Source organism: Agrobacterium tumefaciens, from assembly GCF_005221325.1.
Classification (GTDB): Bacteria; Pseudomonadota; Alphaproteobacteria; order Rhizobiales; family Rhizobiaceae; genus Agrobacterium.
The window spans coordinates 1390515-1447334 of the sequence record NZ_CP039889.1 but is presented as its reverse complement, the minus strand read 5'-3'; the positions used below and the strand labels follow the sequence as shown (position 1 = coordinate 1447334).

The 56820-nt window shown below is 60.1% G+C and carries 54 protein-coding genes and 1 tRNA gene (2 of these 55 running past the window's edge); 31 read left to right on the top strand and 24 right to left on the bottom strand.

The genetic code is table 11. The features are described 5' to 3' along the window. From CFBP5499_RS21515 to CFBP5499_RS21495, 4 genes are all read right to left on the bottom strand, one after another. Positions 1 to 1045, bottom strand: partial view of an ABC transporter substrate-binding protein gene (locus CFBP5499_RS21515; RefSeq protein WP_080828422.1) — the 5' portion only. The gene continues 560 nt to the left of window position 1, outside the view; the window shows 1045 of its 1605 coding nt (coding positions 1–1045); the start codon lies at positions 1043 to 1045; its stop codon lies beyond the left edge, outside the window. A 118-nt stretch (positions 1046 to 1163) separates the two neighbouring features. Next, entirely contained in the window at positions 1164 to 2351 is a 1188-nt protein-coding gene (locus tag CFBP5499_RS21510) for a M24 family metallopeptidase (RefSeq protein ID WP_080828424.1), read from the bottom strand. A gap of 543 nt (positions 2352 to 2894) precedes the next feature. Beyond that, a complete protein-coding gene (locus tag CFBP5499_RS21500) occupies positions 2895 to 3644 on the bottom strand; it encodes an SDR family oxidoreductase (RefSeq protein WP_080828426.1) in 750 nt (249 codons plus the stop codon). Then, entirely contained in the window at positions 3641 to 4255 is a 615-nt protein-coding gene (locus CFBP5499_RS21495) for a nucleoside 2-deoxyribosyltransferase (protein WP_175416847.1), read from the bottom strand. Before CFBP5499_RS21495 ends, CFBP5499_RS21500 begins: the two co-directional genes overlap by 4 nt. A gap of 161 nt (positions 4256 to 4416) precedes the next feature. On the opposite strand from CFBP5499_RS21495, the gene CFBP5499_RS21490 reads away from it, so the two are divergent. From CFBP5499_RS21490 to CFBP5499_RS21475, 4 genes are all read left to right on the top strand, one after another. After that, positions 4417 to 5043: a ribonuclease D gene (locus tag CFBP5499_RS21490; protein WP_080828429.1), complete on the top strand. Its 627-nt coding sequence runs from the start codon at positions 4417 to 4419 to the stop codon at positions 5041 to 5043. 84 nt (positions 5044 to 5127) lie between these two features. Continuing rightward, the gene (locus tag CFBP5499_RS21485; protein WP_080828432.1) at positions 5128 to 6357 is read left to right on the top strand and encodes a hypothetical protein; all 1230 of its coding nucleotides are present in this window, start codon (positions 5128 to 5130) and stop codon (positions 6355 to 6357) included. Between the two features lie 48 nt (positions 6358 to 6405). Continuing rightward, positions 6406 to 6714, top strand: a complete 309-nt coding sequence (locus CFBP5499_RS21480) for a hypothetical protein (RefSeq protein ID WP_080828434.1) — start codon at positions 6406 to 6408, stop codon at positions 6712 to 6714. A gap of 259 nt (positions 6715 to 6973) precedes the next feature. Beyond that, positions 6974 to 8515 carry a hypothetical protein gene (locus tag CFBP5499_RS21475; protein ID WP_080828436.1) on the top strand — a complete coding sequence of 514 codons (1542 nt, stop codon included), beginning with the start codon at positions 6974 to 6976 and terminating at the stop codon, positions 8513 to 8515. Between the two features lie 98 nt (positions 8516 to 8613). Here CFBP5499_RS21475 and rpsA read toward each other — a convergent pair whose 3' ends face one another. Together rpsA and cmk are read right to left on the bottom strand one after the other, a co-directional pair. Further along, on the bottom strand, positions 8614 to 10314 hold the full coding sequence (rpsA, locus tag CFBP5499_RS21470; protein WP_006313829.1) for a 30S ribosomal protein S1: 1701 nt from the start codon (positions 10312 to 10314) through the stop codon (positions 8614 to 8616). Between the two features lie 169 nt (positions 10315 to 10483). Then, positions 10484 to 11116: a (d)CMP kinase gene (gene cmk / locus CFBP5499_RS21465; RefSeq protein WP_080828438.1), complete on the bottom strand. Its 633-nt coding sequence runs from the start codon at positions 11114 to 11116 to the stop codon at positions 10484 to 10486. 226 nt (positions 11117 to 11342) lie between these two features. Here cmk and CFBP5499_RS21460 point away from each other — a divergent pair, with 226 nt between their 5' ends. Then, a complete protein-coding gene (locus CFBP5499_RS21460; RefSeq protein ID WP_080828440.1) occupies positions 11343 to 11729 on the top strand; it encodes a TIGR02300 family protein in 387 nt (128 codons plus the stop codon). A gap of 152 nt (positions 11730 to 11881) precedes the next feature. Then, a tRNA-Ala gene (locus CFBP5499_RS21455) sits at positions 11882 to 11957 on the top strand. A 73-nt stretch (positions 11958 to 12030) separates the two neighbouring features. Here the strand turns inward: CFBP5499_RS21455 and CFBP5499_RS21450 are convergent. Together CFBP5499_RS21450 and CFBP5499_RS21445 are read right to left on the bottom strand one after the other, a co-directional pair. Beyond that, positions 12031 to 12534, bottom strand: coding sequence for a hypothetical protein (locus CFBP5499_RS21450; protein ID WP_080828442.1), 504 nt, complete (start codon positions 12532 to 12534; stop codon positions 12031 to 12033). 71 nt (positions 12535 to 12605) lie between these two features. Next, a complete protein-coding gene (locus CFBP5499_RS21445) occupies positions 12606 to 12980 on the bottom strand; it encodes a PAS domain-containing protein (RefSeq protein WP_080828444.1) in 375 nt (124 codons plus the stop codon). A 205-nt stretch (positions 12981 to 13185) separates the two neighbouring features. On the opposite strand from CFBP5499_RS21445, the gene CFBP5499_RS21440 reads away from it, so the two are divergent. From CFBP5499_RS21440 to CFBP5499_RS21410, 7 genes are all read left to right on the top strand, one after another. Then, positions 13186 to 14088, top strand: coding sequence for an NUDIX hydrolase (locus tag CFBP5499_RS21440; RefSeq protein WP_080828447.1), 903 nt, complete (start codon positions 13186 to 13188; stop codon positions 14086 to 14088). A 69-nt stretch (positions 14089 to 14157) separates the two neighbouring features. Further along, a complete protein-coding gene (gene nadA / locus CFBP5499_RS21435; protein WP_175416846.1) occupies positions 14158 to 15129 on the top strand; it encodes a quinolinate synthase NadA in 972 nt (323 codons plus the stop codon). Beyond that, entirely contained in the window at positions 15126 to 16694 is a 1569-nt protein-coding gene (locus CFBP5499_RS21430; RefSeq protein ID WP_080828450.1) for an L-aspartate oxidase, read from the top strand. The genes nadA and CFBP5499_RS21430 overlap by 4 nt, the downstream gene beginning before the upstream one ends. Before the next feature lies 1 nt (position 16695). After that, positions 16696 to 17553 carry a carboxylating nicotinate-nucleotide diphosphorylase gene (gene nadC / locus CFBP5499_RS21425; protein ID WP_080828452.1) on the top strand — a complete coding sequence of 286 codons (858 nt, stop codon included), beginning with the start codon at positions 16696 to 16698 and terminating at the stop codon, positions 17551 to 17553. 145 nt (positions 17554 to 17698) lie between these two features. Then, positions 17699 to 17950 (top strand): GlsB/YeaQ/YmgE family stress response membrane protein, encoded by a 252-nt coding sequence (locus CFBP5499_RS21420; RefSeq protein WP_080828456.1) that lies wholly within the window; start codon positions 17699 to 17701, stop codon positions 17948 to 17950. Between the two features lie 12 nt (positions 17951 to 17962). Continuing rightward, on the top strand, positions 17963 to 18373 hold the full coding sequence (locus tag CFBP5499_RS21415; RefSeq protein WP_080828458.1) for a DUF3597 domain-containing protein: 411 nt from the start codon (positions 17963 to 17965) through the stop codon (positions 18371 to 18373). Between the two features lie 22 nt (positions 18374 to 18395). Next, positions 18396 to 18584: a hypothetical protein gene (locus CFBP5499_RS21410; protein WP_080828462.1), complete on the top strand. Its 189-nt coding sequence runs from the start codon at positions 18396 to 18398 to the stop codon at positions 18582 to 18584. 71 nt (positions 18585 to 18655) lie between these two features. Here CFBP5499_RS21410 and cydX read toward each other — a convergent pair whose 3' ends face one another. The 7 genes from cydX to CFBP5499_RS21375 all read right to left on the bottom strand — a co-directional run bounded on the left by cydX (position 18656) and on the right by CFBP5499_RS21375 (position 27196). Then, positions 18656 to 18778, bottom strand: coding sequence for a cytochrome bd-I oxidase subunit CydX (cydX, locus tag CFBP5499_RS21405; RefSeq protein WP_006313811.1), 123 nt, complete (start codon positions 18776 to 18778; stop codon positions 18656 to 18658). 22 nt (positions 18779 to 18800) lie between these two features. Next, entirely contained in the window at positions 18801 to 19958 is a 1158-nt protein-coding gene (gene cydB, locus CFBP5499_RS21400) for a cytochrome d ubiquinol oxidase subunit II (protein ID WP_080828464.1), read from the bottom strand. A gap of 6 nt (positions 19959 to 19964) precedes the next feature. Then, complete coding sequence (locus CFBP5499_RS21395; RefSeq protein ID WP_080828466.1) at positions 19965 to 21542, bottom strand: cytochrome ubiquinol oxidase subunit I; 1578 nt, start codon at positions 21540 to 21542, stop codon at positions 19965 to 19967. Between the two features lie 67 nt (positions 21543 to 21609). Beyond that, positions 21610 to 23301: a thiol reductant ABC exporter subunit CydC gene (cydC, locus tag CFBP5499_RS21390; RefSeq protein WP_080828468.1), complete on the bottom strand. Its 1692-nt coding sequence runs from the start codon at positions 23299 to 23301 to the stop codon at positions 21610 to 21612. Continuing rightward, positions 23298 to 25073, bottom strand: coding sequence for a thiol reductant ABC exporter subunit CydD (gene cydD, locus CFBP5499_RS21385; protein WP_137066449.1), 1776 nt, complete (start codon positions 25071 to 25073; stop codon positions 23298 to 23300). Before cydD ends, cydC begins: the two co-directional genes overlap by 4 nt. An 18-nt stretch (positions 25074 to 25091) precedes the next feature. Further along, entirely contained in the window at positions 25092 to 25670 is a 579-nt protein-coding gene (locus CFBP5499_RS21380; RefSeq protein ID WP_080828471.1) for a GbsR/MarR family transcriptional regulator, read from the bottom strand. A gap of 494 nt (positions 25671 to 26164) precedes the next feature. Next, positions 26165 to 27196 (bottom strand): L-idonate 5-dehydrogenase, encoded by a 1032-nt coding sequence (locus tag CFBP5499_RS21375; protein WP_080828472.1) that lies wholly within the window; start codon positions 27194 to 27196, stop codon positions 26165 to 26167. Between the two features lie 216 nt (positions 27197 to 27412). Here CFBP5499_RS21375 and CFBP5499_RS21370 point away from each other — a divergent pair, with 216 nt between their 5' ends. From CFBP5499_RS21370 to CFBP5499_RS21360, 3 genes are all read left to right on the top strand, one after another. Next, on the top strand, positions 27413 to 28168 hold the full coding sequence (locus tag CFBP5499_RS21370; protein ID WP_080828475.1) for an SDR family oxidoreductase: 756 nt from the start codon (positions 27413 to 27415) through the stop codon (positions 28166 to 28168). An 88-nt stretch (positions 28169 to 28256) separates the two neighbouring features. Next, the gene (locus tag CFBP5499_RS21365) at positions 28257 to 29150 is read left to right on the top strand and encodes an NAD(P)-dependent oxidoreductase (protein WP_080830145.1); all 894 of its coding nucleotides are present in this window, start codon (positions 28257 to 28259) and stop codon (positions 29148 to 29150) included. A gap of 126 nt (positions 29151 to 29276) precedes the next feature. After that, complete coding sequence (locus CFBP5499_RS21360) at positions 29277 to 30260, top strand: aldose 1-epimerase (protein ID WP_080828477.1); 984 nt, start codon at positions 29277 to 29279, stop codon at positions 30258 to 30260. 17 nt (positions 30261 to 30277) lie between these two features. Here CFBP5499_RS21360 and CFBP5499_RS21355 read toward each other — a convergent pair whose 3' ends face one another. Then, entirely contained in the window at positions 30278 to 30739 is a 462-nt protein-coding gene (locus CFBP5499_RS21355) for an Lrp/AsnC family transcriptional regulator (protein WP_080828478.1), read from the bottom strand. 167 nt (positions 30740 to 30906) lie between these two features. Here CFBP5499_RS21355 and CFBP5499_RS21350 point away from each other — a divergent pair, with 167 nt between their 5' ends. The 11 genes from CFBP5499_RS21350 to CFBP5499_RS21295 all read left to right on the top strand — a co-directional run bounded on the left by CFBP5499_RS21350 (position 30907) and on the right by CFBP5499_RS21295 (position 46333). Continuing rightward, positions 30907 to 31620 (top strand): aspartate/glutamate racemase family protein, encoded by a 714-nt coding sequence (locus CFBP5499_RS21350; RefSeq protein ID WP_080830146.1) that lies wholly within the window; start codon positions 30907 to 30909, stop codon positions 31618 to 31620. Further along, entirely contained in the window at positions 31621 to 32391 is a 771-nt protein-coding gene (locus CFBP5499_RS21345) for a class II glutamine amidotransferase (RefSeq protein WP_080828479.1), read from the top strand. It abuts the gene before it with no gap. A gap of 481 nt (positions 32392 to 32872) precedes the next feature. Next, entirely contained in the window at positions 32873 to 35335 is a 2463-nt protein-coding gene (locus tag CFBP5499_RS21335; RefSeq protein ID WP_080828480.1) for a glycogen/starch/alpha-glucan phosphorylase, read from the top strand. After that, complete coding sequence (glgB, locus tag CFBP5499_RS21330; protein WP_080828482.1) at positions 35335 to 37542, top strand: 1,4-alpha-glucan branching protein GlgB; 2208 nt, start codon at positions 35335 to 35337, stop codon at positions 37540 to 37542. The genes CFBP5499_RS21335 and glgB overlap by 1 nt, the downstream gene beginning before the upstream one ends. Positions 37543 to 37563: 21 nt before the next feature. Then, on the top strand, positions 37564 to 38826 hold the full coding sequence (gene glgC / locus CFBP5499_RS21325) for a glucose-1-phosphate adenylyltransferase (RefSeq protein ID WP_080828483.1): 1263 nt from the start codon (positions 37564 to 37566) through the stop codon (positions 38824 to 38826). A 5-nt stretch (positions 38827 to 38831) separates the two neighbouring features. Beyond that, positions 38832 to 40274, top strand: a complete 1443-nt coding sequence (gene glgA / locus CFBP5499_RS21320) for a glycogen synthase GlgA (RefSeq protein WP_080828485.1) — start codon at positions 38832 to 38834, stop codon at positions 40272 to 40274. A 4-nt stretch (positions 40275 to 40278) separates the two neighbouring features. Further along, positions 40279 to 41907 (top strand): alpha-D-glucose phosphate-specific phosphoglucomutase, encoded by a 1629-nt coding sequence (locus CFBP5499_RS21315; RefSeq protein WP_080828487.1) that lies wholly within the window; start codon positions 40279 to 40281, stop codon positions 41905 to 41907. A 105-nt stretch (positions 41908 to 42012) separates the two neighbouring features. Then, positions 42013 to 43968, top strand: coding sequence for a glycogen debranching protein GlgX (gene glgX / locus CFBP5499_RS21310; protein ID WP_080828489.1), 1956 nt, complete (start codon positions 42013 to 42015; stop codon positions 43966 to 43968). 54 nt (positions 43969 to 44022) lie between these two features. Continuing rightward, positions 44023 to 44511: a MaoC family dehydratase gene (locus tag CFBP5499_RS21305; RefSeq protein ID WP_080828491.1), complete on the top strand. Its 489-nt coding sequence runs from the start codon at positions 44023 to 44025 to the stop codon at positions 44509 to 44511. A gap of 31 nt (positions 44512 to 44542) precedes the next feature. Then, positions 44543 to 45265 (top strand): transporter substrate-binding domain-containing protein, encoded by a 723-nt coding sequence (locus CFBP5499_RS21300; RefSeq protein ID WP_080828493.1) that lies wholly within the window; start codon positions 44543 to 44545, stop codon positions 45263 to 45265. Between the two features lie 27 nt (positions 45266 to 45292). Beyond that, on the top strand, positions 45293 to 46333 hold the full coding sequence (locus tag CFBP5499_RS21295) for a DUF2332 domain-containing protein (RefSeq protein ID WP_080828495.1): 1041 nt from the start codon (positions 45293 to 45295) through the stop codon (positions 46331 to 46333). Here the strand turns inward: CFBP5499_RS21295 and CFBP5499_RS21290 are convergent. The 5 genes from CFBP5499_RS21290 to CFBP5499_RS21270 are packed head-to-tail and all read right to left on the bottom strand — an operon-like array spanning position 46330 to position 51823. Next, a complete protein-coding gene (locus CFBP5499_RS21290; protein WP_080828497.1) occupies positions 46330 to 46884 on the bottom strand; it encodes a sarcosine oxidase subunit gamma in 555 nt (184 codons plus the stop codon). The two genes, CFBP5499_RS21295 and CFBP5499_RS21290, sit on opposite strands and share 4 nt — an antisense overlap. Further along, on the bottom strand, positions 46877 to 49837 hold the full coding sequence (locus CFBP5499_RS21285; RefSeq protein WP_080828498.1) for a sarcosine oxidase subunit alpha: 2961 nt from the start codon (positions 49835 to 49837) through the stop codon (positions 46877 to 46879). Before CFBP5499_RS21285 ends, CFBP5499_RS21290 begins: the two co-directional genes overlap by 8 nt. Then, entirely contained in the window at positions 49834 to 50148 is a 315-nt protein-coding gene (locus CFBP5499_RS21280) for a sarcosine oxidase subunit delta (protein ID WP_080828499.1), read from the bottom strand. Before CFBP5499_RS21280 ends, CFBP5499_RS21285 begins: the two co-directional genes overlap by 4 nt. Before the next feature lie 11 nt (positions 50149 to 50159). Next, complete coding sequence (locus CFBP5499_RS21275; protein ID WP_175416845.1) at positions 50160 to 50570, bottom strand: hypothetical protein; 411 nt, start codon at positions 50568 to 50570, stop codon at positions 50160 to 50162. Continuing rightward, complete coding sequence (locus tag CFBP5499_RS21270; protein WP_080828502.1) at positions 50570 to 51823, bottom strand: sarcosine oxidase subunit beta family protein; 1254 nt, start codon at positions 51821 to 51823, stop codon at positions 50570 to 50572. The genes CFBP5499_RS21275 and CFBP5499_RS21270 overlap by 1 nt, the downstream gene beginning before the upstream one ends. Positions 51824 to 52128: 305 nt before the next feature. On the opposite strand from CFBP5499_RS21270, the gene rpsU reads away from it, so the two are divergent. Together rpsU and CFBP5499_RS21255 are read left to right on the top strand one after the other, a co-directional pair. Further along, entirely contained in the window at positions 52129 to 52356 is a 228-nt protein-coding gene (gene rpsU / locus CFBP5499_RS21260) for a 30S ribosomal protein S21 (RefSeq protein WP_003498359.1), read from the top strand. Positions 52357 to 52477: 121 nt separating this feature from the next. Next, positions 52478 to 53374, top strand: a complete 897-nt coding sequence (locus CFBP5499_RS21255; RefSeq protein ID WP_080828504.1) for a tetratricopeptide repeat protein — start codon at positions 52478 to 52480, stop codon at positions 53372 to 53374. Positions 53375 to 53444: 70 nt separating this feature from the next. Here CFBP5499_RS21255 and CFBP5499_RS21250 read toward each other — a convergent pair whose 3' ends face one another. Next, the gene (locus CFBP5499_RS21250) at positions 53445 to 53711 is read right to left on the bottom strand and encodes a DUF6074 family protein (RefSeq protein ID WP_080828505.1); all 267 of its coding nucleotides are present in this window, start codon (positions 53709 to 53711) and stop codon (positions 53445 to 53447) included. A 343-nt stretch (positions 53712 to 54054) separates the two neighbouring features. Between CFBP5499_RS21250 and CFBP5499_RS21245 the strand changes: the two genes are divergently transcribed. Both CFBP5499_RS21245 and CFBP5499_RS21240 read left to right on the top strand, forming a co-directional pair. Continuing rightward, entirely contained in the window at positions 54055 to 54333 is a 279-nt protein-coding gene (locus tag CFBP5499_RS21245) for an exopolysaccharide production repressor protein (protein ID WP_080828506.1), read from the top strand. Between the two features lie 110 nt (positions 54334 to 54443). Further along, on the top strand, positions 54444 to 55433 hold the full coding sequence (locus CFBP5499_RS21240; protein WP_080828508.1) for a glycosyltransferase family 2 protein: 990 nt from the start codon (positions 54444 to 54446) through the stop codon (positions 55431 to 55433). Between the two features lie 65 nt (positions 55434 to 55498). On the opposite strand, the gene CFBP5499_RS21235 is transcribed toward CFBP5499_RS21240, so the two are convergent. Together CFBP5499_RS21235 and CFBP5499_RS21230 are read right to left on the bottom strand one after the other, a co-directional pair. Beyond that, on the bottom strand, positions 55499 to 56653 hold the full coding sequence (locus tag CFBP5499_RS21235; RefSeq protein WP_080824456.1) for an IS4 family transposase: 1155 nt from the start codon (positions 56651 to 56653) through the stop codon (positions 55499 to 55501). A 164-nt stretch (positions 56654 to 56817) separates the two neighbouring features. Then, a protein-coding gene (locus CFBP5499_RS21230; RefSeq protein WP_080828510.1) for a polysaccharide pyruvyl transferase family protein crosses the window boundary here: on the bottom strand, positions 56818 to 56820 show its end. It continues 966 nt past the right edge of the window; only the last 3 of its 969 coding nucleotides appear in the window; its start codon lies off the right edge, out of view; its stop codon occupies positions 56818 to 56820.

Sequence of the window (56820 nt, the reverse complement as noted above, 5' to 3'; positions counted from 1 at the left end):
CGTCCTTGATGCTGTCGTTATAGGACCACATCGTCGGCGGGATCGGGTTCTTGGCAACCGTGCCAGCACCCTGGAACACAGCGTCGATGATCGCCTGCTTGTTCATCGCCATGTTCAGCGCCTTGCGGACTTCCGGCTTGTCGAAAGGCGCGACGGTGGTGTTGTAGGCGAAGTAGGCAACGTTCAGACCCGGCTGCTCATCGACCTTCAGGTTCTTGTCGGCGCGGATGGCTGCAAGATCAGCCGGGGCCGGGTAAGGCATCAGGTGGCATTCGCCGGCCTTCAGCTTTTGCAGGCGAACAGCAGCATCCGGCGTGATCGCGAAGATCAGGTCGTCGATCTTCGGCGCTTCACCCCAGTAGTCGGCATTCTTCTGGTAGCGGATGACCGCGTCCTTCTGATAGGCGACGAACTTGAACGGACCGGTGCCGATTGGAAGATTGTTGAAGTCTTCCTTGGTGCCGGCCTTATCAAGCGTATCGGCATATTCCTTCGACACGATCGATGCGAAAGGCATGGCGATGTTGGCGAGGAACGGTGCTTCCGGACGCGTCAGCACGAACTTCACGGTGTAATCGTCAACCTTGACGATTTCCTTGATCAGCGACGGCATTTCCATGGAGTTGTAATATTCGTAGGTGATGCCTGCGATATACTGGTTCCAAGGGTTCTTCGCGTCGCCCTGACGGTTGTAGCTGAAGATTACGTCATCGGCGTTGAAATCGCGGCTCGGCGTGAATTTCTCGTTAGAGTGCCACTTCACGCCCTTGCGCAGGTGGAAAGTGTATTCCAGACCGTTGCTCGAAACGTCCCATTTTTCGGCAAGGCCGGGCTCGACCTCGGTCGTGCCTTTCTTGAACTCGGTCAGACGGTTGTAGACCGGATGCGCGGAAGCATCGAAGGTGCCGCCTGCGGTATAAGGCGACGGATCGAAGCCTTCCGGCGATGCCTCGGAGCAATAAACGAAGGTCTTCGCCATGGCTGGCATGGCGGAAGCCATCGCAAGCGCAGAGGCGATAAGCAAACTGCGGGTCAGCGTTTTCATCTGGTGGTCCTTTCCCTCTTTTTCTGAGTTCCTGCGGCCCCGTTTGGGGGCCTACCTCTTCTGGTCAGCGGCGACGCGGGAACCCGTGTCGCCGTTCGGTCTTTTGCCTCCCGACCAATTACCCGGCGACCGGCTGAAACAGCCGGTCGAGGTTCGTTTCCGGTGGGCAGAACCAGCGTGGCCCCGCCTCCGTCATATAAGCGATATCCTCGAGACGGACGCCGCATTCGCCATAAACGCACAGCATCGGCTCGATGGAAAAACACATGCCCGGCTCCAGTGCCGTCGCATTTCCTGCAACGATATAGGGTTCTTCGTGAATATCCAGCCCAAGCCCGTGACCGGTGCGGTGCGGCAGGCCCGGAACCTGATAATCGGGGCCAAAACCGGCCGCTTTCAGGCTGTCGCGCGCGGCCTTGTCGACATCCTGGCAGGCAGCACCGAGGCTGGCAGCCGCAAAGGCTGCAGCCTGTGCGTCGCGTTCGGCGTTCCAGAGAAAACGCTGGCGCTCTGTCGGCGTGCCGAAGACATAGGTGCGGGTGATATCGGAACGATAGCCGTGAAGAATGCCGCCGAGATCGATCAGCACCATATCGCCTTCGCTCAACGTCTGCGCATAGGGCACGCCATGCGGATAGGCCGTTGCCTCGCCGAACTGCACCGCCACGAAAAGCGGTTTCAGGCCGAGCGCAATATGGGCGGCGTTGACGAAATCTGAGACTTCCGTGGTGGAGATACCCGGACGCAGCCCTTCGAAGACAGCCTTCTGCACACCATAGCTCGCATCCATCGCCGTCTGGATGAGGGCGATCTCGGCCGCGGACTTGACCTGCCGCTGGGCGACGATCATTGGCTGGGCGGAAATGATCCGGCCTTGCAGACGCTGCATCAGGGCGGATGCGAAGACAAAGGGGGTTGCGGGATCGATGGCGACGAAATGACCGGGGGAAGAAAGTGCGCCAATGCGGCTTGCCATCAGGTCGAAGGGACTTTCATCCTCTTCCCAGACGGCAACCTCACCCGGAATGCGGATGAGCGTCTGCAGTTTCGGCTCTTCGAAGGTCGGGCTGATATAAAGCGGCGCACCCTCGGCAGGAACGAGAGCACCGTGAATGCGCTCGGAAAGGCCAAGCGACAGGCCGGTATAATAGGTCAGCGACGATGATGCATCGAGCCAGACCGCCTTCACATTTTGCTGTATCATCCGCGCCTGAAGGCCGCGTAGTCGCAGTCTGAACTCGTCTTCAGCGATCGATGAAACCGCGATCGGCTGAAATCGCTTCAGCGCCTCTTTAAAGTCTGCCATTCTCTCCCCGCCGCTTTCGGGCATCCGGACACAAGCGTGCCGGCAGCCTCCCAAGCGTTCTTTTCGACATGCTTAAACACAGGCAGGGGCCTAAGCAATGGGCCGACAGGGCGCAGCGCCGTAAAACTGTGCATATTTATCTAGACATAACGAAATCGTGATCGATGTAGGCCCGATTCCCGCAAAGCTTGCCTTGACGTAGAAATCTGAAATCCCCCGGAAATCCAAGGGGTATAGTGGCGCTTTCCGCGAAAAGCCGGACCGACGCAAAAAACTTCCAAAGGAAAAGATGCCCAGAAAAGGAAAAAGCCTGCCGCGGGAGGAGGTGCGGCAGGCTTCAAACTTGATCGGCGATTGGGAGGAGGAGTACCACCGATCCACATCGAGCGACACTGGGAGGAGGAGTGCGTCGCTTCGATGATTTGAATATAGCGGTTCCTGCGATTTTTAACAGAGCAAGTCTCGCAATGCAGCATTGCATTTCTGCATAGCTCGAAAATTCCTGCTTTGTTTTTTGGCACTCCCGCAGAAACCGTTGAGAAATCAGCTTTCCCGATAGACCTGGAAACCGGCGAAGGACTGGTTGACGGGCATCAGTTCAAGGCTGTTGATGTTGACATGCTTCGGCTGCGAGGCGACCCAATAGATCGTGTTGGCGATATCATCAGCCGTGATCGGGTTGACGCCCTTGTAGAGATTATCCGAGGCTTCCTGATTGCCGCCGGTGCGCACCAGCGTGAATTCCGTTTCGCACATGCCGGGTTCGATGGAGGTCACCCTGACGCCCTTGCCGTGGAGGTCGGAGCGCAGGCCGAGCGAGAACTGCCGAAGGAAGGCCTTGGTGCCGCCATAGACATTGCCGCCCAAATAGGGGTAATGCGCGGCCACCGACGAGAGATTGACGACAATGCCCTTCTGTTGGATCAGCGTCGGCAGAAGATGATGGGTAATGTTCAGAAGACCGGTGATGTTGGTGTCCACCATGGTCTGCCAGTCCTTCAGCGCCACCTGCGGTGCGGGCGCGGTGCCAAGCGCCAGACCGGCATTGTTGACGAGAATGTCGACATTCCTGAAACCATCAGGCAAAGCCGCCAGCGCCTTTTCGGTCGCATCCTCATCTGTGATGTCGAAGGCGACGCCATGAAAGGCCGGGCCGAGTTCAGCCGAAAGCGCCTCCAGCCGTTCCGCCCGCCGGCCCGTGCCGATGACCTTCCAGCCTTCCTTGACAAAACGTCGCGCCGTGGCCTGCCCAAAGCCAGACGTCGCGCCGGTGATGAGGATGATGCCGCTCATGATGATGCCTCCACTATATCGGTTTTTTCAGGGTCAGTCTGTGTCAGTAATTTTTCAGCCGCCGCCGCGAGACACCGTCTGTAGGCGGTCAGATCCGTATAAAGCGCGTCTTCCGGCGCGTCGCCAACGATGATGACACCGCCACGCCGCAGGATCCCGCCATGCAGCATGAGATTGTCGATCATGTCGAAATTCTCGATCGACAGCCCATCCGGGCCGCGATACCGGCCCGTTTCGTCCAGCGCCACGACATCGCTGTAATGCGCCTTGATGCGGGTGAAATGATTGGCCGCGACATTGGTATAGGCGAAAACCGGCTTGCCCAGCGCGCACATGAAGCCCAGCTCGTAGCTCGTGCCCGTATCGGCGGCAACGCCGCGGAACGGCGTGAGATTGGCAATCACCGCATCCGCCTCCAGCATCATCCGCTCGTCGACTTCATTGATGTTGCAGCCATGCCCGATCCGGGTATCTGCCGGTGGAATCTGCAGGTCACCCGGTGAAAGCGGGACAAATCCCGCCTCCCGCGCCAGTGACGCCTTGAGGTCGAGCATTTCACGCGCATTCGGGAGAAAGACTTCCGGGCCGGCGAGATAGATTTTCTTTGTCATCGGGAATTCATGCGATCTGTCAGGAAAGGATGATCCGAAACTAACCCGGTGTGTTTCGCAAAGGCAAGCCGCAGGAGCACGGAAACGACCCATAAAACGGTATCGCCCAGACGCTCTTTCCTTTATAGCCGGTGCCACACAGGAAATATCCGGAGCAAGACATGGCAGCCACCATCCGTTATCACGAAGGCGATATTTCCGCCGAAGATGCCGCGCGCTACACCGGCGCCATCGCCATCGATACGGAAACGCTGGGGCTGGTGCCGCGCCGCGATCGCCTCTGCGTCGTGCAGCTTTCGTCCGGCGACGGCACGGCTGATGTCATCCGCATCGCCGCCGGCCAGAAAGAAGCGCCGAACCTCGTCCGCATGCTGGCTGACCCCGCCCACCAGAAGATTTTTCACTATGGCCGTTTCGATATCGCCGTTCTCTTCCACACCTTCGGGGTCACGACCACGCCTGTTTTCTGCACCAAGATCGCCTCGCGCCTCTGCCGCACCTATACGGATCGGCATGGGCTGAAAGACAATCTCAAGGAAATGCTGGAAGTCGATATTTCCAAGGCCCAGCAATCCTCCGACTGGGCAGCCGAGACGCTGTCGCCCGCACAACTCGAATATGCCGCCTCCGACGTGCTTTATCTGCATGCCCTGCGCGACAAGCTGACCGCGCGCCTTATCCGCGACGGCCGTATCGACCATGCCGACGCCTGTTTTGCCTTTCTGCCGACCCGTGCGAAGCTTGATCTTCTCGGTTGGGACGAAACGGATATTTTCGCCCATAGCTGAGCGCTCTTATCCCTCGCTTAAGGTCTGATTTACCAGAATTGCCTATTCTCGGCTGCAACTTTGGGCGGCCGGGGACTTTGAAGGATGATCACTCCGCTACAGCAGACGGCGGGTATTGCAGTCAACGACCTCATGCGGTCGATGGTGGAAGCCATCGAGGACCGCCAGCGCGAAGAGCATGAAAAGGCGAACGGCACCAAAAAGGACGATGCGGTCAAAACCCAGCCGCAACCGGACGAAAGCCATCGCGTCGCCAATGAAAAGATAAGTTCCTACCTGTTCGGCATCATGAAGCCGGACGCCGATGCTTTCGCCTCCCTTGTCTCGCGCTTTTCCTCCGCCCTCGGCGTCACGCAGGAAGCAGACGAGTCGAGTTTCTCCTTCGCCCGGCGGCTTCAGGATGCGCTGACCCTCACCGACAATTTCGAAAAGGCCGATGCGCAGGGAAAAGCCACGACGATTTCCCTCACCTCCTTCGGCGTTTCGGAAACACAGGTCACGGACGTGCTGAACAACGGCGTCACCGCCAAGACCGATCCCATGGCCGCCCTCGCCGCCCGTATCGCAAAGGGCGCCGGCCTGACCGGCGAGGAAGAGGATTTTGGCGAGCAGATGTCAAAAGCCATCATGGCGATGCGCGCGACCTTGCCGAAAAATGTCAGCGAACTCGAAGAATCCACCGGCCTCAAACAACTCGGCATCTCCGCCCGGCAGATGATCGCCGCCATCGCCAACCCCTATGGCGACGAGGCGCGCGCCGTGAAGGATGCCCTGAACGATCAGGCCCAGGGCAGCCGCTTCATGACGCGGGAAACCCTGAAGATCATCCAGCGCCTCGAAGACGTCGCAGACCCCAAGACCAAGGAAGAGTTGCAGGCCGAACGTGGTGAAGAACGCATCGGCGAAATCAACGATGCCGAGGTGAAGGCCGAGCGCGAAAAAGATATCAAGGCCCTCGATGTGCAGGGCAAGCTTGAAGACGTGCAGGAACTTCAGGACGTCGTGAAGGAGCATATCGATGCTTCCACGGATGAAAAAACCGAAGGCGCTGACGCGCCGAAGCCGGTCGATATCTCACCGGAAACCGCGCTGATCTCGGTGCTTGCGGCAACACCGAAGGAAGAAGCCGCCCCGGCTGAAAACGAAAATGAACCCGTAAGCACAGATGCGGCCGCCAATCCCGCCGATGCGGAAAATGACGCCAAAAAACTGCTCGATGCGCAGGGGCTCGTCAAAGACGCCCGCGCCGCGATTCTGCCGATCTCCATCGACGACAATGGCCTTTACGAACTGCTGAAGAAAAAGGCGGCATGATTGCCGCTTGCGACCGTAACTTGAGCGAAACATGATGTGAGTTCAGACATGACCGATATTTCCGGCCTATCCGGCAGCCTCGTTTACGACAACGAGCCCGATGCGGCGCAGGCGCTGCTGGCCATGGCCGCCCCGCCACTCGTTCCCGATGACGCTGCTTTCACCGCAGCCGGTGACGAGGGCCCGCCCGTCGCGCCCGGGGAGATGCAACCGGAACGAAGCCTTCCCAAAGCAAGCTGGCTCGACGCCATGCCACCCGAGGCTTTTGAGGCTGCAACCAGCGACCCCGACCATATTTCCTCGGTCAATTCTGACGATAACGGCCTTTACCGCATGTTCATCGGCGTTTCACCCTGACCGCATCGTCGCGCGCAATTCGTTAGTTAGCCAAATCTTAATAACTGCAAGCCAAGATTGAACCAGATGATTCTGTATGCGCAGAAACCGGAATAACGGCCGGAGCGCATATGGCGCTCCCGCATGAGCGGGCGAGATGACACCTGTACATCACCGGCGCGGCGATTTTTCAACATTCAAGCCAGATGCGGATCAGAGAGCCAATGGGGATTGGTCTTTTCGCAGCCAGCCGCGGTCACCGATAGGAACGGAGCGCAGCATGTTACCGCCTGTACCGAAAATTGCGGCAGCCGATGCCGCCTATGGCACCACCGTACCGCTGACACCGCGTGCACAGGTGAAGGACGCCGTGCCACCGCAGGCGACCAATCCCGTCCCTGAAAATAGCAGCAACCTTTTCGCCCGTGCCGCAATCGCTTCCCTTACCAGCGAATTCCAGCTTTCCCGCAGCACCGCAGTTCTGGCGGAAGCACTGGGCAAGCTGATGAACCTGCCGCGGCGGGATGGCGAAGCCATAGAGACCTATGTGACGCGGCTGACGGAGGCCCTGCGCACCCTGCCCGCTACCCAGCGTATGGCGCTGGAACAGCAGGTCGGAAAAGCCTTGCAGGGCCTGACCCTTGCGATGCTCGCCGAAATTCTGAAACAACCGACCGGGCCGGATGCTGCCCGCCTGGCGCTGCTGATCGAACTTTCCCGCTACAGGGGAATGGATCTTGCGACAAAGGCGGTGGTGTCTTCCTATCAGCAGAACAACCCCGCTCCCGCACAGCCCACCCAGTCGAAACCGCAGAACGCCCCGAGCCAGAATGGAGAAAGCCGCCAGAACCCGGCCACAACGGCACAACCGGCGAATTCCGCGATAGCGAGCCGGCTGCTGCCCCTGCTTATCGGTCCGCTTGCTTTCAGCGGCGCGGCGGTGAAAGCCACGGTGGCGGCGCTGATCGCACAGCCGGATGCCCGTCTTCCTCTTGCCGCCCCACTTGCCGACACAGCTGAACCACCGGGCGAAGCGACGAAACCGGGTGCTAAAACAGAAAACACGCTGCGTCCGCTTCCAGCGCCAACGAACAGTGCGCCGAAAGAAGTCCCGGCAGAGCCCCGCCCGGCCAATCCGCCACGCGCGGAAGCCAGCGAGACACGCCCTGCCATTCCGCACCGCGAGATGACGAAGATCGAGCAAAAGGATCCTCGCCCGGTCTTACCGTCCATCGTCGCCCAGGCGGAAAACGACGGCGAGACTATGGCCAATCTTCTGCTGGCCGCCGCGACCGGCAAACTTCCCGCCAGAGCGAACACAACACAGCAGCCTCCCGTCGCACCACAGAGCATTCCGGCGCAGCCTCTCGAAGACCAACTCGCCGAAAAAAGCGCGCTCGCGACGGCCGCTGCCCGCCCTTCGGGCGACGAAACTGAGACCACGGCCCATCGCCCCGATGCCCAGCCGCTGTCCCGTGGCACATTGGATCCGGAAGTGAGAATGGCCATGCTGGAGCAATCGGCCTCGCAATCCTTGATCGCTGCTGCTTTCGCAAAAGACGGTACGCCGTTGCCGCTCGTCGCCTACCCGCCAGCGGATGAAGATTATGAATCCGAAACACCGCCCCGTGGCGGCGGTCCATTTTCAGAGGATGAAGCGGAAGGCGAAGCCGAGGCAGGCGCTGACAATTCCGGTGGTCAGGACGATACGGAAGAACGCATCGCCGCCAATGACGTGATCGACGAGCCGGAAAGCGCGCCCGCAGCGACTTCCGACGACAGCGCGGAGAATTATTATCTCAGGATGAGCGGCATGCTTTGAGAAGAGTGCGGCTGTACCCGCTCACCTGCTCAACATACGACCAATAAAAAACCCGCCGGAAATTCCGGCGGGTTCTTCATGTCAAAAGATCGGAGCGATTATTCGCCGCGGTTCTTCAGAGCCGCGCCGAGGATGTCGCCTAGCGAAGCGCCCGAGTCGGAAGAACCGAACTGTGCGACGGCTTCCTTCTCTTCAGCGATTTCCAGAGCCTTGATCGAAAGCATGACCTTGCGGTCCTTCTTCGAGAAGTTGACGACGCGAGCGTCGAAAACCTGGCCAACTGCGAAACGCTCCGGACGCTGATCGTCACGATCGCGTGCGAGGTCGTTGCGGCGGATGAAGGAGGTGATGTCCTCGTGGTTGACGAGCTTCACTTCCACACCACCGTCGTTAACGGCGATGACTTCGCACGAAACGACTGCGTTCTTGCGCAGGTCGCCGGAGGTTGCGGCTTCACCGACAGCATCCTTGCCGAGCTGCTTGATGCCGAGCGAGATGCGTTCCTTTTCGACGTCAACATCGAGAACGACGGCCTTGACCACGTCACCCTTGTTGAACTCTTCGATGACCTGTTCGCCCGGACGGTTCCAGTCGAGATCCGACAGGTGAACCATGCCGTCAACATCGCCTTCGAGGCCAATGAACAGGCCGAATTCGGTCTTGTTCTTGACTTCGCCTTCGACTTCAGTGCCGGCCGGATGGCTGAAGGCAAATGCCTGCCACGGGTTTTCCAGCGTCTGCTTGAGGCCGAGCGAGATACGGCGCTTGGACGGATCGACTTCGAGAACGACAACGTCAACTTCCTGGCTCGTGGACAGGATCTTGCCGGGATGTACGTTCTTCTTGGTCCAGGACATTTCGGAAATGTGGATCAGGCCTTCGATGCCCGGCTCCAGCTCAACGAATGCACCGTAGTCGGTGATGTTCGTGACCGTACCGGAGATCTTCTTGCCAACCGGGTACTTGGCGGAGATGCCATCCCAAGGATCCGACTCGAGCTGCTTCATGCCGAGCGAGATACGGTGGGTTTCCTGGTTGATGCGGATGATCTGAACCTTGACCTGCTGGCCAATGTTGAGGATTTCCGAAGGATGGTTGACGCGGCGCCATGCCATGTCGGTAACGTGCAGCAGGCCGTCGATGCCGCCGAGGTCAACGAACGCACCGTAATCGGTGATGTTCTTGACGACGCCGTCAACAACCTGGCCTTCTTCGAGGTTCTGAACGATTTCAGAACGCTGCTCGGCACGCGACTCTTCGAGAACCGTGCGGCGCGAGACAACGATGTTGCCGCGACGCTTGTCCATCTTGAGGATTTCGAAGGGCTGCGGGTTGTGCATCAGCGGGGTAACGTCGCGGATCGGACGGATGTCGACCTGCGAACGCGGAAGGAAGGCAACAGCGCCGTCCAGATCGACGGTGAAACCACCCTTGACCTGGTTGAAGATGACGCCTTCGACGCGCTCGCCAGCTTCGAACTTGGCTTCGAGCTTGACCCAGCTTTCTTCGCGGCGAGCCTTCTCGCGCGACAGAACAGCTTCGCCGAGAGCGTTTTCGATGCGCTCGACGTAAACTTCGACTTCGTCGCCGACCTTCAGCGTGCCGTCCTTGGACTTCGCGCCGAATTCCTTGAGCGGAACGCGACCTTCGACCTTCAGACCGACGTCAACGATCGCGACGTCCTTCTCGATTGCCGTGACGATACCCTTGGCAACATAGCCTTCGGCAAGATCGTTAGAGGCAAAGGATTCTTCGAGAAGCGCTGCGAAATCGTCGCGCGTGGGGGTAGATACTGACATGAAATCTCCTGAATGCATCCGCTTGAGGGCGAATACAAAGCGCCGGTGGGCTAGTGTTGTTGATACCCGAACCCATGCCCGCCTTTTTAAAAGGCTTTCCGGCGCAAGGACATGTCTTCAGGCAATTCCGGACTAAACGCAGACGGCGGCAAGCCGTTCCGCGAAAAACCTATCTCTTCAGGGCGGCGTCGATAATCGTGCGCGCGGCCTGAAACGCCGCCTCTATACTCATTTCCGACGTATCTAGCAAGTGCGCGTCTTCCGCAGGCCTCAACGGGCTGTCGGCGCGGCCCATGTCGCGCTCATCGCGCTTTTTCACCTCGGCGAAAATGGCATCATAATCGTCATTACCGCCATTGGCCAGAATTTCATCGTAACGGCGCCGTGCCCGCACGTCGGCGGAGGCCGTGACGTAAAGCTTCACCGGCGCCTCAGGGCAGACAACCGTTCCGATATCGCGGCCATCCAGAACCGTGCCCGGCTCCCTCAAGGCAAAAAGCTGCTGGGCCTTGACGAGCGCACGTCTCACCGGCGTCATCACAGCAATTTTCGACGCAGCCTCGCCAATCTCGTGCCGGGAAAGAACGGTGCGGTCGAGCCCGGCAAGGTCGAGTTCCAGCGCCATTTTTTCCGCCACCGCCTCGTTATCGAGCGGCAGGCCGGCATCCAGAAGCGCCTTGGCGGTTGCCCTGTAGGTCAGCCCGGTATCGAGATGATGAAAGCCATAGGTCTCCGCGATCCTGCGCGAAAGCGTTCCTTTGCCCGCCGCAGCCGGCCCGTCTATGGCAATCGTAAAGGTCATGAAGCGTCCCGTCTGTGCATCCGTTATAGATATAATAAAGTGTGTAATGCCTCTCTTTTTATATAAGCATTCACACATAGGGCTTGCGCCATGGGAGGCAGCACCCGAAGTTTGTCTTTGACACGAAAGAGCGCAACGATTAAGGGGACCGGCTATAAATTTTACCGTCTATGCCGGTTTTACGGCGTACACACCGAAACTCATTCGACAATTTGAGGCTTAGACAGTGGCAAAAACGGAACTTGGTACCAAGCGTACAGACCCCGATACCGGCAAGAAATTCTACGATCTGAATCGCGACCCGGTCGTTTCTCCCTATAGCGGCAAGTCCTGGCCGCTCTCCTTCTTCGAGGAAAGCACGGCTCAGGCCAAGATGGAGCAGGCTGAAGAAGAGGAAGTGGCGGAAGTCGACGCCGAAAACACGGAAGTCGAACTCGTGTCGCTGGAAGATGCCGACGGCGACAACAGCGGCGACGAAATCCCCGATATGGGCGACGACGACGACGTCGAAATCGATGACGATGACGACACCTTCCTCGAAACCGACGACGAAGATGACGACGACGACATGTCCGGCATCATCGGCGTACCGGGCGACGACGAAGAAGCTTGATTTGACTTGATAATTCGGCCCGACGACAAAAAAATGACGCCGGGCCGTTTTTTATGCTTGCACTCGCCGGAAAGCCGCAGTAGTAAGCCGCCACCGAACGGAACAACAGCCGCTTCGGTTCCCGGAACCGGAAGAAATGCCGGAACCCTTATGGGGCTATAGCTCAGCTGGGAGAGCGCTTGCATGGCATGCAAGAGGTCAGCGGTTCGATCCCGCTTAGCTCCACCAAATCTTCCCAGACAAAAATATCGCGCATCCGGCCAACCGGTTTATCGTTGCGCAGCACCGCCTGAAGCAATTGTTATTGCAACAACGCCCGCACATCCTGCCCGTTGATCCGGCACTCGACAGGCCGGGGCGCACCGCTCTCCTCCCCCATCTCGCGACACTCCAGATATCTGCCGCGCAGGCGGTTCTGAAGCGCCTTGAAGGCATTCAGCCCGCAGGCGTAACGGCGGCCGTCGGGGCCGGTACAGACTCGGTTGCGCTCGAGCTCCTCCACGCCGGCGAGACGGAATTCCTGGCCCTTGAAGGCGAAACGGCTGCTAGAGATCACCCTCAGGCGCTGATCGGCGTGCATTTTCAGCGGATAGAGATCAGGCGGTGTCGGAATACGCTCAAAAGTCTGGCTGCGAGGATCCACCCGCACCGGCGTGGTCGTCCACAGCAGTTCCGTATTGGCGGCCAGGCCCGCCGGCGCGGAGGTCGCCTCGCCATTGACAAGCGAAGCAATGCGGATGCCTGATATGCCAAGGCCTATGGCCAGGGCGATCTGAAACAGCAAAATTGCGATCTGCCGGACCATGTCACCGCAACATCAAACAATGAACGACATAAAATAGATGGGCCGCCTCATAAAGCGCGGCCGGCTTCACGTCACATCAATAAAACCTTGCCTGCGCTGACATCCCGCACCGTACCCATGGCCATGATCGGAATCCGGTCGCCATCCAGGATCACTCTTCCCGTCGTCCGCAACCAGCGAAAACCACCGGATTTGAGCCGGATGCGATATTCCTGATCGTAGAACACGCCATTCGTCAGCGAATTATAAACCGCCTTGGCGACGCGGGCCCGCGAGCCGCTTTCGATCTGCGCGATGAAGTCTTCGACCGGAATGCCGCGGGCGGCTTCTTCCGGGGAAAATTCACGCAGGCGGGCGGTCACGGCATCCAGATAGACCAGATTTTGCCCGACGTTCCAAGTGTAGTAACCCACAAGTGTCTCTTCGAGAGATATGTTTTCCAGCATCGGCCTTCTACAGTCTGAAATGCTTGTGTCGGGTCTTTAACATACATGACGGCAGACGGCTAACCACAAGAATCATCCTTTCGTCTGACGACAATCCTGTTTTCGCGCCGACCTTATCGACAGGCCTTTTCGGCCGCCATGTTGGCGAAGCAACCTTCCTGTGCCAAGAAGGCTGATACCGCAGCCAGCGACCAGAGGAGCCGCCGTGACCATCGGGCTTGCCCATGCCGAACTCATCGCCGTCGTCACCGCCATCACCACGGATGAACCGCGCGTCATGACCGTTCGCGAAGGTGCTGCCCTTCCCTCGGGCCCGTTCGAATTCGGGCACAGGACGCTTCAGAGCGGGCTGCGGGAATGGATTCACGAACAGACCCATCACCCCGTCGGTTATCTCGAACAGCTCTATACTTTCGCCGACCGCGACCGCAACAACGAGATTTTGGGCGGCAGAACCATCTCCATCGGGTATCTCGGCCTGGTGCGAGAACAGGAAGCTTCCGGCGGCAAACGCGCCCTTTGGCATGGCTGGTACGAATATTTCCCCTGGGAAGACCACCGCCAGGGATCTCCTGATATTCTCGGCGACATCATCGACAGGCTGCGCGCCTGGGCCGATTCCGATCCCGCCAGCAAGACACAGCGTCACCTGCGCGCCGATTTCACCTTCGGGCTGGATGGCGGCGGCTGGAACGAGGAACTGACCCTGCAGCGTTATGAGTTGCTGTATGAGGCGGGGCTGGTCGAGGAAGCGCAGGGTGAACCGCGGGTCAATTTCGGCAGGCCGATGTTTGCCGACCACCGCCGCATCCTTGCCACCGGCATTGCCCGCCTGCGCGCCAAGATCAAATACCGGCCGGTGGTGTTCGAGCTTATGGCTGATAGCTTCACCCTGCTGCAATTGCAGCGCGCCATCGAGGCGCTGGCCGGGCTGACATTGCACAAGCAGAATTTCCGCCGGCTGATCGAACAGCAGCAGCTGGTGGAAGAAACCGGCGATATGGCGACCGAAACCGGCGGCCGCCCCGCAAAGCTTTTCCGCTTCCGCCAGACCGTTCTCGATGAACGCGCCCTTTCCGGAACGAAACTGCCCCTGTCCCGCAATTGACATATACTCACAATGAGAATATGTCTTCGCCCTAGATATACTCAGAAAGAGTATAAATGGGAGAGCACCGTGAACGAGCAGATTTCCGCCGCTAGCCTTTATGACCGCGTTGCCCGCGTCATTCCCAAGGCCGAATGGATGAGCTTTCAGGATGATGTGGAGGCAATTCTCGAGCTAAAGCGCAAGCGCAACGCCGTCATCCTCGCCCATAACTACCAGACACCGGAAATCTTCCACGGCGTCGCCGATATTGTCGGCGACAGTCTCGCGCTTGCCCGCAAGGCGATGGAGGTGGAGGCGGATGTGATCGTTCTTGCCGGCGTGCATTTCATGGCCGAAACGGCAAAGCTGCTCAATCCGGAAAAAACCGTGCTCATTCCGGATATGGCAGCGGGCTGCTCGCTCGCCGATTCCATCACGCCCGAAGACATCGCGCTTCTGCGCAAGGCCTATCCCGGCGTTCCTGTCGTCACCTATGTGAACACGTCTGCGGCAGTGAAAGCGGCTTCAGACATCTGCTGCACGTCAGGCAATGCCCGCCAGGTGGTGGAATCGCTCGGCGTGCCGCGCGTGCTGATGCTGCCGGACGAATATCTGGCGAAGAACGTCGCCAAGGAAACCAATGTCGAGCTGATCGCCTGGCGGGGCCATTGCGAAGTGCATGAGCTTTTCACCGCAGACGACATCAGGGAATTGCGGGAAAGCCATCCCGGCATCGTGGTGCTGGCGCATCCCGAATGTCCGCCTGAGGTCGTAGACGCTGCGGATTTCTCCGGCTCCACCGCCGTCATGTCTGACTATGTCGGCCGCGAGCGCCCCGCCCGCGTGGTGCTTCTGACGGAATGCTCGATGAGCGACAACGTCGCCGTGCATCACCCCGATGTCGAATTCATCCGTCCCTGCAATCTCTGCCCGCATATGAAGCGCATCACGCTTGGCAATATCCGCACGGCACTGGAGGAAAACCGCCATGAGGTGACGGTCGATCCCGCCATCGCCGATGCCGCCCGCCGCGCCGTGGAAAGGATGCTGCAGATATGAGCGAACTTTTGCCGCAGCGGGACTGGACGGTCATTGTCGGCAGCGGCATTGCCGGGTTGATGGCGGCGCTGACGCTGGCGCCGCAGCCCGTGCTGCTTGTGACGCGCGGCGCGCTCGGCGGCGAAACCTCAAGCGCCTGGGCGCAGGGCGGCATTGCGGCCAGCCTCGGGCCGGATGATCGCGCAGCCCTGCATGTCGCCGATACGCTCGCCGCGGGCGACGGCCTTTGCGATGAAGATTTAGCGGTTGGTATCGTTTCCGCCGCCCCCGCCGTCATAGATGCGCTGGAGCGGGCGGGCGTTCGCTTCGACCGCGACGCCGGCGGCAACTATGTCTTCGGGCTGGAAGCCGCCCATAGCCGGCGGCGCATTCTGCATGCCGAAGGCGACGGGTCGGGCGCGGCCATCGTCAGGGCGCTTGCCTATGCCGTTCGCCGTACGCCTTCGATCACGGTTCTGGAAGGCACGGAAGTGCGCCGCCTGTTGACGGAAGACGGCGTCATCGCCGGTCTCGCCTGCGCCGGCCCGAACGGCAGCTTCCTTCTGCCGGCAAGCCGGGTGGTTCTCGCCACCGGCGGCCTTGGCGGACTTTATGACGCCACGACCAATCCTTCCGGCAATTTCGGACAGGGCATCATGCTCGCCGCCCGCGCCGGCGCCATCCTTGCCGACATGGAATTCGTGCAGTTTCACCCGACAGCACTTTCCTCCCCCCGGCGACCGCTGGCGCTGGTGAGCGAAGCTGTGCGGGGTGAAGGCGCCCTGCTTCTCAATGAAAACGGCGAAAGGTTCATGGCGGCGGTCCCGAGCGCGGAACTGGCGTCGCGCGATATTGTCGCCCGCGCCATCGACCGCGAAATTCTGCGCGGCGGCAAGGTCTTTCTCGATGCCCGCCAGGCGCTCGGCTCCGGTTTTTCCACCCGTTTCCCGTCGATCGACCTGCTCTGCCGCGAGGCGGGAATAGACCCCGCCCGTGAACTCGTGCCTGTCCGGCCGGCGGTGCATTATCACATGGGCGGCGTCGCCACTGATGATAAAGGCCGAAGCTCGGTGCCGGGCCTCTGGGTTGCGGGTGAAACCGCCTGCACGGGCCTGCACGGCGCAAACCGGCTTGCCAGCAACTCCCTGCTGGAAGCGGCCGCGATGGGGATGCGTGCGGCGCAGGATATTGCCGACCGGCCCGCATCTGCGGCAAGGCCAGAGGCTGCCGTCTCGCTCAAAGCGACAGCTGATTTTTCACGCGCCGATCTCACCGCTGTCAGGCCCATCGTTTCCCGTCATCTCGGCATCGTCAGACATGCTGCGGGGTTGGCCGAAGCCGTCAGGGACTTACTGCCACTTGCCGAGCGGAACGGCCCGGCATCCGACCCGGCCGTCGTCGCACTCTCCATCGCCGTCTTCGCGGCCCTACGGATGGAATCGCGCGGCGCGCATTTCCGCGACGATTTTCCACGAAAGGACACGGTGGCGGCGAGACGCCGGCTGGCGCTGAACGACATCATCACCATCGCCCATGAGCTTTCTTCCTCCAGCCTTTCAACAGCCGGTTTCGCGCGGAGCGCCTGACATGACCCTTTCTCCCCTGCCACGTCTCATCATCGAACCGCTCGTGCGCAACGCCCTTCTGGAAGACCTCGGCCTTGCAGGCGACATCACCGCCGCCTCCGTCATCCCCGCCGATCATCGCTCGGTCGTTGTCATGGCGGCGCGGGAGCCGGGCGTCATCGCCGGCCTTGATGCGGCGGAACTTGCCTTCCAGCTTGTGGACCCGGCGATCAGGATGAACAGGCACATTCCAGATGGTGCGGCCGTGGCGCCCGGTGATATCATCGCAACCATCGAAGGGCCGTCACGCGGGCTTCTGACCGGGGAACGCACGGCGTTGAATTTCCTCGGGCACCTCTCGGGCATCGCCTCTGTCACCGCAAAAATCACCGCCGCCATTGCCGGCACCAAGGCTTCGGTCGCCTGCACCCGCAAGACGACGCCGGGGCTTCGGGCGCTGGAAAAATATGCCGTGCGTGCCGGCGGCGGCATGAATCACCGTTTTGCGCTTTATGATGCCGTTCTCATCAAGGACAACCATATCGCGGTTGCCGGCAGCGTGCGTGAGGCCATCCGCCGTGCGAAGCAGGGCGTTGGACATCTCGTCAAGATCGAGGTGGAAGTCGATACGCTCGCGCAGCTGCACGAAGCCATGGAAGAGGGCGTGGATGCGGTTCTTCTCGATAACATGACGCCGGAGCAGCTGCGCGAAGCGGTGGAGATCGTTGCCGGGCGCGCCATCACCGAGGCCTCCGGCCGCATCAATCCGCAGACTGCCCCCGCCATCGCCGCAACGGGCGTCGATCTCATCTCCGTCGGCTGGATTACCCACAGCGCGCCGGTTCTCGATATCGGGCTGGACTTTGAGAGCCAGGGTTGAGTTTGCGGTAACGTACACGCCTTACGGAACAAAAGTTCAGCGTCTTCGTTAATAATCGCCTGGGGTCAATTCAAGGCGGGGGGACGTGCGCAAAAAATGCGGGTCCATATGCCTTTGACCTCTCTGTAGAAAGGAAAGGCTTGTTATGGAAGACGCACAAGTTGGCTGGATTGCAGCAATCATCATCGGCGGCGTAGCCGGTTGGCTCGCCGAACAGTTCATGAAAAGCAATATGGGTGTTTTCATGAACATCATCCTCGGCATTGTCGGCGCCATCGTCGCCAATTTCCTTCTGGGGCTCATCGGCGTCTCGCTCGGAGGCTGGATTGGCTATCTCATCGCCGGTTTCATCGGCGCCTGCATTCTCATCGCCATCGGGCGGGCATTTCGCAGATAAGGGGACGATAAAATGAGCTTTTTCGACAAGATCAAGAACGCGATTTTCGGCAAGGCCGAGGCCGCGCCGCAGACGTCGGCACCGGCCGGAACACCGACAACCACCGCAAGCCCGGCAGCACCGGCCCCTGCTTCACCGGCACCGACAGCTCCCGCGCCCACCGGCAACGTCGACGTCGCCTCAATTCTGGATGCGGCAGTCAAGAAGAACGGACAGAAGCTCGACTGGAAACATTCGATCGTCGATCTTCTGAAGGCGCTCGATCTGGACAGCAGCCTGACCGCCCGAAAGGAACTGGCGAGCGAACTCGGCTACACCGGCGACACCTCGGATTCGGCGACCATGAATATCTGGCTACACAAGGCGGTCATCAAGAAGCTCTCCGAAAACGGCGGCAAGGTTCCGGCCGACCTTCTGGATTGAACCGATAAACGGGAGAACCGCCATGGACGATTATTCCAGACTGAGAGAGCAGATCGGTCAGGATCTCGACACCCTGCACAGGACCGAGAACCCGAAGTCGATTTTCGAAATCGCCGATGACTATCTGCTGGGAGATCCAAATCTCAAGCGAACCATCGTCGAAGACATCATCAAGGAAGAAGCGGACAAGCGCGGTATCGCGATCCACTGAAGACACACGATAAGCGCGGTTTTATGCGAAGGGCGGCACCAGACCGGGTGCCGCCCTTTTTGCTTCAAGCGTTACTTTTCCGGCTTCGCTTCGGCCTTTTTCGCATTTTCTTCCATCAGCTCATACCACATGGCGTTCATGACGGCGAAGATGGCGGCGAGAGGCAGGCCGAGCAGCCAGGCGAAATACCACATGTTCGATCTCCTTCTTTCTTGATCAATACGCATGACCGCTGTCGTCGCGGATCGCCTTTTCATCCACCTTGCCCCACAGCACGCGGTAGACCCACGACGTATAAGCGACAATGATCGGGATGAAGATGAGGGCGACGACGAGCATGATGAAGAGCGTCATATGGCTTGACGATGCGTCCCAGACCGTCAGGCTCGATCTCGGATCGACCGAAGACGGCAGGATGAAAGGAAACATCGTCAGCCCGACCGTTGAGATGATACCGAAAATGGCGAGCGAACTGGATAGCAGTGCAAGGATCTCTCTTCGGGCGCGGAACAGAATGAAGGCGACAAGCGGAAAGACAAGACCGAGTGCCGGCGCAAGCATCATCCACGGATGTGCCGCATAATTCGAGAACCAGACACCACCCGCCACCTCAACCGTTTTCGATAGTGGATTGGACGGTCCGTCCGTCACCACCTCGGAAGTAAAACGATACCCATCGATACCGAGCCACAGAAAGACGCCGCCAAGCGCGAAGAGGACTGACGTTGCCAGCGCCGCGACGCTGCCGAAGCCGCGGGCGCGGGCCGCCACCGGACCATCCGTCTTCAGCACCAGCCAGGCCGCACCGTGCATGACGAGCATGGCCACCGAAACGAGGCCGCAGAGGATCGCATAGGGATTCAGGAGTTCGAACAAAGTCGTGCCGTCATAGAAAATCCGCAGATCGTCATTCAGATGGAAGGGAACACCCTGCAGCACGTTGCCGATCGCAACGCCAAAGATCAGCGCTGGCACGAAACCGCCAATGAAAAGAGCCCAGTCCCAGCCAGTGCGCCATGCAGCGCTCTCGCGTTTGGAGCGATATTTGAAACCGACCGGCCGCAGGATCAGTGCAAACAGGGTGGCAAACATCGCCAGATAGAAGCCTGAGAACGATACCGCGTAGAGCGGCGGCCAGGCGGCGAAGATCGCGCCGCCGCCGAGGATCAGCCAGACCTGATTACCTTCCCAGACCGGGCCGATGGAATTGATGACGACACGCCGCTCGATATCCGTTTTCGCGACGAAGGGCAGCAGCGCGCCGGTGCCGAGATCGAAACCGCCGGTAACGGCAAAACCGATCAGCACCACGCCAAGCAGCAGCCACCAGATGACGCGGAGGATTTCGTAGTCGATGAGTTGGTGCAATATCATGATCGTTTACTCCGCAGCGACGAGTTTTTCAGGAACGAGCGGCGCTTCCGGCTCATGGTCCGGGTCTGGCCCCTTGCGGATCGCCTTCAGCATCAGCCCCATTTCGACGATGAACAGCACCGTGTAGATGGCGATGAAGCACAGGAGCGTTATGAGGACCGTTGAAGCGCTGAGGCTGGAAACGGCGGCGGCCGTTGGCAGCACACCCTCGATGATCCATGGCTGGCGGCCGAATTCGGCGACCACCCAGCCCATTTCGGCGGCGATCCACGGCAACGGAATGGCAAAGACCGCGACCTTAAGCAACAGCGGATAGTGATCCAGCCGGCGGCGGGCCGAGAGATAGAAGAAGGTCGCCGTCAAGAGGATGAAGAACATGCCAAGGCCGACCATGATGCGGAACGACCAGAACAGCATCGGCACATGCGGGATGGTGTCAGCCGCAGCTTTGGCGATCTGCTCTTCGCTCGCCTGACGCGGATCATCGACATAACGTTTCAGCAGCAGGGCATAACCAAGCTCGTGGCCAAGTTCGGCAAAGGTGCCGCGCACCTCTTCCGGCAACTCCGCGCCCTTGCCGGTGGCCCGTATCTGCATCAACGCGTCATAGGCCTTGATGCCGTCGCGGATGCGGGTCTTGGCCTGCTCGACGAGATCGTTGATGCCTGGGATTTGCGTATCGAGCGAACGGGTGCCGATGAGGCCCATCACCCACGGGATCTTCACCGCAAAATGCGTCTCGCGCGCTTCCTGATCCGGAAAACCGATGGCCGTGAAGGGGGCGGGCGCAGGCTCGGTTTCCCACATGGCCTCGATGGAGGCGAGCTTCATCTTCTGGTGTTCTGTCGAGAGATAACCGCTTTCGTCACCCAGCACGACGACCGAAAGCGCAGACGCCAGACCAAAGGAGGCGGCAACCGTCATCGACCGCTTGGCGAGATCGACATGGCGACCCTTCAGCACATACCAGGCGGAAACGCCGAGTACGAAGATGGAGGCCGTCACGTAGCCGGCGGAAACGGTGTGGACGAATTTCGCCTGCGCCACCGGGTTGAACAGAACCGCGAAGAAGTCAGTCACTTCCATGCGCATGGTCTGGGGGTTGAAGGCGGAGCCCGTCGGGTTCTGCATCCAGCCATTGGCGATCAATATCCACAGCGCCGAAAAATTCGAGCCGATCGCCACGCACCATGTAGCAACGAGATGGCCGAGTTTCGACAGCTTGTCCCAGCCGAAAAAGAACAGGCCGACGAAGGTGGCTTCCAGGAAGAAGGCCATCATGCCCTCGATGGCGAGCGGCGCACCGAAGATATCGCCGACATAATGGCTGTAATAACTCCAGTTCATGCCGAACTGGAATTCCATGACGATGCCGGTGGAAACACCGAGCACGAAATTGATGCCGAACAGGGTGCCCCAGAATTTCGTCATCTGCCGCCAGATCGCCCGGCCGGTCATGACATAGACCGTCTCCATGATGGCGATCACCACCGAAAGCCCTATCGTCAGGGGAACGAACAGGAAGTGATATAAAGCCGTCACTGCAAATTGCAGGCGCGACAGCGCCACTATGTCGAGTTCCATAGTCTTACCCACCTTTTCTGGAAGGCCGGCCTTCCATTTCAAAGACGACGCCGGCTCTCAAAAAATCTCAGTCCGGGCGCAGTGTGTTCAGCACTACGCCGTATTCCGGGGTGCCGCTTTGACATTGATCAAGTTGGCGCCCCTCTTTCAGCACGATGATACGATCGGCAAATTCCGCCTCACGGCGATTATGGGTGATCATCACGACGGTCTTTCCCTCCGCCCTCGCAAACAACCGGGTGAGCACGTCGCGGGCAGTCTCGCCGTCGAGCCCTTCCGTCACCTCGTCGAGAAGCCAGAGCGGCCGGTCAGCGAGCAGGAAACGGGCGAGCGCCAACCGGCGCGACTGGCCGCCGGAAAGACCCTGACCGGCCTCCCCGAGCTTCGTTTCCAGCCCTTTCGGCAAGGTTCTGACGTGTTCGGCAAGGCCCGCTGCCTTGAGCGCGTCCCACAACTCGGCCCCTGATGCCGCAGGTTTTGCCAGCCGCAGATTGTCGGCGATGCTGTCACGGAAAAGCTGGCTGCGCTGCGTCATCAGGGTGGACGGCAAAGCACGGACCGAACCCGCAGCCGGCCGCAACTCGCCGGCCACCAGCTGGACGAGGCTCGTCTTGCCCGCACCGCTGGCGCCGACAATCGCAACCCGTTCCCCGCAGGCGATTGCAAGGTTGATATTCGTCAGGACCGGATTGCCGTTTCCTTCCCGCTCCAGACGCACGCCTCTAAGCTCCGCCGCGATGCCACTCGCGGGCAAGGCAGGACAGTGCGCCTCGGCCGTTGCAGAGAGGCGCGGCGCAATACGCCTTGCGGAAAACAGCGTGCGGCCCAGTTCCATCGCCCCGCGGCGAAGCGCCGTGAAAGGCTCCAGCGCGGCGAAACAGACCAGCAGTCCGAGTGCGGCGGCTGGTGCACTCACCGCCTCATGCTCCGCCAGCCATGCCATGCCGAGAAGGGCGGCACTCAAGAGAATGGCCGCTGAAACGCCGAAGGAAAAACCGGCATTGGTCTCTATGTGGTTGAGGCTGTCATCACAGGCAGCGAGATAGTCATCCGCCCGCTTTACCGCCGCAATCTGCGCAGAAAGCCGGCCGGTGGTCAGCAGCTCCGTCTGTCCGCTGACCAGATCAGCCGTGCGGGCACGCAAAGCCTCAAGCCCGATGGCCCGCCGGCGCGAGAATTTTTCCGCCAGCAGGGCAGAGCGCGCAGAAATGCCCAGCCCCACCGCGATGAGGAAGGTTGCCGCCAGCACACCGGCAAGCGGATGCAGGAAAGCAAGCCCGAAGCCGGTTGCGAGCGCGGCGAGGATGGCGACGGCGGCGGGAACAAGCACGCGCAGATAGAGCGAATCCAGCGCGTCGATATCCGCCGTCAGCCGGTTCAGCAGGCGTGCTGGCCGCGCCTCCAGAGATTTGGCTGCCTGCGGTGCGGCAAAACCGCGAAAGACTTTCTCCCGAAGCGCCGCAAGCACGGAAAGCGTGGCTTCGTGGGTCGTCATGCGCTCGCCATAACGGGCGGCGGTGCGCGCCAGCGCCAGAAGGCGAATGGCGGCCGAGGGGGCAAAGACATCGAAGGCGAAGGCCGTTGCCGGCAGCAGGCCGGCAATGGCCGTCGCGGTGATGAACCAGCCGGAGACGCCGAGAAGGCCGATGCCCGCCAGAACCGTCGTGACGGCCAGAACCGCGCCCGCAAGCAGCATGCCGCGCCGCGTCGACCAGAACAGGGCGATGACGGGTCTCAATATGGCAAAACGCGCGATCATGGCTGCCCCCTCGAATGGATCGCCGTCATATCCACGATCCTGTCCATGCGTGCCGCAAGCACCGGATCATGGGTCGCGACGATCAATGTCCTGCCCTTTGCCAGTTGCAGCAGGTTATCCGTGACGAGAGCCGCCGTTTCCCGGTCGAGATGCGCCGTCGGCTCATCGGCCAGAACAAGCTGCATTGCGGGGTCTGCGAAAGCGCGCGCTATGGCGAGCCGCACCGCCTCCCCGCCCGAAATGCCATATCCGCCGTCACCGATCTGCAAATGCCGGCGCGCCTGCGTCAAACCATCGAGCCCGGTACAGCGCACGGCCTCTTCCACCATGTTGTCGCTGACCGCCGGGCGGCCAAAACGAATATTCGCCTTCAGGGACCCGGCAAAAAAGAAAGGCTTCTGGCTGACCCAGCCGATCGTTCTGCGCAGCCCATCGGCGGTTGCATCATCAAGCGCGACGCCGCCGATCCTGATCGAGCCCTCACCCGCCTCAGCCAATCCGGCAATCAAGGAGAGTACAGTGGATTTGCCACAACCGGAAGGCCCAAGAATCGCCACTCTCTCGCCCTGCTGAACCGTCAGGTTGAAATTCCTGAGGACAGGCGGAGCCCCCGGATAGGCGAAGGAAAGATTGTCCATCTCAAGGAGGCCGGGCGTCGAAGATGGAGCGCGCACCACTTCCGCGCCCTCGCCCAAGATGGTCGCACCGCCGGCCGTCAATCTGTCGAGCGCATCGAGCGCCGCCTCGCCGGCCGCACGGTCATGCCAGACGGCGGAGAGTTCTCGCAATGGCTCGAAAAAGGCCGGTGCAAGCAGCAGGATGAAGAGGCCCTCAGCCAGCGTGAGCTTTCCGCCCCAGGCGCCGAAATCGAGAAAACCGAGCAGGTGGAAACCGATATAGACGGCAGTCATGGCAACGCCGATCGCCGCAAAAAGCTCCAGCACCGCCGACGAAAGGAAAGCGATCCTCAGAACGGCCATCGTCCGCTTCTTGAGGTTCTGCGCATCGGCACCAAGGCGCGCCGCCGTCAGGTCAACGGCCTTGAGCGTGCGGATCGTTTCCAGCCCGCGCAGGCGATCGAGCAGGAAGGCATTCATATTGCCCGTCTCGGCCAGCTGCTTTTCACTGGCAGCCTTGGCCTGCCAACCGATCAGGGCCATGAAAAGCGGGATGGTGGGCATGGCGAGCAGAAGCACCAGCGCCGCAATCCAGGTGAAGGGCAGAATGGCAAGCACGAAAACCAGGGGAACGATGGTGGCCTTCATGCGCGCCGGCTGAAAACGGGAAAGATAGGGCACCAGCGCTTCCGCAGCCTCCGCCACGACGCCTGCCGCCTCACCCGAGGCCGTGCGCGACAGATCGAGCGGGGAAACCTTCGCCACGGCCAACAGCGCCTCGACCCGCCGTTGCGAAAGTGCTGCGCGTGCGGCCCGGAAGGATAGCCGCGCCGCAACTTTTTCCAGCCACGCCTTGAGAAGCCCGAGGATAAGGACCGCAACGGCCGCCGGCACGATCGCCATCATCGGCTCGCCATCGGCAATTTTTCCGACTGAAAAGGCCAGCAGGCCCGCCTGCGGCAGCCAAAGCAGCGCCGGCAGAACATGCAGCAGGGCGACGGATCTGCCAACCGCGGGCGCATGTTGCGTTTTCACCGCGGCCTTGTCGTGGGCAGCATTGCGCCGGGTTCTGCCAAAGGATCGCCGTTGCCCGGCACCGGCCACGGGACAGTCTACGCCTTCACCATCGGCCGACCGGGGGATTTGTGCGGACATGGTCACGACCGATCACCCTCACCCGTTCTTCTTCGCGCCACGGGGTCTGGCAAGCGAGACGATCTTGTCCTTCGCCTCCAGAAGCTTCGTGACCTTCGAACCGAGCGCCAAAAGCGAGGCCAGCCTCTCCGTCTCCAGCCGCTTCACATCGTCATACCAGCCGGTCAGCTGCTCGATCAGCGTCTTCATCTCGTCGATGCGCCTTTGCGCATGCCGCTCATCTTCGTTTTCCGGTGTCTCCATCAGGATTTCGCGCAGCACGCTGAGGGTGGGATCGATCTCGCGCTTTTTCCGCTCTTCGGCGAGCGTGCGCAGAATCTGCCAGACATCATCAGGCGTCGTGAAAAAATCGCGCCTGTCACCGGGGAAGTGCTTGAGAATTGCAAGGTTCCACGCCTGAAGCTCCTTCAGGCTCATGGACACGTTGGAACGGGAAATGCCAAGCGCCTCGACGATCTCGTCCGCACAGAGAGGCTGCGGCGAAATGTAAAGCAAAGCATAGACTTGGCCGACGGTGCGGTTGATTCCCCAACGGCTGCCCATCTCACCGAAATGCAGCACGAAGGACTGAACGAGCGGTGACAGGCTGGCTGGCATTTCTTCACTTCCTGAATTTTCAGTAATTTCTGAAATTTCGATAACGCAAAAAACCCCAAGCAGCAAATCACCTTTTTGACCTGCGTCAAAATGCGCAAGCGGGTTGAGCAGATCGGCAAAGGACGGTCAGGGCCGCAAGATATGAGACCGTATTCTCCGACATCAGAGCGGGTTGCGATATTTGTTGGGGTCGCAGCCTCACCTCCGTCATTCCGGCCCAGAGCCGGAATCCAGACGCGCGTCTGCGCGACGGGGGGGTGTCTTCAGCCCAAGGACTTGGGCTGGCTGGATACCGGCTCAAGGCCGGTATGACGGACAATTAGGCGTAGCCTTCCATGAAGCTACCCGATTACATTACGGCCTTAAGACAACCAATGATATCGATAACATCTCTCCACATCGCGCCACACGAAAAAACACGCACAAAAAATCGGCAGCGGAATTATCCGCCGCCGATTGAAAATAGCTTCATCCCTGTTAGTCAGCAAATACGCTTACGAAAAAGCGATCTGCACCTTCATGGCGCGGCTGCGATCCGAGGCGAATTCGAAGGCCGAGATGGCGTCGGCAAGATCGACGGTCTGGGTGATGAAGGGTTTGACGTCGATCAGGCCCTTGCGCATCAGCTCGACGCCGGTGGCGAATTCCTCATGGAAGCGGAAGGAGCCGCGCAGGTCGAGTTCCTTGGCGGTGATCGCCATCATCGGCAGGCTCATATCGCCGCTAAGCCCGAGCTGGACGATGATGCCACGCGGCCGCAGTGCCGTAATGCCGCCGGCAAGCGCCACGGCCGCACCCGAGCATTCATAGAGAATGTCGAAGGTTCCCTTGTTTGCGCCATAAGCGGCAAGCGCATCGGGCTCATCCTTGCTGTTGATGACACGGTCCGCCCCCGCTTCGCGCGCCTTGGCAAGCGTGAAATCGGAAAGGTCGGTGGCAACGATTTCAGCCGCACCCGCCCGGCGCGCGGCCAGAATGGAGAGGATGCCGATGGGGCCGCAACCCGTGACGAGCACGCGTTTCCCCAGCAAATCTCCGGCGCGACGCGTGGCATGCAGCGTCACCGCCAGCGGTTCCGCCATGGCGGCTTCGCCGGCGCTGAGACCATCGGCCGGCACGCATTGCAGGGCGTCCGCCACCAGAACTTCGCGGAACGCACCCTGAATATGCGGGAAGGGCATGGCGCTGCCATAAAACCGCATGTTGAGGCACTGGTTGTGCAGACCCTCCTGGCAGAAGCGGCAGGTCCGGCAAGGGCGGGACGGCGAAACCGCCACCAGACCGCCGATCTTCAGCCCCTCAACGCCTTCACCCAGTTCCTCGATGACGGCGGAAACCTCATGGCCCAGCACCATGGGTTCGCGGAGCCGCACGGCGCCGAAACCGCCATGATTGTAGTAGTGCAGATCACTGCCGCAAATTCCGCCTCTGGCCAGACGAAGCCGCACCTCGCCCGGTCCCGGCTTTTCCTCCGGCCGGTCTTCGATGCGTACATCCTTTGCCCCATGGGCGACAATCGCTTTCATGACAACTCCCGTTCAAGCGCGCGCCACTGCGGCGCATAAAAATTCCGTATCCAAATTGCTGCGGGAAGGCGCGCCTTGACCCGCCTTGCCTGTTCGCTACCCACCCGATACGTAACGAAAACGGGCGCGTCAGCCTTGACATCCGCCCTTAAACAGATGAATGTTATCGGTAACATACATCTTCATGAATGCAATGTCGAGAGACTGGAGGAAACAGTGGGCCTTAATTTGTTCGATCTTTCCGGCCGCCGCGCCCTGATCACGGGTTCGTCCCAAGGTATCGGCTTCGCGCTGGCACAGGGGCTTTCGGAAGCCGGGGCGGAAGTGGTGCTGAACGGGCGGGACGAGGCGAAGCTGAAAGCCGCCGCCGCCGGCATCAAGGGCGCGAGAACGCTTGCCTTCGATGCAACCGATCATGAAGCGGTGCGCAAGGCTATCGATGGTTTCGAGGCGGAAGTCGGTCCTATCGATATTCTGGTCAACAATGCCGGCATGCAGCACCGCACGCCGCTCGAGGACTTCCCGGCCGATGCCTTCGAGCGCCTGCTGCAGACCAACATCGCCTCGGTGTTCCACGCCGGACAGGCCGCCGCGCGCCACATGATTTCGCGCGGACGCGGCAAGATCATCAATATCGCCAGCGTTCAGACAGCACTTGCCCGTCCCGGCATCGCCCCCTACACCGCCACCAAGGGTGCGGTCGGCAATCTGACGAAGGGCATGGCAACGGACTGGGCCAAATATGGCCTGCAGTGCAATGCCATTGCGCCCGGTTATTTCGACACCCCGCTCAACGCCGCCCTTGTCGCAGACGAGACCTTTTCGGCCTGGCTTGAAAAGCGCACGCCGGCCGGCCGCTGGGGCAAGGTGGAAGAGCTTGTCGGCGCCTGCATTTTCCTGTCGTCCGATGCCTCGTCCTTCGTGAACGGCCATATTCTCTACGTCGACGGCGGCATCACAGCCTCGCTTTAAAAATGCCATTTCCGGATGGTGGGCCGAGGCCGCCATCCGGATGTGGCCCGACGATACCACGACACCTTGGGAGGAGGCCGTGAACAGCATGACCGAGAAGAACAAAGTCGCCCTCATCGGTGCCGGCGCCATGGGCGGCGCGATCGGCGCGCGGCTGGTGGAGACCGGCAATCACCTGACGGTTTTCGATCTGGATGCGGAAAAAGTGGCGGCGCTGACCAGCCTTGGCGCGGAGAGCGCCCGCACCGCGGCGGAGGCCGCCGCCGTTTCCGACGTGGTCATCCTCAGCCTCAATTCGCCAAAAATCGTCCGCATCGCCGTCTTCGGCAAGGATGGCGTGGCGGCCGGGGCAAAGCCCGGCACGCTGATCATCGACATGTCTTCCATCGACCCGGAAGCGACCAGGGAACTGGCGGCCGATGCCGCTGACAAGGGCCTGCGCTGGGTGGATAGCCCGCTTTCGGGCGGCGCGCCCAAGGCGCTCATCGGGCAATTGACGCTGATGGCCGGCGGCAACGACAGGGATGTAGCGGATGCGCACCGCGTGCTGCAGCATGTGGCCAGCAACTACACCCATATGGGCCCCTGTGGCGCCGGGCAGACGACCAAGCTCATCAACCAGGTTCTCTGCGGCCTGAACTTCCTTGCCGTGGCGGAAGCAACGCAACTTGCGCTGGATGCCGGCGTCGATGCCGCCAAAATTCCGCAGGCGCTGAAGGGCGGCCGTGCCGACAGCGCCATCCTGCAGGAATATATGCCGCGTTATGTGGCGAAGGATTATCGCCGCACCGGCCGCATCGACAATATGGTCAAGGATCTGAACGGCGCGCAGGATCTCGCCCGGCGCACCAACACGGCCATGCCGCTGACGGCGGTTTGCGCCGAGGTGCACCGCATGCTGACGGCGGCGGGGCTCGGCGGAGAAGATCAGGCGGCGCTGATGGAATTTTTCAGCGGCGCAAAACGAACCTTCCCGGACTGATCTCCATGGATGTGTGCGGCGCATCATAGCCATTGCGAAATGTCGCTGCAGCGAAGATGATCGGGCGAATCGGCGGGCAAATCAGACCGGCCGCCGCAGATGCATGCATGCAAAGGACAATTCCCGATGAGCACTTCCGCAACAGGCACGGGAATTGCGGGTCTTACCGTTTCCGGAAACGGTTTTTGCGCCGAGATCGCCTATGAGGGCGCAACGCTTCTCAGCTGGCGACCGCTCTTTGCCGATGGCGAAAAGGGCGAGGATCTGGTCGACGGATATCTGACGGCTGCGGAGTTGCAGTCGCAGAACGGCGTGAGAAACGGCATTCTCGCACCCTTCACCAACCGCATTCCGCAAGGCCGATATGATTTCGCTGGAGAAACGCACCACATCGAGCCGGTGCTTGCCCATGAAAATCTTGTTTTCCACGGCTTTGCCCGCGCCCTGCCCTTTGTTCTCGACCGGTCCTTCGAGGAAAATGATGCGCAGCATCTCGTCTTCAGGACGGAAATAGCGCCGGGAGATTTCAAGGGTTATCCCTATCGGCTGACTATAGAGGTGGAATATCGCTTTGCCGGCCACGACGTCACCATCGACATACGCGGCATCAATCGCGGCGACCGGCCCCTGCCTTTCGCCGCCGGCTGGCATCCCTATTTCCGCCTGCCCGGCACGGCTTCCATCGACGACCTTCTTCTCACGTTACCCTCGCGAACCGCGATCGAAACGGACGAGAATCTGATTCCCCTGCGGGACCCACAGGGCGGGATCGTCAAACGGGACGACACCCGCTTTCTCTATGCGCCGTTATCCGGCCATGTGCTTGATGTCTGCTTCACCGACCTGATCGCATCCGAAAACGGACTTTACGAGACACGGCTCGAAAACCAGCATGACGGTTCAAACCTCACGGTTTGGCAGGAGCGTGGCCACATGCATGTCTTCACCGGCGATACGCTCGCCCGCGACAGGCGGCGATCCATCGCGCTCGAACCGGTGGAAACGCCCACCAATGCCTTCAACCATGGGGAACTCGCAGCTGCAATTACCTTGCAACCGGGCGAAACGCGAAGCTTCCGCTTCGGTGTCCGTTTCGAGGCGGGCCGCTGACAGGGACTAGTGATCCCTCAGATATGCGTTGTCGGCAGCGATGAAGACAGCTTCACCGTCTCCATGGAGATATAGGCGGACATGTCGTAAAGCTGAACACGGCGCAGAATCTGTTTGTAGACCGTGTCGTAATATTCGACATTCGGCAGCACCAGTTTCAGAATATAGTCGAAATTGCCGGTCAGCCGGTGAACCTCGACAATTTCAGGTATGGTACTGACGGCCGCATGGAATTTGTCCAGCCAGTCTTCCGCATGCAGCCCCGTCCTCACCAGCAGGAAAACCGTGGTCGGAAGGTTGATCTTCCGCCGGTCGAGCAGCGCCATCGTGCCCGTCACATACCCCTCCGTGCGCAGCCGCGTGATGCGGCGCGAACAGGCGGATAGCGACAGAGAAACCTCCTCCGCGATATCGGCGAGCGGGGTTTCGGCATTCTCCTGGAGAATCGCAAGGATTCGGCGGTCACGATCGTCAATCATCCGTAAAGAATGCACAGGTTAACGCAACAACGCAAGAATTTTGCAGAGCTTACGCAAATAGCGCTTTATGCTTGCATACGCAGCCTGAAATCCCCGAAAAAACGCACGCCGTTTTCGTGGCGGCGATGGCATCCTTGTCTTCAATCAAACTCGATAAGGGGAAACTTATGAAACGCATCGGCCTGATCGGCGGCATGAGCTGGGAATCCACCGCAACCTATTACCGCATGATCAACGAGGCCGTGCGCGACAGCCGCGGCGGTCTGGTCTCGGCCGATATCGTCATGCATTCGCTCGATTTTTCCGAGGTTGTCGCCCTTCAGAAGGCTGACCGCTGGGATGAAGCCGGCGCGCTTCTGGGTGCTGCCGGTGCGCGCCTTGCCAATGCCGGTGCCGATTGTGTGCTGATCTGCACCAACACCATGCATCTCGTTGCGGACACGGTTGAGAAAATGTCGGGCGTCGCGCTCATCGACATTATCGACGAAACGGCCGCCGCCTTGAAAGCGGACGGACGCCGCAAGCCGCTGCTGCTCGCCACCCGCTACACGATGGAACATGGCTTCTACACCGACCGCATGCGCCACCACGGCGTCGACGTGGTCGTGCCCGAAGCGGACGACAGAGCCGCCATCCACGACATCATTTTCGGCGAACTCTGCCAGGGCGAAATCAAGTCCTGCTCGCGTGAACGCTACCTTGCGGTCATCGAAAAGGCCCGTGCACTCGGCGTCGATTCCGTCATTCTCGGCTGCACCGAGATTTCCCTGCTGATCGATCCCGATGCGCTGCCGCTGCCGGGTTACGATTCGACCGCCATTCACGCGAAGGCCGCCGTCGGCTTCGCACTCGGAGACAAGGCATTCGACAGAGCCGCATGAATGTGCCGCCTTTTTGCCTATTCCGGTAAACCTGTCTGGCTCGACAGCCTGCTGATCGAGCCGGAAGCATCGCTGGTCAGCCAGTCCATGGCCGCAAGGGAAGCAAAAACCGTCGTTAACGGCGATGGCTGCGGCCTTGGCTGGTATGGCGAACGGGGAACACCCGGCGTGTTTCGCGACACCAGGCCCGCATGGTCCGACGCCAATCTGGCCGCGCTTTGCCAACAGCTCCGCTCCGGCATGTTCATGGCCCATGTCCGCTCCGCCACATCAGGCGAGGTATCCCGCGCCAATTGCCACCCCTTTGCGCATGGCCAATATCTGTTCATGCATAACGGCCAGATCGGCGGTTACGAGCAGATAAGGCGCGACATAGACTCCCTTATCCCTGACGATATCTATGCGTCGCGACGCGGCACCGGCGACAGCGAAGCCATTTTCCTTATTGCCGCCGGCCTTGGTCTCGATGCGGATCCGGTTCGCGCCATTTCCACTGCACTGCGCCTCTGCCAGGAAAAGATGATTGCGGCGGGCGTGTCTTCGGCCTTGCGCTTCAGCGCGGTGCTGATGGATGGCGACTGCGTGCATGCCTTCCGCTGGTCGAGCGACGACAAGCCGCCGACGCTCTACTGGCGCGGGCTGGAAGAGGGCATTGCGTTGAGTTCCGAGCCCTTTTCCTTCGATTGCACCCCCTGGTGCGCCGTTCCACCGAACACCAGCGTGACGATCCGCGCGGGGGAAATGGTGGCCCAGCCTTTTTACCTGGGGTGAACACGGCGATATCGCCCGGTTTCACGCAGCCGCCACCGGGGACCGGTGCGGCTGCGGCGAAGAGCCATTTATTTTCATTGAATTTTTGCAGCCTCGAAGGCTAGTGTGTGATCCAAGACATCAGACCGAACCTGTATGAGTTTTCGGCCCGGTGTTTAAACATGATAATTGAGCGAAACAGATTTCAGGACCGGTGAACCATTTAAAAGTGTTGCAGCCTCTTTCCCTTTTTTGAACGATGCCCGGCATCGCAACCACCACGCAAACCTTCTCGGTAACGGCGGATAAAGGGCCGGCAATGCCTTCGGCGATCCTTGGGACGCGGAAGAAAAAGTCTTATTTTTCATAATCCTAACCCGTTCAACTTTCCGCAAAAATTGCTGTTGCCACGCCTCCATATCGATGCATAAACTGGCATCAGCAAAGGCAACACGGATCGACCTCTCAGACCCTCTCCTCCCACCAAGGTGCTGACCGACCAATGATCAATAATCTCAACGCCGCCGATCTTCCCCGTCCCGCCCCGCGCAGTTCCAACCCGGAAATCATGGCCGCGGAAATCATCGAGCGACTGACCTACCGCATCGGCAAGGACGTCAAGGTTGCCAAGCCGCATGACTGGCTGACCGCAACCATCCTCGTCGTGCGCGACCGCATCATCGACAAATGGATGGAATCCACCCGCAAGGCCTATGCCAACAATTCCAAGCGCGTTTATTATCTGTCGCTGGAATTCCTGATCGGCCGCCTGATGCGCGACGCCATCTCCAATATCGGCCTGATGCACGAAATCCGCGACGCCCTGTCCTCGCTCGGCGTCGATCTGGATGTCATCGCCGGGCTGGAGCCGGATGCCGCACTTGGCAATGGCGGCCTCGGCCGCCTCGCCGCCTGTTTCATGGAATCCATGGCGACCGTCGATATCCCGGCCTATGGCTATGGCATCCGTTACGTGCACGGCCTTTTCCGCCAGCAGATGGCAGATGGGTGGCAGGTGGAACTGCCGGAAACCTGGCTTGCCCACGGCAACCCCTGGGAATTCGAACGCCGCGAAAGCTCCTATGAAATCGGCTTCGGCGGATCGGTGGAGACCATCGGCGGTTATGAAGACCCGCAGCGTTTCGTCTGGAAACCGGCAGAGCGCGTCATCGCCATGGCCTATGACACACCGGTCGTCGGCTGGCGCGGCACCCGCGTCAACACGTTGCGGCTGTGGTCTGCGCAGCCGATCGACCCCATTCTCTTGGCCGCTTTCAATGCCGGCGACCATATCGGCGCATTGCGTGAGAGCAACAAGGCGGAAAGCCTGACGCGGGTTCTCTACCCCGCCGATGCGACACCCGCCGGCCAGGAATTGCGCCTGCGGCAGGAATTCTTCTTCTCCTCCGCCTCGCTGCAGGACATTCTGCGCCGCCATCTGCAGCAGTACCCGGATTTCACCTCGCTGCCGGATAAGGTCTCGATCCAGCTCAACGACACACATCCGGCCATTTCCATCTGTGAAATGATGCGCCTGCTCTGCGATGTCCATGGCCTTGAATTCGACGAAGCCTGGAAGATCACGCAGGGAACCTTCTCCTACACCAACCATACGCTTCTGCCGGAAGCGCTGGAAAGCTGGCCGGTGCCGCTGCTCGAGCGGCTTTTGCCGCGGCACATGCAGATCGTTTACGCAATCAACGCCAATACGCTGGTCTATGCCCGCAAGGAAAAGAAAATGGCGGATCAGCAGATCCGCTCGATCTCGCTGATTGATGAAGGCGGCGAACGCCGCGTGCGCATGGGCAACCTCGCCTTCATCGGCTCGCACTCCATCAACGGCGTCTCCGCCCTTCATACCGAGTTGATGAAGGAAACCGTCTTCGCCGACCTGCACGGCCTCTACCCCGAGCGGATCAACAACAAGACCAACGGCATCACACCGCGCCGCTGGCTGATGCAGTGCAATCCGGGCCTGACGGGGCTGGTGCGCGAGGCGATCGGCGATGACTTCCTCGACGATGCGGAAAAGCTCACGGCTCTCGACCGTTTTGCCGACGACGCCGGTTTCCGCGAAAAATTCGCCGAAGTGAAACGTCTGAACAAGGTGCGGCTTGCCAATACGGTGGCGCAGCGCATGGGCATCCGCGTCGACCCTTCCGCCATGTTCGACATCCAGATCAAGCGCATCCACGAATATAAGCGCCAGCTTCTGAACCTCGTGGAAACCGTGGCGCTTTACGACCAGATCCGTTCCCACCCGGAACTGGACTGGGTGCCGCGCGTTAAGTTCTTCGCAGGCAAGGCGGCGCCGAGTTATCACAACGCGAAGCTGATCATCAAGCTTGCCAACGATATTGCCCGGGTCATCAACAACGACCCGGCCGTGCGCGGGCTTCTGAAAGTGGTGTTTATTCCGAACTACAACGTCTCGCTTGCGGAAATCATGGTTCCCGCCGCCGATCTTTCGGAACAGATTTCGACCGCCGGCATGGAAGCCTCCGGCACCGGTAACATGAAATTCGCCCTGAATGGAGCACTCACCATCGGCACGCTCGATGGCGCCAATGTGGAAATGCTCGAACATGTCGGCGATGACAACATCGTCATCTTCGGCATGACGGCGGAAGAAGTGGCCAAGGCCCGTGCCGAAGGTCACAATCCGCGCGCCATCATCGAAGGGTCTGCGGAACTGTCGCAGGCGCTGTCGTCTATCGCCTCGGGCGTGTTTTCACCCGATGATCGCTCGCGTTTTTCCGCCCTCATCGACGGAATATACAACAGTGACTGGTTCATGGTCGCAGCCGATTTCGACGCCTATGCCGACGCGCAGCGCAAGGTGGATGCGATCTGGAGCGATCAGGATAGCTGGAACACGAAAACAGTGCGCAACACGGCGCGTATGGGCTGGTTCTCATCCGACAGGACGATCCGCCAATATGCCACCGAGATCTGGAGAGCCTGATGAAAAAACCGCTCAATTCGGCCGAAGAGAAAAAGACTGGCGAAATCACGAAGGCTGAAATCGAGGCGATCAAGAGCGGTTTGCATTCCAATCCTTTTGCCCTTCTCGGCGTTCACGAAACGCCGGAAGGGTTTTCCGCCCGCTGCTTCATTCCCGGCGCCGAAGAGGTTTCCGTCCTGACGCTGGACGGAAATTTCGTGGGCGAGTTGAAGCGGCTGGATACCGACGGCTTTTTCGAAGGCCGGATCGATCTTTCAAAGCGCCAGCCGGTGCGTTACCGCGCCTGTCGCGATGATGCTGAATGGGCGGTGACCGATCCTTACAGCTTCGGCCCGGTTCTCGGACCCATGGATGATTATTTCGTCCGTGAGGGATCGCATCTGAGGCTGTTCGACAGGATGGGCGCGCATCCGCTGAAGCTAGAGGGCGTCGAAGGTTTCCACTTCGCCGTCTGGGCTCCCAATGCGCGGCGCGTTTCCGTCGTCGGCGATTTCAACAACTGGGATGGCCGCCGGCATGTCATGCGGTTCCGCAAGGACACCGGCATCTGGGAAATCTTCGCACCTGACGTCTACGCCGGCTGCGCTTATAAATTCGAAATCCTCGGCGCCAATGGCGAACTTCTGCCGCTGAAGGCCGACCCCTATGCGCGCCGCGCAGAGTTGCGGCCGAAGAACGCTTCCGTCACTGCGCCCGAACTGACGCAAAAATGGGAAGATCAGGCCCACCGCGAACATTGGGCGCAGGTGGACCAGCGCCGCCAGCCGATCAGCATTTACGAAGTGCATGCCGGTTCCTGGCAGCGCCGCGAGGACGGCACCTTCCTCAGCTGGGATGAACTCGCCGCCCAGCTCATTCCCTATTGTACCGATATGGGCTTCACCCATATCGAATTCCTCCCCATCACCGAACATCCCTATGATCCCTCCTGGGGTTACCAGACGACGGGTCTCTACGCCCCGAGCGCCCGTTTCGGCGACCCGGAGGGCTTTGCCCGTTTCGTCAACGGCGCCCACAAGGTCGGCATCGGCGTTCTGCTTGACTGGGTTCCCGCGCATTTTCCAACCGATGAGCATGGCCTGCGCTGGTTCGATGGCACCGCGCTTTACGAACACGCCGATCCGCGTCAGGGTTTCCATCCCGACTGGAACACGGCCATCTATAATTTCGGCCGCATCGAGGTGATGTCCTACCTCATCAACAATGCGCTTTATTGGGCCGAAAAATTCCATCTCGACGGGTTGCGCGTCGATGCGGTCGCCTCGATGCTTTACCTCGACTATTCCCGTAAGGAAGGCGAGTGGATCCCGAACGAATATGGCGGGCGCGAAAATCTGGAATCCGTCCGTTTCCTGCAGAAGATGAATTCGCTCGTCTACGGCACCCATCCGGGCGTCATGACGATTGCCGAAGAATCCACCTCCTGGCCGAAAGTGTCGCAGCCGGTTCACGAGGGTGGTCTCGGTTTTGGCTTCAAGTGGAACATGGGCTTCATGCACGACACGCTGAGTTATTTCGCGCGTGAGCCGGTGCATCGCAAGTTCCACCATCAGGAACTGACCTTCGGGCTGCTTTATGCATTCACCGAGAATTTCGTGCTGCCGCTTTCCCATGACGAGGTGGTGCATGGCAAGGGATCGCTGATCGCCAAGATGTCCGGCGACGACTGGCAGAAATTCGCCAATCTCCGATCCTACTACGGTTTCATGTGGGGTTATCCCGGCAAGAAACTGTTGTTCATGGGGCAGGAGTTTGCCCAGTGGAGCGAATGGAGCGAAAAGGGATCGCTCGACTGGAACCTGCGCCAATATCCGATGCATGAGGGCATGCGCCGCCTCGTGCGCGATCTCAACCTCACCTATCGATCCAAAGCCGCCCTGCACGCCCGTGACTGCGAGCCCGAAGGTTTCCAGTGGCTGGTGGTGGACGATCACGAGAATTCCGTTTTCGCCTGGCTACGCTCGGCGCCCGGCGAAAAACCGGTGGCGGTCATCTGCAATCTGACCCCGGTCTACCGGGAAAACTATTATGTGCCGCTTCCTGTTGCGGGGCGGTGGCGGGAAATTCTCAACACCGATGCCGAAATTTATGGCGGCAGCGGCAAGGGAAATGGCGGACGCGTTCAGGCGGTCGATGCCGGCGGCGATATCGGGGCGATGCTCGTCCTGCCGCCGCTTGCCACGATCATGCTCGAACCGGAAAACTGACAGACAGAGAGGGAGGACACCATGTCGGAAAAAAGAGTTCAGCCTTTGGCGCGTGATGCAATGGCCTATGTCCTCGCAGGCGGAAGAGGAAGCCGCCTGAAGGAACTGACGGACCGCCGGGCAAAACCCGCCGTCTATTTCGGCGGCAAGGCGCGCATCATCGATTTCGCGCTCTCCAATGCGCTCAATTCCGGCATTCGCCGCATCGGCGTCGCCACGCAATACAAGGCGCACTCCCTCATCCGACACCTGCAACGCGGCTGGGACTTCTTCCGCCCTGAACGTAACGAAAGCTTCGACATTCTGCCGGCCTCCCAGCGCGTTTCCGAAACGCAATGGTATGAGGGCACTGCCGACGCGGTTTACCAGAACATCGACATCATCGAGCCCTATGCCCCGGAATATATGGTCATTCTGGCCGGCGACCATATTTACAAAATGGACTACGAATACATGCTGCAACAGCATGTCGATTCCGGTGCCGACGTCACGATCGGCTGCCTGGAAGTGCCGCGCATGGAAGCGGTCGGCTTCGGTGTGATGCATGTGAACGAAAAAGACGAGATCATCGACTTCATCGAAAAGCCGGCCGATCCGCCCGGCATCCCCGGCAATGAAGGTTTTGCGCTCGCCTCGATGGGCATCTATGTCTTCCACACGAAATTCTTGATGGAAGCCCTGCGCCGCGATGCCGCCGACCCGACCTCCAGCCGCGACTTCGGCAAGGACATCATTCCTTATATCGTCGAGCACGGTAAGGCCGTCGCCCATCGCTTTGCCGATTCCTGCGTGCGTTCGGATTTTGAACACGGCCCTTACTGGCGCGACGTCGGCACCATCGATGCCTATTGGCAGGCCAATATCGACCTGACGGATGTGGTGCCGGACCTCGACATCTACGATAAATCCTGGCCGATCTGGACCTATGCGGAAATCACCCCGCCGGCGAAATTCGTGCATGACGATGAGGATCGCCGTGGTTCGGCCGTATCGTCGGTCGTTTCGGGTGACTGCATCATTTCCGGCGCCGCCCTCAACCGCAGCCTGCTGTTCACAGGCGTGCGGGCCAATTCATACTCCCGCCTTGAGAATGCCGTAGTACTGCCGAGTGTGAAGATCGGGCGTCATGCCCAGCTCAGCAACGTCGTCATCGACCATGGCGTGGTCATTCCGGAAGGACTGATTGTAGGAGAAGACCCAGAACTGGATGCCAAACGTTTCCGCCGCACGGAAAACGGCATCTGCCTTATCACCCAATCGATGATCGACAAGCTGGACCTGTAGAGCCCATGAATGTCCTTTCGGTTTCATCCGAAATTTATCCCCTGATCAAGACCGGAGGGCTCGCCGACGTTGCCGGCGCGCTCCCCATCGCGCTCGAAGCCCATGGCGTCAGAACGCGCACATTGATACCCGGCTATCCGGCGGTGAAAGCCGCCGTGACGGACCCTGTCAAATTGTTCGAATTTACCGATCTGCTTGGCGAAAAAGCCGATGTGCTCGAAGTGCGGCATGAGGGGCTAGACCTCCTCATTCTTGACGCGCCGGCCTATTACGAGCGCTCCGGCGGCCCCTATCTCGACCAGACCGGCAAGGATTATCCTGATAACTGGAAGCGCTTTGCGGCGTTGTCTCTGGCTGCGGCGCGCATAGCCGCCGGCGCTCTTCCCGGCTGGCGACCGGATATGGTGCATGCGCATGACTGGCAGGCTGCGCTCGCCCCGGTCTATATGCGTTATGCCGAAACGCCTGAGATACCGAGCCTTCTCACCATCCACAACATCGCCTTTCAGGGCCAGTTCGGCGCAAATATCTTCGCAAAGCTTGGCCTTCCCGCCCATGCCTTTGGCATGGATGGCGTCGAATATTATAATGATGTCAGCTTCCTCAAGGGCGGCCTGCAGACGGCATGGGCGCTCAGCACCGTCAGCCCCTCCTATGCCGAGGAAATCCTCACCCCGCAATTCGGCATGGGCCTGCACGGCGTCATCGGCAGCCGCGCCCATGTGCTGCACGGCATTGTCAACGGCATCGACGCCGATGTCTGGAACCCGGCCACCGATCATCTGATCCACGACAATTTCTCCGCCGCCAACCTCAAGAACCGTGCCCTCAACAAAAAGGCGGTCGCCGAACATTTCCGCATCGATGATGATGACAGCCCGCTGTTCTGCGTCATCTCCCGCCTGACCTGGCAAAAGGGCATCGATCTCATGGCGGAAGCCGTGGACGAGATCGTCGCCCTCGGCGGCCGTCTGGTCGTGCTTGGCGCGGGCGAAGTGGCGCTGGAAGGCGCGCTTCTGGCGGCCGCATCGCGCCACCATGGCCGCGTCGGTGTTGCCATCGGTTACAACGAACCGCTCTCGCATCTGATGCAGGCGGGTTGCGATGCGATCATCATCCCCTCGCGTTTCGAGCCCTGCGGCCTCACCCAGCTTTACGCGCTGCGCTATGGCTGCATTCCGGTGGTCGCCCGCACCGGTGGCCTCGCCGATACGGTGATCGACGCCAACCATGCCGCCATCGCCAATAAATCGGCGACCGGCGTGCAATTTTCACCCGTCACGCTTGACGGTCTCAAACAGGCGATCCGCCGGACCGTCCGTTATTATCACGACCCTAAACTATGGGCACAAATGCAGAAACTCGGAATGAAATCCGATGTTTCCTGGGAAAAGAGCGCCGGTCTCTACGCCGCGCTTTACAGCCAGCTTATTTCGAAAGGCCATTGAACCAATGATCAAAACTATCAAGACGACGCCCTATCAGGACCAGAAGCCGGGCACTTCAGGCCTGCGCAAGAAGGTGCCAGTCTTCGCCCAGGAAAATTACGCCGAGAACTTCATCCAGTCGATCTTCGACGCGCTTGAAGGTTTTGAGGGCCAGACGCTGGTGATCGGCGGCGACGGCCGTTATTACAACCGTGAAGTCATCCAGAAGGCGATCAAGATGGCCGCCGCCGCCGGTTTCGGCAAGGTGCTGGTCGGCCAGGGCGGCATTCTCTCCACGCCCGCCGCCTCCAACGTCATCCGTAAATACAAGGCCTTCGGCGGCATCGTGCTTTCCGCCAGCCACAATCCCGGCGGCCCCACCGAAGATTTCGGCATCAAGTACAATATCGGCAATGGCGGTCCCGCACCGGAAAAGATCACCGACGCGATCTATGCCCGCTCCAAGGTCATAGACAGCTACAAGATTTCCGATGCCGCCGATATCGATCTCGATAAGGTGGGCAGCTTCAAGGTGGATGAGCTGACGGTCGAAGTGATCGATCCGGTTGCCGACTATGCCGCCCTGATGGAAGAACTGTTCGATTTCGATGCTATCCGCGCGCTGATCGCCGGCGGCTTCAAGGTCGTGGTGGATTCCATGAGCGCCGTCACCGGCCCCTATGCCGTTGAGATCATCGAAAAGCGTCTCGGCGCACCGAAAGGCTCCGTCCGCAACGCAACGCCGCTGCCGGATTTCGGCGGGCACCATCCCGACCCGAACCTTGTCCACGCCAAGGAGCTTTATGACGACGTCATGAGCCCGGAAGGCCCGGATTTCGGCGCGGCTTCCGATGGCGATGGTGACCGCAACATGGTTGTCGGCAAGGGCATGTTCGTCACCCCGTCCGACAGTCTCGCGATCATCGCCGCCAATGCCAAACTGGCGCCGGGTTATGCCGCCGGCATTTCCGGTATTGCGCGCTCCATGCCGACAAGTGCGGCAGCGGATCGTGTCGCCGAAAAGCTCGGCCTTGGCATGTACGAGACGCCAACCGGCTGGAAATTCTTCGGCAATCTCATGGATGCCGGCAAGGTTACGATCTGCGGCGAGGAAAGCTTCGGAACCGGCTCGAACCATGTGCGTGAAAAGGATGGCCTGTGGGCCGTGCTTTTCTGGCTGAACATTGTGGCTGCCCGCAAGGAAAGCGTGAAGGACATCGTCACCAGACACTGGGCCGAATATGGCCGCAACTATTATTCCCGCCACGACTATGAAGAAGTGGATTCGGACGCCGCGAACACGCTGGTGGCCACCCTGCGCGAAAAGCTCGCGACGCTGCCGGGCACCAGCTACGGCAATCTGAAGGTCGCGGCGGCGGATGATTTTGCCTATAACGACCCGGTCGATCAGTCGGTGAGCAAGAATCAGGGCATCCGCATCCTGTTCGAGGGCGGCTCGCGCATTGTGCTACGCCTTTCCGGCACCGGCACGGCGGGCGCGACACTTCGCCTTTATGTCGAGCGTTACGAGCCGGATGCGGCCCGTCACGGCATCGAAACGCAGACGGCGCTCGCCGACCTGATTTCCGTTGCCGATACCATTGCCGGCATCAAGGCCCATACCGGCCGCAGCGAACCGAGCGTTATTACCTGATAATTTCCGCCAATCGTGAGGGACGCCCAAGCGCCCCTCATTTCGGCCTCGCCTCTGCCTTCTCCGGTCTCGAGGAGGCACACCATCCCTCCGGAGAGACAGACCATGCAGACACCACCCGTTTTCCCCAAAGGCGCAACCCGAACGGAAAACAGAATGGAATTCACGGTCTATTCCCGGCATGCTTCGCAGATCGATCTCTGCCTCTTCGATGACACCGGCGAGAAAGAGACGGCGCGTCTGCCGATGATACGCGGCGAAGACGACGTTCATCGGCTCACGCACGCAGAAGCCGGGCCCGGCACGCGATACGGCTTCCGTGCCCACGGCATCTACGCCCCCGAGCATGGTCTGTGGTTTGATCCCGCAAAGCTGCTGCTCGACCCCTATGCCACCGAGATCGACCGCTCCTTCCGTCATGATCCCTCGCTTTATGCCTTCGGTGCGGAAACCGGTGCGATCATGCCGAAGGCGATCCTTTCCGAGCATGAGGCGGTCAAGCGCCAGCCGCCTCGTTTTGCCTGGGGCGGGCTGATTTACGAACTTGCCGTCAAATCCTTCACCCGGCTGCATCCCGACGTACCTGAAGATATCCGAGGCACGGTCGCGGCGCTGGCGCATCCTGCCATTCTCGCGCATTTGAAAAAAATCGGCGTCGATGCCGTGGAGCTGATGCCGATTACCGCCTGGATCGACGAACGCCACCTGCCGCCGCTCGGCCTTTCCAATGCCTGGGGTTATAATCCTGTTGGTTTCATGGCGCTCGATCCGCGCCTCTGCCCCGGCGGCGTGCGGGAGTTGCGCGACACGGTTGCGGCGCTGCATGCGCAAGGCATTGGCGTCATTCTCGATCTGGTCTTCAATCATACGGGTGAAAGCGATATCGAAGGCTCGATCCTGTCACTGCGCGGGCTCGATAATCTCACCGCCTTCCGTCACCCGCAGGGAAAGCCGGGCGTACTGGTCAACGATACCGGCACCGGCAATACGGTCGCCTGCGACCACCCCTATATTCGCCAGCTCATCATCGATTCGCTGCGGCATTTCGTTCTCCATGCCGGCGTGGATGGCTTCCGTTTCGATCTGGCCCCCGTGCTCGGGAGAACGGCCGCGGGTTTCGACATGGCGAGCGAGACGCTGGCCGCCATGCATTCGGACCCTGTCCTTTACGACCGCATGCTGATCGCCGAACCCTGGGATATCGGCCCCGGCGGTTATCAGCTCGGCAATTTCCCTGAGAGTTTCCTGGAGTGGAACGACCGCGCCCGCGATGACATGCGCCGGTTCTGGCGTGGAGATGCCGGTACGACCGGGGCGCTGGCCAATGCGCTGTCCGGTTCTTCGCCGATCTTTTCCCGCCATGGCCGCTTGAAAAGCCGCAGTGTCAATTTCCTTTGTGCCCACGATGGTTTCACCCTGTTCGATCTCGTCAGCCATGAACGCAAGCACAATGAGAGAAACGGCGAGAACAATCGCGATGGCCATAATGACAACCATTCCTGGAACAATGGTTTTGAGGGCCTGACCGAAGACCCCGCCATTGTCGCCGCCCGTCTAGCGGATGTAAAAGCACTTCTCTCCACGCTTTTCGTCAGCCGCGGCACCCTGATGCTGACGGCGGGAGATGAGGGTGGCCGCAGCCAGCAGGGCAATAACAATGCCTATTGCCAGGACAATGAGATAAGCTGGGTCGACTGGTCATCGCTTGTCCCTGAGTTGATCGACCACACGGCGTTTCTCGCCGCACTGCGCAAGCGCTTCGGTGTGTTTTCTGAGAGTGGGTTCTTCTCCGGCAGGGGCGACGTGACATGGCTTGCCCCGGGCGGCGAACCGATGACGGTTGCAGACTGGGAGAGGCCGGATGGGCAGGCCTTCGCCATGGTGCTTTCCATCCCGGACCGGGAGACCGGCAAGGATACCGAGCTTGCCATTCTTATCAATCGCGGCCGCGAGATCGTTCCCTTCACCCTGCCCGGCGATCGCTGGAGCGCCATCGGCACGGATTTCGGCAATCCCGCTTTCCTGCCTGCTCGTTCCGTGGTGTTTTATCTGCGCGGTTGATCCCTTCGCGTCACGAGCCGTATAAGTCGCTGGAAACAATGCGGACGAGGTAACATGACAAAAGAAATTGCGCTGGCGGACATGAAGGATCGCGTCGGCACGGAAATGGGTGTTTCCGACTGGATCACCGTCGACCAGACGATGATAAACGCTTTCGGCAAAGCGACGCTGGATGAACAGTTCATCCACACCGACCCGGAGCGCGCCAAGGCGGAAAGCCCCTTCGGCGGCACCATCGCCCATGGGTTCCTGACACTCTCGCTGCTTTCGGCGCTGAATTACGACGCCCTGCCCCGCATTCGCGAACAGACCATGGGCATCAATTACGGCTTCGATGCCGTCCGTTTCGTCACGCCGGTGAAGAGCGGTGCGCGGGTGCGCGGCCGGTTCACGCTGGCGGAAGCGCGTTTTCGCGGCGCCGCCATGCTGATGACGACGTATGACGTGACGGTGGACATCGAAAACGAAAAAAAGCCGGCGCTCACTGCCCGCTGGACGACGATCAGCCAGTTTAACGCGGAAGACCGGCCGGAGGACGCCTGACTTTAAGACGCATATTATTTGAGGAATAAATATGAGATTTGCCTACTTGATAGAACCTCCATTCAATTTCAGAACTGAAACGGGCGAAGTAACAGGCTGCGATGTTGAACTAGCGCGAAAGGCCCTCGCCATCGCGGGCATTAGCGACGTAAGGTTCATTGAAACCGAGTTTGCCGACTTATTGCCCGGATTGGAGGAAAATCGGTGGGACATGACGACCGGCCTGTTCGACACGCCGGAGCGCAGAAAAGTCGCCGCCTTCAGCAGACCCATCTGGGTCCTTGGTGATGGATTTCTCGTTAGAAAGAGCAACCCCAAGAACATCAGTGGCTATGCTTCGGCGGCTGCCAACCCGGGGTGTACCATGGTCGCGATACAGGGCCAGGTTCAACACCGCGCGTGTCTGGACGCAGGCGTGCCAGACACGCGACTTCTGGTGTGTGAGACATACGAAGAGGCGGCACAGGCAATTTTAGATGGACGCGCAGATGCTTATGCAAGCGTGGCTGTTGCACATTCGGGCTTTCTTGAACAACATCCCGGTTTAGAACTGGATATCGTCTTGGTTTCCACCGACGAGAGAAAGGCGGCGGTAGGCGCATTTGCCTTCAGAAAAGAAGACGACGACCTTCGCATCGCCATCGACTCGGCAATCGGCCAATATGTACGCTCAGCCGAATACCGCACTATGATGCTGGGATATGGATTTAACGATACGGCGCTCGTAGCCTGCACGACATCCGCCGGAGAATGATCACCTATTTTTCGAAAGCAGACGCCGATGCATGACGAAGCCGTAAGAAATGCGTTTCTCGTGCAGGCAAAGGCCTGCGACAGCCTCGGCTCTCCCTTTACCGCACGGCTTTGTCGCGCCGTGGCCGCAAGGCTCGACCGCCAGACGGAGGTGGGCGAGACGATCCTGTCCTGGCCCGGCGATGTCGGCCCCTCCGGCGATTCCGTTCCCCTGCGGCTGGCGGGCGCTCTGCATGCGCTGGCCATCACGGAAAAGATCGCGCCACTCGTCGATATTGCGCCTGATGACGAGGAGGCGCTGTGGCAGGCCTGCGCCAGCGCCCTGCGGTTCCATCAGGTCTTCATCCTCGATAGACTGAAATCACCGCCGCAGACGAACGAAGTCCGCCGCTCCGCCGTGCTGCTGCCGGGCTTTCTTTCGATAGCGGAACGCACCGGCAAGCCGCTCGTGCTGTCCGAGGTGGGAGCGAGCGCCGGGCTCAACCTGCAATTCGACCGATACCGGTATCGTCTCGGTGACTTTGCATGGGGCGTGCAATCCGATGTTTTCCAGTCGCCGGAATGGCGCGGTAATACCCCGCCGGGTGGGCGGATCGAGGTCATCGAGCGTGCCGGATGCGATCTCAACCCGCTCGACCCTTCTTCGGTCGAGGACCGCCTGCGGCTGATGTCCTATATCTGGGCAGACCAGACCGACAGGCTGGAGCGCACCGCCGCTGCGTTACGGATCGCGGTGGAGAACGGCCTGCGGGTGGAAAAAGCCGATGCGATCGACTGGCTGAAACGCCGCCTTGCCACGCGACATCCCGGCGCGACCCATGTCGTCTATCACTCCATCGCCTGGCAATATCTGCCGGATGCCCTGAAACAGGCGGGCGAGGCATTGATCACCGAGGCTGGAGCCCGCGCCACGCCGCAGGCCCCGCTTGCCCGCCTGCAAATGGAGGCGGATGCGACACCTGATGGTGCCGCCATTACCCTGCAAATCTGGCCGACGGGTGAAAAACAGGAGATCGGCCGTGCCGATTTCCATGGGCGATGGGTCGAATGGCGGGGATGGAGCCGCTAGACCGCCACGTCAGCCGCCGCTTCCTGCAGCAGCCCACCGACATACTCCGCAAAGGAGCGCCAGCATTCCACCCGGAACGTATCATCCGCCGTGCGCAGCAGCACCACTTCGGCCTTGCCGAAAACGGTGCGCGAGCAGGCGCCCACCGGGAACCTTGCTTGAGACAAGTCCTGCGGGCAGCCAGCATTGAGTGCTGCTTCCGCGCCGGGGCCGGAGACGATGACGGCCGTGTTGCGGTGGGAAACATCGGTTGCGGAAAACAGGCCGGAGACGCCGGCAAGTGCCGCCATCAGGTCGCTTTCGCCCTGATCGATCACCAGCCACTCATCCGGGCCAAGCCACAGAACGGAGCGCAGGCCTGACGTGACGGAGCCTTTCGGGCTGGTGGGGAGCGCAAGGCCGAGCGCTTCCGATAGCGCCGGTACGGCACTTTCCCGCGCCCGCAACGACAGCCGCGAGGCGGAAGCAGCGGATTTCAGCGACACAAAAGGTGAGCCGCCGTGGAAATCCTCAAGCACGGATTTGCGTTTTGCGTGCAGCATGTCAGCCATTGAGACGGGCTCCTTCCTTATCGAGGAAGACCATGTCGGTCACTTCGACGGCAATGGTTTTATCGGCAAGCGGAATGTAGAGCGTTTCGCCCATACGCGCCCTGCCATCCGCCACCAGCGCAAAAGCGATGGAATGGCCGAGATTTTCCGACCAATAGGCGGAGGTGACATGGCCGAGCATGGTCATCGGCTTCGGCTGGTTCGGGTCGGCGACAATCTGGCCGCCTTCGTCGGGCACGGTCAGCCGGTCCTTCGTCTTCAGACCAACGAGTTGCTTGCGGCCGCTGCGCGTCAGATCAATGCGTTTCAGGCCGCGAATGCCGACGAAATCCGTCTTCTTTTTGGAAACGGCCCAGGCGAGCCCGGCATCGTCAGGCGTCACCGTACCGTCCGTATCCTGACCGACGATGATATAGCCCTTTTCCGCACGCAGGATATGCATGGTCTCGGTGCCGTAAAGGCAACCGCCCACGGCTTCCGCCCTGTCGCGGATCGCGGACCAGACGGCTGCGCCGTAATCGGCAGGGACATTGATTTCGAAACCGAGTTCGCCGGTGAAGGAGACGCGGAAAAGCCGCGTCGGCACACCGCAGAACTTGCCTTCGGCCACCGCCATATGTGGGAAGGCTTCCGGCGACAGATCGATGCCCTCGACGAAAGGCGCGATCACCTCTCGCGCCTTCGGGCCCTGCACGGCAATGACAGCCCATTGTTCGGTTGCCGAGGTGAGCCAGACATTGAGATCTGGGAATTCGGTCTGAAGATAATCTTCCATATGCTGGAGAACACGCGGCGCGCCGCCCGTGGTCGTCGTCACATGGAAACGGTCCTCGGCCAGACGCCCGACAACACCGTCATCGTAAACGAAGCCATCTTCGCGGGTCATGATGCCATAACGGCAGCGGCCGGGTTTCAGCGTGTCCCAGGCATTGGTGTAGATGAGGTTCAGGAACTTCGCCGCATCCGGGCCTACCACTTCGATCTTGCCGAGTGTCGAGGCATCGAACACGCCGACACTTGTCCGAACGGTCTTGCATTCACGGTTGAGCGCTTCGTGCATGTCTTCACCCGCACGCGGGAAGAACCAGGCGCGTTTCCAGTTGCCGACATCCTCGAACACCGCGCCGGCCGCCAGCTCTTCCTCATGCATCGGCGTCTTGCGGGCCGGGTCGAACAGCGCGCCGCGCGAATGGTTGACGATCGTGCCGAAGGTAACAGGGGTATAGGGCTGGCGGAAGGTGGTGAGACCGACCTTGGGCAAATCCCGACCCAGCGCTTCCGATGCGATGGCGAGGCCATGCATGTTTGACATCTTGCCCTGATCCGACGCCATGCCATTGGTGGTGAAGCGTTTGATATGCTCGACGGAATGCATGCCTTCGCGCACGGCGAGGCGGATATCCTTGGCGCAGACATCGTGCTGGAAATCGATGAAGGCCTTGACCCCGGTGCCCTCACCCGCGCCTTCGGCCGCACCGATCATGCCGCCGGTCCAGGCCCGGACATTCTCGCCGGAGAACCCTACCGAACCACCGCCGGCAACGGCCGCTTCGGCAATGATCGCGGAAAGATCGTCCGTGCCGTTGCATGCGCCGATGGAAACGCAGTTCTGCACATGGACGTCAGGCAGGAAACGCTGGTTAGCCGCGTCAAACTTCAGCTTGCCGCGCGATTGCGAGAAGAGATGCACGGATGGCGTCCATCCGGCCGAAACCACAAGCGCATCGATGGCGATCTTGCGCTTGTTGGAGCCACCATTGCGGCCAACCGTCATGGAAGAGACGCGCAGGCGGCCGGCGGTGTTGTAAACGCTATAGCCCGCCAGCACCTCGATGCCGAGCGCCCGTGCCTCGTCCAGCAGGCGCTGATCCGGGTTCTCGCGGCAATCGACGATGGCGGCGATCTTCACGCCGGCCTTCTTCAGGTCGAAGGCCGTCTCATAGGCCGAATCATGGGCAGTATAGACACCGACATTATGGCCGACGGACACGCCGTACTGGTTGAGATAGGTGCGGGCAGCCGCAGCCAGCATGATGCCTGGGCGGTCATTATTGGCAAAGACCATATGGCGCTCGATCGCGCCTGCCGCGAGCACGACCTTCTTGGCGCGCACCTGCCACAGCCGCTCACGCGGCTGGTGTCTGGCCGGTGTGGCAAGATGATCGGTGACGCGCTCCGCCAGCGCGACGAAATTGTGGTTGTAATACCCAAAGGCCGTCGTGCGCGTCAGAACCCGCACATTCGGCATGGACTGCAGCTCGGCGAGAACCTTCTGCGCCCACTCGTAACCGGGAAGACCATTGATGACCGCGCCGGTATCGAAGCGCAGCGCGCCGCCGACTTCGGCATTTTCATCCACCAGAATGACGCTGGCTCCGGTTTTCGCCGCGGACAAGGCCGCCGTCAGACCGGCAACACCGGCACCTGCGACCAGCACGTCGCAATGGGCATAACGGCCGGAATAGTGATCGGCATCCGGCTCGCTCGGCGCCTTGCCGAGACCGGCCGCACGGCGGATCAGCGGTTCGTAAATCTTGTGCCAGGCGGCCTTCGGCCACATGAAGGTCTTATAATAAAAGCCAGCCGCGAACATCGGCGACAGAAGGTCGTTGATGGCGCTCAGATCGAAGGACAGCGACGGGAAACGGTTCTGCGAGGCAATGATGGCCCCGTCGAACACTTCCTGAACCGTGGCGCGCACATTGGGCTGCTTGCGCAGGCTGTCCCGCGACACATCGATCAGCGCGTTCGGCTCTTCCGGCCCGGCGGACAGGAAACCGCGCGGACGGTGATATTTGAATGAACGGCCGATCAGATGCACGCCATTGGCCAGAAGCGCTGACGCAACGGTATCGCCCTCCAGTGCCGGATAGATCTTGCCGTCGAAGGTGAAACGCGCGGTTCTGGCCGGGGTGAGACGGCCGGCGCCCTTGATACGATAGTCGCCGCTCATTGCCCGGCTCCCTTTTCTGCGGAAAGGACCGTCTCAGTATCCGGTTTCGCTTCGCCGGCCTTGTAGGTCATCAGGAATTTATCGCTGACGGAATCGCGGGCGGCGTTGAAGAAACGGCCGCAGCCGTGAATGTGACGCCAGCGCTCGAAAACGAGGCCCTTGTCATTGTCGCGAATGAAGAAATATTCCGCAAAGGCCTCGTCGGAGATATCGGCGATGTTTTCCGGTCGGGCGATATGGGCTTCGCCCGCCCAGCGGAATTCCAGTTCGGAACGGTCTTCCCCGCAATAGGGGCAATGGATCAGAAGCATCGTCGCTCCACCTAGAGAGAATTTTCCGGAAGCGCTGTTCCGGCGGGTTGGTCACACAGCCGCTTCCCCATGGCTACGAAGGGGGAAAGCCGCTTTAAAAGCTGCTCGAAATTATCGAAGGGGCGCAGCGCCGAGGCGCGGCCCATATTGACGATGGCAACCGCCATCATGTCGGTGTCGATCGCGAAGGGGTAGTCCTGCTCGCCATCCTCCTTCTCGCCGACAAAATAAACCATCTTGTCCGCGAGACTTGGAGCACACAGAAGCAGGCCTTTTTCCGCCATGAAGGGCCAGTCTTTCTCGCCCTGCATCTTCGCAATTTTCTGGCTGCGGAAATCCTTCGCCTCGGGAATGACGCTGCCGGCGGGCACGGCCACGGCCGCGCCGGATATGTTGATCGCAAGCATGGCCGCCGCCAGCATCAATGGGCCACCGCGGCAGCGGCAGCCTCGTCGATCAGGCGGCCGGTGCGGAACCGGTCGAGCGTCAAACCGGCGGCCAGACGATGCGGTTCCCCGCGGGCGATGAGATGCGCGAAAAGATTTGCCGACCCCGGTGTCGCCTTGAAACCACCCGTACCCCAGCCGCAATTGACGAAGAGGTTTGGCACCGGCGTCACGCTCTGGATGGCGGAACGGTCAGGCGTGTTGTCGGTGATGCCGCCCCATTGGCGCATCATCTTCACGCGGCGGAAGATCGGGAAGAGCTCGCAGATGGCGTCCAGCGTGTGGGTGATGATCTGGAGACCACCGGTCTGGGAATAGGAATTATACTGGTCCGTGCCGGCACCAATCACCAGCTCGCCCTTATCGGATTGCGAAATATAGGCATGCACCGTGTTGGACATGACGACGCAGGGGAAGATCGGCTTCAGCGGTTCCGACACCAGCGCCTGCAACGGATTGGAATGCAGAGGAACCCGCACGTCAGCCATTTTCATGATGACGGAGGAGTGGCCGGCGGCGGAAACGCCGATTTTCTTCGCGCCGATAAAACCGCGATTGGTCTCGACGCCCGTCACAGCCCCGTCAGGTCCGCGACGAATGCCCGTGACCTCGCAGTTCTGGATGATGTGCACGCCGCGGTCGGAGGCCGCGCGCGCATAACCCCAGGCCACCGCATCGTGGCGCGCCGTGCCGCCGCGGCGCTGGAGTGCTGCACCGTTGATCGGATAACGCGCATTGCCTGATATATCGAGCGGCGGGCAATAGGCTTTCGCCTGCTCCGGCGTCAGCCACTCATTGTCGATCCCGTAAAGACGGTTGGCATTGATATGGCGGCTGAAGGATTGCCGGTCATGAATATTGTGCGACAGCATCATTACGCCGCGCGCCGAATACATGACGTTGTAATTGAGATCCTGGCTCAAGCCTTCCCACAGCTTCAGGGAATGCTCGTAAATATCCATGCTCTCTTCATAGAGATAGTTGGAACGGATGATGGTTGTGTTGCGGCCGGCATTGCCGCCACCGAGCCAGCCTTTCTCCAGAACCGCGACATTGGTGACGCCGTGCTCCTTGGCCAGATAGTAGGCAGCGCCCAGCCCGTGGCCGCCGCCGCCGATGATGATGACATCATAATCCTTGCGCGGCTCGGGTGAGGCCCATTGCGCATCCCACCCTTTATGACCCCGCAACGCCTCACGCGCCACGGCAAAAACGGAATATTTGCGCATTCGCAATCTGCTCCTCAAGAACCGGCCAGAGGCCGCAAACATAGTCTCGGCCCGTATCATACACATGGCAAATCGGGATGGGAGGCAATATTCATTTTGCGACGTCGCAATGATTTTGTTTCGACATTGCGAGGCTCGTTGTATTTTGCCGGTGGATTATGCCTTACCGGCTGGACTTGCTGCAAATGATCTGATATTGCACGTCACCAATCGCCCGGCTCGCCAGCTGGACGGACCATTTTTGTTTGCGTGCGAATGCCTTTATTCGCACAGCAAGATAACCAAACTAAAGGAACGGGTTTAACGTGCAGGTACTAGTCCGCGACAATAACGTTGATCAGGCGCTCCGCGCCCTGAAGAAAAAGATGCAGCGCGAAGGCATTTTCCGTGAAATGAAGATGCGCGATTATTACGAAAAGCCCTCCCAGAAGCGCGCCCGCGAAAAGGCTGAAGCCGTTCGCCGCGTTCGCAAGCTGGCACGCAAGCGTGCACAGCGCGAAGGTCTGGTTGCAGCCCCCCGCGCAGGCCGTTAATAGGCCGTCTTTTGGACGTTTTTGAATGCTTGTTGGGCGGGGGCGATCAATTCGCCACCGCTCTTTGTGTTTGTGGCCGGAGAATGTTTTTGAGACCGGCCTGCGAGGGAACCCACACCGAATGATCGCTGTCGACACCTGTGTTGTGAAAAACGCCGATGCCTCCACGCGCCGGTTGCCATTGAAAAACAACAGAGGGTTTCGCGCTTCTCTGGTCATCTGCACCGTGCTTGCCGGCCTTTCCGGCTGTGCGACATCCAACCAGACGGACGATGTGTTCAGGATCGACCGTGCCCAGGGCTCGCAGGAAAACATCGCCTCGCTCACCTCGGTCATCAACGCCAATCCGCAGGATCCGGAAGGCTACAATGTCCGCGGCTCGGCTTATGGCCGCGCCGGCGATTCGCGCCGCGCCATCGAGGACTTCAACAAGGCGCTGCAGTTGAACCCGCGCTTTTACCAGGCCTATGCCAACCGCGCGCTCGTTTACCGCAACAGCGGACAGCAGCAGCAGGCCCTGCAGGACTACAACGCCGCCCTGCAGATCAATGCAAGCTATGATGTGGCACTGATCGGCCGCGGCAATCTCTACCGCCAGTCTGGCCGCGTGAACGAAGCCTTCAGCGATTTCTCCCGCGCCATCGAGCTGGAAACCACCGACGGGCGCGCATGGCACAATCGCGGCCTGATCTACCAGCTGCGCAACCAGCATGCCCAGGCGATCGAGGACTTCTCCAAGGCAATCTCGCTGTCATCGACGTCGCCGGAGCCCTATAACGGTCGCGGTCTTTCTTATGTCGCGCTGAATGACGACGAAAACGCCTTTGCCGATTTCAATCACGCCATTTCGCTGGATGGCAATGTGGCGGAATCCTGGGCCAACCAGGCGCTGGTCTATGAGCGCCGCGGCGATATGGCCAAGGCCGCCAAGTCCTATTCGCACGCAGCGCGGCTGGACCCCAAATACAAACCGGCACTCGATGGCGTTGCACGCACGCGCGGCGCCAGCGCGTCCTGATCAAACAGCACGAACAAAAAAGCCGGCGGGTATGGCACCCGCCGGCTTTTTTATGGGAAACAGGGGGCCTTCAATGGCTGTCGCGGCGTGCCTCAGGCGTGGCGTCGCCCGTCCACAATTCCGCCTGCACCGCGTTTTGAAACTCCATGACCTCGCGCCGCATGGCGGCGTCCTCATAGCCGAGCGCCATCAGGCGGGCAGCCAGCTCGCGGCACTCCCTGCGCCAGAAATCATTCGCCTCCACACCATGCAGCCGGTCGAGCATGGTTGCACATCGTTTTACGTCGGCAATGCGGTTCTTTGCCGGAAAGGCGATTACTTCTGAACTCGTTGTCACGCGGGCACCTTGCTCTTGCTGAGGAATCAATACCGACTTTTTAAAGGCGAGATGGTTAACGAAGTCTGCAGAGGGCGTAAGACAGGCTGCAATCGCTGCGTGAGAACGGTTTCATGCCCCTCAGAAGCATGAAGCGGCATTGTGCGGCAGCCCCGATTGGGGGGAATTCACCGATTACCAAGGAATTTACCAATCGAGATTACCGAAATTTCATGCGGCTGGAGTTAGAAGAAGTATATATGTGTGTTGAAACAACACCGGTCTCATCGTATATTTCTTGCAAAGAAAAAAAATGCCGCAGCGCAGCCAAAAACGGAGAAATCGTTCTCGGGAGGAGAGCACCATGTATGCACCTCGTGTTTTTTTCAGCATGATCGGTGCATTGCTTGCTTTTGCGGTTGCCACATACTTCATCCACGGATCGTTCTATACGGCCTTCATCCAGACCCTCATCTGTGCCGTCATTCTGCAAGTCGGTTATTTTATTGGGATTCTGGTTCTTGTCGCCCGCGAAAAACGGCGGATGCGGGAAACCTTCTCGCTGGATCGTAACGCCGAGACGATTACGACGGACACGGTCAAAAGCGCCCCGCCGCATGGTGCCAAACTGAGCGATATGTGAGCTTTTAAGAAGCTTCATTTATTGCGTCGCAAAAAAATCGCTTGCATCCACACCCCTGACACTTTCTGCTGGCCAAATCCCGACGGTTGGTCAAAGCAGAAGGACAACACATGGTGAGCGGTTCACAGCCCATTTGCGTCATCATCGCTGCGAAAAACGCATCCGAAACGATCGATATCGCCATTCGCTCCGCACTTGTGGAACCGGAAGTCGGCGAGGTCGTGGTGATCGACGACGGTTCCACCGATACGACAAGCGATGTGGCACATGCGGCGGATGACGGCACGGGGCGGCTCCGGGTTGTGCGATTCGACATCAATCGTGGCCCTTCGGCCGCGCGCAACCATGCGATCTCGATTTCCTCCGCCCCGCTCATCAGTATTCTCGATGCGGACGACTTCTTTTTCCGGGGCCGTTTTGCCGCCATGCTGGCCGATGACGACTGGGACCTGGTGGCCGACAATATCGCCTTCATCCAGCAATCGGTTCCAGGCGCATCCTCCATGCAGCCGCTACGCTTCGAACCGCAGGCGCGGTATCTGTCGCTCACGGAATTCGTGGAGGGCAATATTTCCAGGCCCGGCGTGGAACGCGGGGAAACCGGCTTCCTGAAGCCGGTGATACGCCGCGCTTTTCTTGACAAACATGCACTGCGTTATGACGAGGGCCTGCGGCTCGGCGAGGATTATGAACTTTACGTACGGGCCCTTGCCGCTGGCGCCCGTTATAAAGTCATCCGCCATTGCGGTTACGGCGCGATCGTTCGCGGCAACTCCCTGAGCGGCCGCCACCGCACTGAAGATCTTCTTCGTCTATACGAGGCGGACAAGGCCATTCTGGCCGGCTGCCAGCTCTCGGCCGAGGAAAAGGCGATCCTGAGCGAACATGAAAAACACATCCGCGCCAAATTCGAGCTTCGCCATTTTCTCGATACAAAAAAGCAGAAAGGCATGGGCGGCGCGCTAAGCCATGCGCTCACGCGGCTACCGGCCCTGCCCGCCATCACGCGCGGCATCTGGAGCGACAAGACTGCCCGCTTCCGTAAAACGCCGCCGGTGCGGGATGTACGTTATCTGCTGGATGGCACGCCGGTTTCGTGAGGGGGAAAGACCACCTCACCAAATTTTCTGCCGTCATCCTCGGCCCTGTGCCACTGCTGTCCGGTTTAAATTTCCATTCCGAGAAGTGTCATCTGTCTTGGATCGGCGGTTTTCGCTGGTGGCGGCCTTGTGAGGCTGTCGGTTCTTCGGCGATGCATAAGATTGGCGCGCACCAGGCGTGCGAATGCCAGTGGGCTTTGGACGAGTTTCTGGTCTGCCTGCGCCATGCGCAACAATAGATAGGCGATGAGCGCCACGGCGATCTGAATGCGCACGGCGTTCTCGCTGTTGCCAAGGAAATGCCGAATCCTCAGCGTCTGCTTGACCCAGCGAAAGAACAGTTCGATCGCCCAGCGCCGTTTGTAGAGATCGGCGATCTCCTGTGCGGGCGCGTCGAGATCGTTGGTCAGCAGTCGCAGCACCTTGCCCGTCTGCGTCCTGACTGTGATCTCCCGCACGGGGTCGCCAAACCGATTGCGGCGGCTTGCCGCCATGCGGGCGGGCAGAAGCCCGATGCGATCGAAGAGGACGATGCCATCGCCGCTGACAGCTTGCTGGCTTGTTACGGTCAGCTTCGTATGGGACTTGAACCGCGTGACGATGCGGCAGCCGGCCTTGTCGAGCGCCGCCCACCAGCCGAAATCATAATAGCCAAGATCGAACACATAGGTCGCACCCGCCGCGATCGGCATGGCCTTGGCGGCTGTGATGTCGTTGACATTGGCGGGCGTGACCGCCGCATAGATCGGTCGCTCGGCATCGGCGTCGTAGACGACGTGAACCTTGGCGCCGCAGGCCTGATGGGAAAACCGTGCCCAGTCGCACCCGGCTCCGCTCAGCCGAACGCCGGTCGCGTCGATGAGATAGGTGGCCTCCGACACCGACCGGCGCAACCCGCGGCCCGCGCGGGCGACCATCTCGCGAAACAGACCGGCAAAGACCTCGCTTGAGCGCCGTGCATTGGCATCGCACAGCGTCGAGCGCGACACCGGCCTTGCACCGACGTGATAAAGCCGCGCGGCATGGCTTTCGAGGCCGCCGACGATCTCGCGCAGACTGACGGCTCCGGACAACTGGCCGTAAAGCAGGGCGATGAACTGGCTCTTCGTTGACAGCCGGCGCACATGCTTGTCGGCGCCATGCTCATCCACAAGCCTGTCGAACCTGCTCCACGCCACCCGCTTCAACAGATCGTGGAATACGCTATTGTAGTGCCGCACGGTGTTTTTCCTGTTCGTGTCCGAGATCGTCGCCAAACGTTCGAATACGAGTAGAATCAACACCGTGCGCCATGTCTACAAATTTAAACCGGACAGCAGTGGGACAAGCCCGAGGATGACGGCGGAGAGGTTAGCGGCTTCTTTTTCAGCCGCCGCTTCTCCTCTCA

Coding starts and splice junctions, on each gene's coding strand:
- CFBP5499_RS21510 (WP_080828424.1), bottom strand. CDS start 2,351: ATGGCAGACTTTAAAGAGGCGCTGAAGCGATTTCAGCCGATCGCGGTT.
- CFBP5499_RS21500 (WP_080828426.1), bottom strand. CDS start 3,644: ATGAGCGGCATCATCCTCATCACCGGCGCGACGTCTGGCTTTGGGCAG.
- CFBP5499_RS21495 (WP_175416847.1), bottom strand. CDS start 4,255: ATGACAAAGAAAATCTATCTCGCCGGCCCGGAAGTCTTTCTCCCGAAT.
- CFBP5499_RS21490 (WP_080828429.1), top strand. CDS start 4,417: ATGGCAGCCACCATCCGTTATCACGAAGGCGATATTTCCGCCGAAGAT.
- CFBP5499_RS21485 (WP_080828432.1), top strand. CDS start 5,128: ATGATCACTCCGCTACAGCAGACGGCGGGTATTGCAGTCAACGACCTC.
- CFBP5499_RS21480 (WP_080828434.1), top strand. CDS start 6,406: ATGACCGATATTTCCGGCCTATCCGGCAGCCTCGTTTACGACAACGAG.
- CFBP5499_RS21475 (WP_080828436.1), top strand. CDS start 6,974: ATGTTACCGCCTGTACCGAAAATTGCGGCAGCCGATGCCGCCTATGGC.
- rpsA (WP_006313829.1), bottom strand. CDS start 10,314: ATGTCAGTATCTACCCCCACGCGCGACGATTTCGCAGCGCTTCTCGAA.
- cmk (WP_080828438.1), bottom strand. CDS start 11,116: ATGACCTTTACGATTGCCATAGACGGGCCGGCTGCGGCGGGCAAAGGA.
- CFBP5499_RS21450 (WP_080828442.1), bottom strand. CDS start 12,534: ATGGTCCGGCAGATCGCAATTTTGCTGTTTCAGATCGCCCTGGCCATA.
- CFBP5499_RS21445 (WP_080828444.1), bottom strand. CDS start 12,980: ATGCTGGAAAACATATCTCTCGAAGAGACACTTGTGGGTTACTACACT.
- CFBP5499_RS21430 (WP_080828450.1), top strand. CDS start 15,126: ATGAGCGAACTTTTGCCGCAGCGGGACTGGACGGTCATTGTCGGCAGC.
- nadC (WP_080828452.1), top strand. CDS start 16,696: ATGACCCTTTCTCCCCTGCCACGTCTCATCATCGAACCGCTCGTGCGC.
- CFBP5499_RS21420 (WP_080828456.1), top strand. CDS start 17,699: ATGGAAGACGCACAAGTTGGCTGGATTGCAGCAATCATCATCGGCGGC.
- CFBP5499_RS21415 (WP_080828458.1), top strand. CDS start 17,963: ATGAGCTTTTTCGACAAGATCAAGAACGCGATTTTCGGCAAGGCCGAG.
- CFBP5499_RS21410 (WP_080828462.1), top strand. CDS start 18,396: ATGGACGATTATTCCAGACTGAGAGAGCAGATCGGTCAGGATCTCGAC.
- cydX (WP_006313811.1), bottom strand. CDS start 18,778: ATGTGGTATTTCGCCTGGCTGCTCGGCCTGCCTCTCGCCGCCATCTTC.
- cydB (WP_080828464.1), bottom strand. CDS start 19,958: ATGATATTGCACCAACTCATCGACTACGAAATCCTCCGCGTCATCTGG.
- CFBP5499_RS21395 (WP_080828466.1), bottom strand. CDS start 21,542: ATGGAACTCGACATAGTGGCGCTGTCGCGCCTGCAATTTGCAGTGACG.
- cydC (WP_080828468.1), bottom strand. CDS start 23,301: ATGATCGCGCGTTTTGCCATATTGAGACCCGTCATCGCCCTGTTCTGG.
- cydD (WP_137066449.1), bottom strand. CDS start 25,073: ATGTCCGCACAAATCCCCCGGTCGGCCGATGGTGAAGGCGTAGACTGT.
- CFBP5499_RS21380 (WP_080828471.1), bottom strand. CDS start 25,670: ATGCCAGCCAGCCTGTCACCGCTCGTTCAGTCCTTCGTGCTGCATTTC.
- CFBP5499_RS21375 (WP_080828472.1), bottom strand. CDS start 27,196: ATGAAAGCGATTGTCGCCCATGGGGCAAAGGATGTACGCATCGAAGAC.
- CFBP5499_RS21365 (WP_080830145.1), top strand. CDS start 28,257: ATGACCGAGAAGAACAAAGTCGCCCTCATCGGTGCCGGCGCCATGGGC.
- CFBP5499_RS21360 (WP_080828477.1), top strand. CDS start 29,277: ATGAGCACTTCCGCAACAGGCACGGGAATTGCGGGTCTTACCGTTTCC.
- CFBP5499_RS21355 (WP_080828478.1), bottom strand. CDS start 30,739: ATGATTGACGATCGTGACCGCCGAATCCTTGCGATTCTCCAGGAGAAT.
- CFBP5499_RS21350 (WP_080830146.1), top strand. CDS start 30,907: ATGAAACGCATCGGCCTGATCGGCGGCATGAGCTGGGAATCCACCGCA.
- CFBP5499_RS21345 (WP_080828479.1), top strand. CDS start 31,621: ATGTGCCGCCTTTTTGCCTATTCCGGTAAACCTGTCTGGCTCGACAGC.
- CFBP5499_RS21335 (WP_080828480.1), top strand. CDS start 32,873: ATGATCAATAATCTCAACGCCGCCGATCTTCCCCGTCCCGCCCCGCGC.
- glgB (WP_080828482.1), top strand. CDS start 35,335: ATGAAAAAACCGCTCAATTCGGCCGAAGAGAAAAAGACTGGCGAAATC.
- glgC (WP_080828483.1), top strand. CDS start 37,564: ATGTCGGAAAAAAGAGTTCAGCCTTTGGCGCGTGATGCAATGGCCTAT.
- glgA (WP_080828485.1), top strand. CDS start 38,832: ATGAATGTCCTTTCGGTTTCATCCGAAATTTATCCCCTGATCAAGACC.
- CFBP5499_RS21315 (WP_080828487.1), top strand. CDS start 40,279: ATGATCAAAACTATCAAGACGACGCCCTATCAGGACCAGAAGCCGGGC.
- glgX (WP_080828489.1), top strand. CDS start 42,013: ATGCAGACACCACCCGTTTTCCCCAAAGGCGCAACCCGAACGGAAAAC.
- CFBP5499_RS21305 (WP_080828491.1), top strand. CDS start 44,023: ATGACAAAAGAAATTGCGCTGGCGGACATGAAGGATCGCGTCGGCACG.
- CFBP5499_RS21300 (WP_080828493.1), top strand. CDS start 44,543: ATGAGATTTGCCTACTTGATAGAACCTCCATTCAATTTCAGAACTGAA.
- CFBP5499_RS21295 (WP_080828495.1), top strand. CDS start 45,293: ATGCATGACGAAGCCGTAAGAAATGCGTTTCTCGTGCAGGCAAAGGCC.
- CFBP5499_RS21290 (WP_080828497.1), bottom strand. CDS start 46,884: ATGGCTGACATGCTGCACGCAAAACGCAAATCCGTGCTTGAGGATTTC.
- CFBP5499_RS21285 (WP_080828498.1), bottom strand. CDS start 49,837: ATGAGCGGCGACTATCGTATCAAGGGCGCCGGCCGTCTCACCCCGGCC.
- CFBP5499_RS21280 (WP_080828499.1), bottom strand. CDS start 50,148: ATGCTTCTGATCCATTGCCCCTATTGCGGGGAAGACCGTTCCGAACTG.
- CFBP5499_RS21275 (WP_175416845.1), bottom strand. CDS start 50,570: ATGCTGGCGGCGGCCATGCTTGCGATCAACATATCCGGCGCGGCCGTG.
- CFBP5499_RS21270 (WP_080828502.1), bottom strand. CDS start 51,823: ATGCGCAAATATTCCGTTTTTGCCGTGGCGCGTGAGGCGTTGCGGGGT.
- CFBP5499_RS21255 (WP_080828504.1), top strand. CDS start 52,478: ATGATCGCTGTCGACACCTGTGTTGTGAAAAACGCCGATGCCTCCACG.
- CFBP5499_RS21245 (WP_080828506.1), top strand. CDS start 54,055: ATGTATGCACCTCGTGTTTTTTTCAGCATGATCGGTGCATTGCTTGCT.
- CFBP5499_RS21240 (WP_080828508.1), top strand. CDS start 54,444: ATGGTGAGCGGTTCACAGCCCATTTGCGTCATCATCGCTGCGAAAAAC.